The organism is Actinokineospora sp. NBRC 105648 (genome assembly GCF_030269645.1).
Classification (GTDB): domain Bacteria; phylum Actinomycetota; class Actinomycetes; order Mycobacteriales; family Pseudonocardiaceae; genus Actinokineospora.
This window is the reverse complement of sequence record NZ_BSTR01000003.1, coordinates 286,056-342,881: the sequence shown is the minus strand read 5'-3', so window position 1 is coordinate 342,881 and position 56,826 is coordinate 286,056. Positions and strand designations below refer to the sequence as shown.

The following is a 56,826-nucleotide window of genomic DNA, read 5'->3' as shown; positions in this document are numbered from 1 at the left end:
GATCCAGCCGGTGTCCACCGCGGTCATCAGGATCCCGTCGGTGAGCATCTCCTCGGCACTGGTGCGGGTGAGCATGTTCAGCGCCGCCTTGGCCATGTTCGTGTGCGGGTGCCCAGGTCCTTTGTAGGCACGGCTGAACTGACCCTCCATTGCGGACACGTTCACCACGTACTTGCGCCGCGCGGGCGCGGCCGCCATCGCCGGGCGCAGCCTGCTCACGAGGATGAACGGCGCGGTCTGGTTGCACAGCTGGACTTCCAGCAGCTCCATCGCGTCGACCTCGTGCACCCGCTGGGTCCAGCTGTTGACCGCGTGCAGGTCCGGCACCAGCCCGCCCGCGTCGATCGCGGTGTTGTCGGCGATCCGCTCGGGACTGGCCGAACCGGCGGTGAGCGCGAGCGCGGTCAACGGGTGCACGTCGTGCGGCGTGTGCTCGACCGCGCCCACCAGCGCGGCCGGGTGAGCGGCACTGGTCTCCCCGAGGGTGAGGATCTCCGGTAGCGGCCCGGGCGGCAGCGGGGCCGACTCGGCCTCGGCCAGCGGCGCGTAGGACCCGGGTGAGCGGCGCACGGTCTGCGCGGCGTTGTTGATCAGGATGTCCAGCGGCCCGCGCGCGGCCACGGCGTCGGCCAGGTCGACGACCTGGGCCGGGTCGCGCAGGTCGATGCCCACCACCTGCAGCCGGTGCAGCCAGTCCCCGGCGTCGGGCATCGCGGCGAACCGGCGCACGGCGTCCCGCGGGAACCGGGTGGTGATCGTCGTGTGCGCGCCGTCGCGCAACAGCCGCAGGGCGATGTACATCCCGATCTTCGCCCGCCCACCGGTCAGCAGCGCCCGCCGACCGGACAGGTCGGTCCGCGCGTCCCGCCGCGACCGGTTCAGCTCCGCGCACGGCGGGCACAGCTGGTGGTAGAAGGCGTCGACCTGGTGGTAGCGCTGCTTGCAGGTGTAACAGGAGCGAGCGCGCAGCAGGGTGCCCGCGGAGGCACCGGGGGTGTTGGAGACCAGCGGGATGCCCTGGGTCTCGTCGTCGATCCGGTTGGGCGAGCCGGTGGCGGTGGCGGAGGTGACCGCGTTGTCGGCCGCGGTGACGGCGGCGCGCTTGGCGGACCGCCTGCGCTGCCGCACGGACTTGTAGATGCCCGCGGTGGCCCGCCGGATGGCGACGGCGTCCGGGTGCTCGGTGGGCAGCGCGTCGATCTCGGCGATCACCGCGAGGCACTCGCGCAGCCGCGCCGGGTCGACCCCCGGGCCCAGGTCGGCGTCCTGGGCGGGCCGGTCGGCCGCGTCCCCGGGTCCGACGTCGTCCGGGCGTGCCGGGTCGTCCCGGGTCGCCGGGTTGTCCTGGGTGGTCGTCATCGCACTGCCGTCCTCAATCGCACTGCCGTCCTCAATCGCCCAAAAGTTCCCACCAACTGTAGAAGCGCCCCCCGACCTCCCGGTCAACCCCCCGACGCCGCCCTCGCCGACCGAGGTGCTGCACTCTTATCTTTCTATCGGCATAAATTCTCTAGGATACAGCTATCTAGATAACGACTAGATGCCAGAGTGGGTGGGGCAGGAGAAGAGGGGGAATGGCGAAACATGGCGGGTCGTCCTGGCAGCGCACCAACCTGTTCCAGCGAACAAGACAGTTGGGGTCACCTTGGCAGGGCACCGACCTGTTCCAGCGAGCGAAAAGCGCCCGGAAAGGGAAGCCTGGGCGAAGATCGCCGTGCGGAGCGGCGGCGGGCGAGAGGACCGAACAGTGGGCGTGGAGCTGACCCGGATCGGTGCCGTCGCGGTGGTGACCATCGACGCGCCACCGCTCAACCTCTACACCGGTGAGCTGCACGAGCGCTTCATGGACGCCCTCGACGAGATCGACCGCCACCCGCCCCGCGCGGTCCTCGTGCGGTCCGCCGGGAAGGTCGTCAGCGGCGGCGTCGACGTGTCCCTGTTCGCCGCCCAGGCCACCCCGCAGGACGCCAAGGCCCTGTTCGACGCCATGCTGCAGCTACCCCAGCGGATCGTGGACCTGGACTGCCCGACCGTCTTCGCCGCGCACGGGCTCACCCTGACCTGGGCGTTCGAGGTGGCGCTGGCCTGCGACATCCTGCTGGCCGCCGAGCACGCCCGGTTCGGGCTGGTGGAGAACGTCATCGGCCTCACCCCCACCATGGGCGGCACCCAGCGGTTGGCCGCGCGGGCCGGGGTGGGGCGGGCGAAGGAGTTCGTGCTGACCGGCGACAAGTACGACGCGCACACCCTGGAGCGCTGGAACGTGGTCAACCAGGTGCTCCCCGAGCAGGGGTTCGCCGACGCGGCGCTGTCCTACGCGACCCTGCTGGCCGAGGGGCCGAGCCGGGCGCACCGGGCGACCAAGCACGTCCTGCGGCACTTCGAGCACGGCGGCGTCGAGGAGGCCGACGCCAACGTCACCACCATCGCCGCGGCCCTGTTCGACACCGAGGACCTGCGCGGCGGGATCCGGTCGTTCCTGGCTGACGGACCGGGTAGGGCCACCTTCACCGGCAGATAGACCGGTGAAGGTGGACCCGGTGCTCAGCCCTCTTGCAGCTCGGCCAGCGCGGCCTTGACCTTGGACAACTCCGCCTCGAGCTCCTCCATCCGCGCGCGGTGCTGCTCACGCGCGGTGTCGAGCACGGTCTCGATGGCCTTGGAGATGTCCTCGTGCAGCTCGGCCGCCGCCCGCGACACCGCCGCGGCGGGCACGGTCACGCCCTGCAGCAGCCGCTTGCCGCCCTGGGTGAGCTCGGCCTGCCACTCGCCCTCGGCGGTGCCGGTGACGGTGAGGGTCAGCTCCACAGTGCGGGTCTTCTTCGCGGTGCTCGGGACGCGGGTGGCCCGCGGCTTCTTGGCAGGCGGCGCCGCCTGCTCCTCGGCCGGGGGCTGCTCGGCCACGGCGGCGGACTGCTCGGCCGCGGGCGTGGCGGGCGCTGCCGCCACGGTCTCCGACTGCTCGGACTCGGTCTCGGTGGACAAGATCCACTCCCTCTCACGACGCCTGGTGAACCCGGTGAATTAGAACACTCGTTCGCCTGTTCGAGATCGCTGGGTCCGGCCTGCGGCCGAGTCACCCGATCGGGGGCACCTGCTCGCTCGCGTCGAACCCGCAGGTCAGCGCCTCGATACTCGGAACCGTGTCGTACGACGGATGGGACTCCGAGATCCAGCGTGTCGCCGCGGTGCGCGCACTGCGCCTGCTGGACACCCCGCGCGAAGAGCGGTTCGACCGGATCACCCGGCTGGCCCAGCACCTGTTGCGGGTCCCGATCGCGCTGATCTCCCTGGTCGAGGTCGACCGGCAGTGGTTCAAGTCGTGCGCTGGCCTGGACTCCGAGCAGACCCACCGCGGCGTCTCGTTCTGCTCGCACGCCATCGCGGCGGGCAGGCTGCTGGAGGTCACCGACGCCACGCTGGACCCCAGGTTCGCCCGGAACCCGCACGTGCTGGGCGACCCGGGCATCCGGTTCTACGCGGGCCAGCCGGTGGCCGCGCCCTCCGGCCACCTGGTCGGCACGCTGTGCGTGATCGACCGGGTCCCGCGCGAGCTCACCGACCTCGAGCGCGGCCACCTGCGCGACCTCGCCGCCTGGGTGCAGCTCGAGTGCGCGGTGGTGCAGGCCAGCCGGTGGGAGCGGGACAACGCGCGCACGCGGCGCGACTTCGTCTCCGTGCTCAGCCACGAGCTGCGCACCCCGCTGACCTCCATCCACGGCTCGCTGGAGCTGGCCATGTCCGGTCGCTTCGGCGAGCTCGCGCCCCAGCTGCGCAGGTTGGTGGGCATCGCGGCGCGCAACACCGACCGGCTGGTGCGGCTGGCCGGGGACGTCCTGGACCTGCAGCACATGCGCCACGGCGTGCTGCGGTTGCGGCTGGAGCGGCTCGCCCTCTCCGAGGTCGTCGACCACGCGATGCAGGCGGTGGAGCACACCGCGCGGGCGGCCGGGGTCGCGGTCATGGCCTCCTGCGGCGAGCGGGCTGTGGTCCGCGGCGACGGCGACCGACTGGTCCAGGTGGTGACGAACCTGCTGGCCAACGCCGTGCGGGTCAGCACGCCGGGCAGCCGGGTCCGGGTGGGCTGCGACGTGTCGCCGGGCTGGGCCGCGATCACCGTGCGGGACCAGGGCCCCGGGGTGCCGCCCGAGCTGCTGGACGCGATCTTCGAGCCGTTCGCCCAGTTCGAGGTGCCCCGCCAGCGGCAGGCAGGCGGCGCCGGGCTGGGCCTGGCGATCACCCGGGGCATCGTCGAGGCGCACGGTGGGCGGGTGCGGGCGTTCCCGGCGCCCGGGGGCGGCAGCACCTTCGAGGTCGTGCTGCCCACGGGCGGGCCCGCCGAGGACCGGCCCTGGCTGGCACCGCTCACCAGCCCAGCAGCAGCGCCACCTGGTCCCCGATGACCAACGGGTCGAACGGCTTGGGCAGCACGGCCACCGCGCCCAGCCCGCGCAGCCGCGCGTCCAGGTCGGGCTCGGCCACCGCGGTCACGAACACCACCGGCACGGCGCGGGTGCGCGGGTCGGCGCGCAGCGCGGCCAGCACGCCCGGTCCGTCGAGCACCGGCATCTCCACGTCGAGCAGCACCACGTCCGGCGCGCGCGAGCGGCACACCTCCAGCGCCGCCGCCCCCGAGGTCGCGGTCCGCACGTCCCAACCGCGCCCGTTGGCCAGGCACAGGCCCAGGACCTCGACGACGTCTTCGTCGTCGTCGACGACCAGCACCCTCACCACGGCCGGTCCACCCGATCACTGGTGCGGGTGGTGGTGGCTGTCGCGGGCTCACTCATCCACCTCATTGTGCCCACGCGGCCCGGTGTCGCCACTGAGAGCCGGGGCGCTCACCAGGGAGGATTGGACAATCGGGTCACCGCGGGACGAACCCCCGGCCTAGGCCGTCGCCCTCAGCACGGCCTGGGCGGTGCGCCGCCCGGAGACCAGCGCGCCCTGGATCGACGGGGTGTCGCGGTGGTCGCCGCACACGTAGAGCCCCTCGCCCAGCGACACCGGCTTGCGCAGCGGACCGTCGGCGATCGGCACCGCCTCGGTGATCCGGTAGGAGCGCACGTGCTCCCAGGCCGAGGTGTCGCGGTGGTAGATCTGGGCCAGGTGGGCCCGCACGGCGGCCTCGCCCGGGTCCTCGGTCCCGAGCGACGTCGAGGACACCAGGACGGCCCCGGGCGCGTACTCGGGCGCGGCGTTGGTGAGCACCACGCTGTTGGTGAGCGGCCCCCGCCCCAGGCCGTCGAGCACGATGGCGGCCTCGGCGACCGGCGGCGAGTCGGCGAGGTGGTAGTGCGTGACGCACCCGCGCGTGCCGGGCGCGGGCACCCGTTCGCCGAGCAGCCGGTGGGCGGCGGTCCCGTCGACGGCGACGACCACCGACCGGGCGGTGACCGTGCCGAACTCCCCGGTCACCCGGCCGGGGGCCACCTCGCGGATCGGGAAGCTGTACTTGACCGCCCCGGCGGGCAGCCCGGCCGCGAGTTGGTCGGGGATCGCCCGCATGCCCGCGCGCGGGACGCCGATCGCGCCGCGGGCGAAGCTGCGCAGCACGAACTCGGCGAACCGGCTGGGCACCGTCAGGTCGGGGTCGAGGAACACCCCGGCGAGGAACGGGCGGAGGAACCGGTCGAGCACCGGTCCGGTGATGCCGTAGTCGGCCAGCCGGGCGCGGAACGGCCGGTCGTCGCGCTCGCGCAGCGTCTTCGCGGGGGCCGCGGCCAGCGCGGCGGCGTAGGCGCCGAGCATGAGCTTGCGGGCCACCGAGCCGATCGGGGCGCGCAGGGTGGCGCCCAGGCTGCCGGGCCGCCTGCGCGGGTCGGCGACCAGGTGCAGCCCGTCGGCGTCGCTCACCAGCGCGCTGGGCACGAACGGGCGCAGCGCGAGCGCCTCGATGTCCAGCAGGTCCTGGGCGGCCGGGTAACCGGCGTTGAAGACCTGGAAGCCCCGGTCCAGCAGCAGCTTGCCCACCCGGTCGGTGCGCACCCGCCCGCCGGGCGCCTCACCCGCCTCCAGGACGATCACCTCGCGCCCGGCCGCGGTCAGGGTCTTGGCGGCGGCCAGCCCGGCCAGGCCCGCGCCCACGATGACGGTGTCGGTCTCGAAGCTCACGAGACCCCACCGTAGTTGAGCCGGTCCACTCAGGCCGGGAGCGTGATCCGGATCCGGCAGCCGCGGGTCGAGTCGACCACCGCGATGGTGCCGCCGTGCAGCTCGACCACCCAGCGGGCGATGGCCAGCCCGAGCCCCGTCCCGCCGCCGCGGGCGCGTTCGCCGCGGGTGAACCGGCGGAACACCAGGTCGCGTTCGGCCGCGTCGATGCCCGGCCCCTCGTCGCGGACCTCCAGCACCAGCCCGGCCGAGGAGGTCCCGGCGGTGACCCGGACCTCGCCGTCGGCGGGCCCGTGCCGCACGGCGTTGTCGAGCAGGTTGACCAGCACCTGGTGCAGCCGCTCGCGGTCGGCCACCACGCTGGTCGCGGAGCGGCCGACACTGCTGGTGAAGCGCACCGAGCGGCCCGCGGCGACGGCGTTGACCTCGGCCTCGGCGACCACCTCGGCGAGCAGCCCGTGCACCTCGACGCGCTCGCGGTCGAGGGTGTGCGCGCCCGCGTCGATGCGGGAGAGGTCGAGCAGCTCCTTGACCAGCCGCCCGAGCCGCTCGGTCTGCGCCAGGGCGGTGCGCATGGTGACCGGGTCGGCGCTGCTGACCCCGTCGACGACGTTCTCCAGCACGGCCTGCAGCGCCGCGATCGGGGTGCGCAGCTCGTGCGAGACGTTGGCGATGAGCTCGCGCCGGTGCCGGTCGGCGGCGTCGAGGTCGGCGCTCATCTGGTTGAACGCCCGGCCCAGCTCGCCGACCTCGTCGCGGGCGGTCACCCGGATCCGCCGGGAGTAGTCGCCGCGGGCCATCGCCTTGGCGGCGGCGGTCATGTCGCGCAGCGGCCGGGTCATCCCGTGCGCGAGCACCTGGGAGGTGAGCAGCGCGCCGATGATCGCGGTGATCGAGGTGGTCGGCGGCAGCCAGCCGATCATCAGCCAGAAGTAGGCCAGGCCCGCGGCGCCGGAGGCGACCAGCAGGATGCCGATCTTGACCTTGATCGAGCGGACCGGGTCGAGCGGCCGGGGCAGCAGCTCCAGCAGGGTCACCGCCCGGGCCCGCAGCGCGCTCACGGGGCCACCTCCAGGGCGTAGCCGACGCCGTGCACGGTGCGGATCAGGTCGGCGCCGAGCTTGCGGCGCAGCGCCTTGACGTGGCTGTCGACCGTGCGCGTGCCCGCCGCGTCGCCCCAGCCCCAGATCTCGGCCAGCAGCCGCTCCCGGGGCTGCACCGCGCGCGGGCGGGCGGCCAGGTGCGCGATCAGGTCGAACTCGATCGGGGTCAGGTGCGCCTCGACCCCCGCCCGGCGGACCCGGCGCTGCACGGTGTCGACCTCCAGGTCCCCGACGGTGATCGGGGCGGTGCCGGGTTCGGTCCGCGCGGACCGCTCCACCCGGCGCAGCAGGGCGTGCACCCGGGCCACCAGCTCGCGCGGGGAGAACGGCTTGGTCATGTAGTCGTCGGCGCCCACGACGAGCCCGACGAGCAGGTCGGTCTCGTCGTCGCGGGCGGTGAGCATGAGCACCGGCACCGGGCGCGTGGCCTGCACCCGGCGGCAGACCTCCAGGCCGTCGAAGCCGGGCAGCATGACGTCGAGCACGATCAGGTCGTGCCGCCCGGCCGCCGCGGCCGCCACCCCGCCCGGGCCGTCGTGCGCGAGGTCGACGTCGAACCCCTCCGCGCGCAGCCGCGCGGCCACCGACTCCGCGATGGTCTGCTCGTCCTCGACCACCAGCACCCGTCGCCTGTTGCCCATGGTGGTGACTCTAAGGACGCCCTGTGCGGGTCGGTGGCGTGGACTGTGAACGTTGTGTGGAGGAGCTCGCGGCAAACCGGATGAAGCCCGCCCGGTCCATTGCCTAGGCTGGGGGGCAAATGAGCAGCACCGACACCAGCCCCAGCCTGGCCGACCTGCGGGCCGCCCTGCCCGAGCTGATGCTGCGGGACCAGCGGCGGCTGGGCCGCAGGCTCGACGGGATCCGCAAGACCCGCGACCCCGCGCGCAAGCAGGCGTCCCTGGCGAAGATCGCCGAGGAGGTCGACGCCGCGCGGCGGCGGATCGAGCTGCGCCGGTCGTCGGTTCCCGCGCTGAGGTACCCGGAGGAGCTGCCGGTCAGCCAACGCCGCGCGGACATCCGCGCCGCGATCCGCGACCACCAGGTGGTGATCGTCGCGGGGGAGACCGGCTCCGGCAAGACCACCCAGCTGCCCAAGATCTGCCTCGAGCTGGGTCGCGGGGTGGCCGGGCTGATCGGGCACACCCAGCCGCGCCGGATCGCCGCGCGCACGGTCGCCGAGCGGGTCGCCGAGGAGGTCGGCACGCCGCTGGGGGAGACCGTCGGCTGGAAGGTGCGGTTCACCGACCAGGTCGGCGAGCGCACCCTGGTCAAGCTGATGACCGACGGCATCCTGCTCGCCGAGATCCAGAACGACCGGCTGCTCTCGGCCTACGACACGATCATCATCGACGAGGCGCACGAGCGCAGCCTCAACATCGACTTCCTGCTCGGCTACCTGGCCAGGCTGCTGCCGCGCAGGCCGGACCTCAAGGTCGTGATCACCTCCGCGACCATCGACCCGGAGCGGTTCTCCCGGCACTTCGGCGACGCGCCGATCGTGGAGGTCTCCGGCCGCACGTACCCGGTCGAGGTCCGCTACCGGCCGCTGGTCGACCTCGACGACCCCGACGCCGACCCGGACCGCGACCAGACCCAGGGCATCCTGGACGCGGTCGACGAGCTGTGCGCGGAGGGTCCCGGCGACATCCTGGTGTTCCTCTCCGGTGAGCGGGAGATCCGCGACACCGCCGAGGCGCTCGCGGGGCGGAACCTGCGCGACACCGAGGTGCTGCCGCTCTACGCGCGGCTGTCCAGCGCCGAGCAGCACCGGGTGTTCCAGGCGCACGGCAACCGCCGGGTCGTGCTGGCCACCAACGTCGCCGAGACCTCGCTGACCGTGCCGGGCATCAAGTACGTCGTGGACCCCGGCACCGCCCGGATCTCCCGCTACAGCAACCGGCTCAAGGTCCAGCGGCTGCCCATCGAGCCGGTCTCGCAGGCCTCGGCCAACCAGCGCAAGGGCCGTTGCGGGCGGACCTCGGACGGTGTCTGCGTCCGGCTCTACAGCGAGGACGACTTCGACGCGCGCCCGGAGTTCACCGACCCGGAGATCCTGCGCACCAACCTGGCCTCGGTCATCCTGCAGATGAGCGCCGCCGACCTCGGCGAGATGGCCGACTTCCCGTTCATCGACCCGCCGGACAAGCGCAACATCGCCGACGGCGTGCAGCTGCTGCAGGAGCTGGGCGCGCTCGACCCGGCCGAGCCCGACCCGGCCAAGCGGCTCACCGACCTGGGCCGCAAGCTCGCCCAGCTGCCGGTCGACCCGCGGCTGGCCCGGATGGTGATCGAGGCGGACCAGGCGGGCTGCGTCAGCGAGGTCATGGTGGTCGCCGCCGCGCTGTCCATCCAGGACCCGCGGGAACGGCCGCAGGAGAAGCAGCAGGCGGCGGCGGAGAAGCACGCGCGCTTCGCCGATCCCGACTCCGACTTCCTGACCTACCTCAACCTCTGGGAGTACGTGCGGGAGCAGCAGAAGGAGCTCTCCGGCAGCCGGTTCCGCAGGCAGTGCAAGGCGGAGTTCCTGAACTACCTGCGCATCCGCGAGTGGCAGGACATCCACAGCCAGCTCCGGCAGGTGGTCCGCCAGCTCAACATCACGCCCAACGAGGTGCGCCCGGACCCGCGCAACATCCACACCGCGCTGCTGTCGGGCCTGTTGTCGCACATCGGTTTCCGCGACCCGGCGGGCAAGGAGTACTTCGGCGCCCGCAACGCGAAGTTCGCCGTTTTCCCGGGGTCGGCGCTGTTCAAGAAGCCCCCGCGCTGGGTGATGGCGGCGGAGCTGGTGGAGACGACCCGGCTGTGGGCGCGCACCGCGGCCCGGATCGAGCCGGAGTGGATCGAGCCGCTGGCCGCGCACCTGGTCAAGCGCACCTACAGCGAGCCGCACTGGGAGGCCAAGCAGGGTTCGGTGGTGGCCACCGAGCGGGTCACCCTCTACGGGCTGCCGATCGTGGTGGACCGGAAGGTCCAATACGGACGGATCGACCCGGAGGTCTCGCGCGACCTGTTCATCCGCAACGCGCTGGTGGAGGGCGACTGGCAGACCCGGCACCACTTCTTCCGCGACAACCGCGCCCTGCTGCGCGAGGTGGAGGAGCTGGAGAACCGGGTGCGCAGGCGGGACATCCTCGTCGACGAGGAGACGCTGTTCGCCTTCTACGACCAGCGCGTCCCGGCCGACGTGGTGTCCGGGCGGCACTTCGACACCTGGTGGAAGAAGACCCGGCAGGAGCAGCCCGACCTGCTGAACTACTCGAAGTCCATGCTGGTCAACGACCACGCGGGCAAGATCAGCGAACAGGACTTCCCGGACGCGCTGCAGCAGCACGGCCTGACCCTCCCACTGACCTACCGCTTCGAACCCGGCCGCGCCGACGACGGCGTCACCGCGCGGGTCCCGATCTCGGTGCTCAACCAGATCGAGGGCGACGGTTTCTCGTTGCAGGTCCCCGGCCTGCGCGAGGAGGTCGTGACGGCGCTCATCCGGTCCCTGCCCAAGCCGCTGCGGCGAAACTTCGTGCCGGTCCCGGACTTCGCGAAGGCCGTCGTCCGCAGACTGGGCGAGGTCGAGGAGTCCCTGCCCGACGCCGTCGGCCGCGAGCTCAAGGCACTGACCGGCGTGGTCGTCCCGCGTGAGTCCTGGCAGCTCGACACCGTGCCCGAGCACCTGCGCACGACGTTCCAGATCGTCGACGGCGACAAGACCCTGGCCCAGGGCAAGGACCTGGGCGCGCTCAAGGCCCAGCTCAAGACCCAACTGCGCGCGTCCCTGGCCGAGGCGACCGTCGACCTGCAGCGACGCGGACTGACGGCGTGGACCATCGGGACACTGCCGAAGGTGGCCCGCACCGAACAGCGGGGACTCGTGGTCACGGCCTACCCGGCCCTGGTGGACGAGGGCACCACGGTCGCGGTCCGCATGCTCGACACCGAACCCGACCAGCGCGCGGCCATGTGGCTGGGCACCCGGCGGCTCATCCTGCTGAACGTCCCGTCCCCGGTGAAGTTCGTCGTGCGAACCCTGTCCAACCAGGCGAAGCTGGCCCTCTCGCACAACCCGCACGGCTCAGTCCCAGCACTCCTGGCCGACTGCGTCGACGCCGCCGCGGACCACCTGATCACCACAGCGGGCGGCCCGGCCTGGGACGAGGCAGGCTTCACGCGGCTCAAGGAGTCCGTCCGCACCCGGCTCAACGAGACGACCCTGGACGTCCTCGACCGGGTCCGCAAGGTGGTCACCGCCTGGAACGACGTCCAACTCCGCCTCACCCGCACCGCCGGTCCGATCTTCGTGGAGCCACTCGCCGACATCCGCGAACAGCTGGCAGGCCTGATCCACCCCGCCTTCGCCACCGAGACGGGCGTGACCCGACTCGCGGACCTGGAACGCTACCTGCGCGGCATCGAACGCAGGCTGGACAAGCTCCCGGAACGCCCAGACCGGGACACGGCCTGGATGCACACGGTGCAGGACCTCGAGGACGCCTACCACGACCTGCTGGAACAACTGCGCCCGAGCGCCCGGGAGACCGAACAGGTACGAGCGGTCCGATGGATGATTGAGGAACTACGGGTCAGCTACTTCGCACAGACCCTGGGAACCCCGACTCCCATTTCCGACAAGCGCATCCTCAAGGCAATCGAACAACTAAAACCCTAGCCGCTCCTCATTCTGCCCATCTCTTGTTTGCTCTGCTTTACAATTCTAAATCCCGAGCCCGCTGGTACGTAACATTCGTTACGTCAGCCCTGCTCTTACTCGGGCCCGTCGTCTCGGGTGCCGTCGTGGGGTCGACCCCGGGGGGCGCGCGTCGTTGGGGCTGCCCGAGGAAAAGACGGGGGCTCGATCTAGTGAACTCGCTTCGTGTGGGGCCCCTAGAGCACCGCGGTGGAGAGAAAAGGGCAGGTAAGGGCATCCCCACCCACGGCAAGTTTAGCGGTGCTCTCCCCCCACGCGAAGCGAGTCCACTAGATCGAGCATCCGTAACGGGCATTGCGTACCAGCGGGGTCGGCCTCACCGCTGCGGTTAGCTGGGGGACGGGACTTACTTGGGTACCAGCAGGGTCGGCCTATCCGCTGCTGTACCAGCGGGGGGCCGGGATCTTGTTGTGTTCCAGCAGGGTCGGCCTTTTGCGGCGATGTAATGTGCGCGAGGATCTGTGGCGAACCCTTGTCCCGTTGAGTTCGCGCTTTAGCGGTTCACGTGTAGGCGGACCACTGTGCCGGTGCTCGCGGTCGATCGGATGCGGACCAGGTCGCACAGTTGATTGGCCAGCCAGACGCCGCGGCCGCCCTGTACTGAGGGGATTGGTGCGATGCGGCCGACCAGGGGGTCTGGGATGTGGCCGCTGTCGCTGATCTCGCAGACGAAGGTCTCGCCGTCGGTCCACAGGCGCAGGGTGCCGCGTTCTCCGCCGTGGCAGATGCTGTTGGTGACCATCTCGTTGGTGGCCAGGGTGAGGTCGAGGGCCCGTTCGCGGGTCAGCCCGAAGTGCCGTGCCCGTACGCCGACCAGGTCGCGCAGTTCCGGGAGGTCGTCCAGGCAGAAGTGGACGACGTCGGAGACCGAGTCCGGGGCGGGGAGCTCGCCCGCGAAGTGGTCGTGGGCGTAGTCGTGGTCGAAGCGGTCGCTCATCGTGCGGGTGTCCTCGACGATGACCGGGTGGGTGTGCCGGGCGGCGGCGAGTACGTCGCCCGGGACTCCCGTGCCGTCCAGGGCGCAGCACAGCCGGAGCTGGCTGGCCTCCTCGAAGGCCAGGTTGATCAGTGCCTCGTGCAGGACGACCTCGGCGTGTTCGGCGGCTGAGCGGCCCACCCAGGCCGACTCGCCGATGCCGCGCACCGGTCGGTCGCCCGCCTCGCTGACCTGGCCCCGGATGGCCGGGATGAGTCGTGCGGGGTTGCGGCCGAGGTCGGCCATGTCGAGGAACCGCACGTCGCCCGCTTGTTCGCCGAGGGCGGCGCGGAGCAGTTCGGTGCCCGGTGGCGGTAGGACGGCGAACACGAACTCGCCCGCTGCGAGGCCTTCGCGCAGGTAGCCCGCGGCGTTCGCCGCGAACGCTGTTGCGTCGCGGTAGACCAGGGCCTCGTGGGTGAACCCGGGTGCGCTCATGCGGTCACGTCCTCGACACCTTGGGGCGGATTCCTCGCTCTCCAGGGACGCGGTGGACTCACGCCGAGTTCCCACCGCCCGCCGACGAGGTCGGTCAGGTACGGGGTCGGATACTACCGGTGACCATACCCGGGGGTGACGGACAGCTCGACCCGCTCGTCGTAGAAGCAGGCCAGGCCCGCGATCTTCTGGCTCTCCGGCAGCGGCGCTCGGTAGCACCACACCACGTCGCGGTGGGTAGTGCTGCCGTGGGTGGTGCTCTGGTCGTCGGTGTCGTCGACCACGACGTCCCAGTAGGTGGCGGTGCCCTTGTACGGGCACATCGTGGTCGTCGCCGACGGGCGCAGCAGGTCCATCCGCACGTCGTGCAGCGGCAGGTAGTACCGGGGCCGCAGACCGGTCTCGAACAGCACTCGCGGCTGCCGGGACTCGGCCACCCGCACCCCGCCGACCTCGACGACGACGTGCCGCGAGGAGGCCAGGATGTCCACTCGCGTGTACGGGTCGCGCGCGTGCACGTACACCGGCTCGTCTTCCTCGAACCACTCGTCCATCGCCGACCAGTTCACCCGCACGAGACCCGCCAGGGTGGGCGCGTCGGGCACGGTGAGGGCGCCCGGCGGGACCAAGTCGGCGCGGACGTCGTCCTGTGGGAAGTGGTAGGTCGGATACGGAGCGTGCTCCCACACCAGCAGCGGCGCCACCGAGTCGACGACCAGGGCACCGCCCCGGTAGCCGCGCACGTGCTTGGGGGACCGCTCGACCCGGGGTTCGCCGCTCACCCAGCCGACGCTACGCCCACGGGGCGAATGGCAGGCGGGGCGTGTGCCGTGGAAGATTCGCGCCATGGTCATCTCGCTGGCGGTCTCACCCAAGCGGCACCGCGTCGGGCTGGACGACTGGCTGATGCTCGTGCTCGCCGTGGTGTCGGTCGCCCTGCTCGCCTACCGCGCCTTCTGGCACCCGGCCCCCGAGGTGGGCAGGCTGATCGTCCGGGTCGACTGGGGCCTGTGCGCGGTGTTCGCCCTGGAGTTCCTGTGGCGGTGGCGCTCAGCGGGGTTCAGCAGGCGGTTCGTGCTGGTCAACTGGTACGACCTGGTCGGCATGGTGCCGGTGGCGCACCTGGCCTTCCGCGCCTTCCGGCTGCTGCGGGTGGTCCGGCTCGGCGTGCAGCTCACCAGGTTCCACCGACCGGTCGACCGGTCGGTGGGGGAGGAGCTGGCCCACCGCGCGATGGCCCGCTTCGGCGGCGTGCTGATCGACGTGATCAAGAAACCGCTGACGGTCGCGGTGCTGGAGGAGGTGGTCTCGGTCCTGCGCACCGGGCACTACGCGCGCAACCTGGCCAGCGCGCTGGAGGAGAACCGCGCCGAGATCCGCTCCCTGGTGCTGGAGAAGCTGCGCGACGACCCCCAGGCCGGGCGACTGCGCCGGATGCCCTTCCACGACGAGATCGTCGGCTCGGTCACCGACACCGCGCTGCGGGTCATCCTGGAGATGCTCGCCGACCCGCGCACCGACGAGCTCATCTCCGACCTGCTGCGCGAGAACATCGACCAGATCCGCGAGGCCGTCCGCTCCGACGCGCACCGCAACCTGCCCGACCCGGAGCCGCCCGACCGCTGAGAGTCCTTACCCGCCAACGAAATCCCTGACATGATGCCAGGGTGCGCTCCCACGACCACCGGTTCGCGCTCGACCCGACCACCCTGCACCTGAACCCCGGTGCCTACGGCGTCCTCCCGCGCGCCGTGCAGGCGGCCCGCGCCGAGTACCAGCGCAGAGCCGAGGCCAACCCGCTGCGCTTCAACCGGGTCGACACCCCGGTCCTGGTCGAACGCGCCCGCGAGGCCGCGGCCGCGTTCCTCGGCACCGACGGGGTGGCCCTGGTGCGCAACGTCTCCGAGGCCGTGGCCACCGTACTGGCGTCCCTGAACCTGACCCCCGACGACGAGATCCTGTTGTCCGACCACGGTTACGGCGCCGTCGCCCTGGCCTGCGGGGCCCGAGCCAAGATCCGCACTGTGCGCTTCCCGATCACCGCGACCCCCACCGAGATCGTCACCGCGTTCACCGACGGCCTGCGCCCCAACACGAAACTGGTCGTCGTCGACTCGATCACCTCACCCACCGCCCTGGTGCTCCCGGTCCGCCGGATCATCGAGGCCTGCCACGCGGCAGGCGCCCCGGTCTTCGTCGACGCCGCCCACGGGCCCGGCCACATCCAGGAACTCCCCGAGGAGACGGGCGCGGACTTCTGGGCGGGCAACTTCCACAAGTGGGCCTACGCCCCACGCCCGTGCGCGGCCCTCTACCTGGCGCCGAGGTGGCGCGACCGGATCGAGCCACTGGTCCCGTCCTGGGAACACCCGGCCCGCTTCCCCCGCTGGTTCGACCACGCGGGCACCGGCGACTACTCCGCCTGGATGGCCCTACCCGAAGCCCTCACCTGGTGGCGCACAGCAGGCGGCTGGACAGCTGTGGCGAACAGCGCCGAGATCCTGGACAAGGGCGTCCGCCTGGTAGCCGACGCACTCGACACCCAGGGCCAGGTCACCGACCACCACGCCCCCCTCATGCGACTCGTCCCCCTACCGGATGGCCTGGTGGCCAACGAGATCGACGCCCGCACCTACTACCACGAACTCAGCACCCGCCACCGCGCCGAAGTGGCCGTGGTCTGGTGGAACGGCAACGCCTACGTCCGCCTGGGCGGCACCCTCCCCAACACCGAGGACGACTACCGAGCCCTGGCAACCATCCTCGCCGAAGGCCGCTAGCCCGGCCCGCCCAGTCCCTCACCAAGGCAACCACCCCCAAGCCCGAACCCGCCCTAGCGCCGAACCTGCCCTAGCGCCGAACCCGCCCCACCACAATCCCCTCAGCCCAAACCCGGCCCCACCACAATCCTTTCCGCCCTGCCCGCCCCCCACCAAACCCCCACCCGGCCACCAAACCCCACCCGCCAGACCACTCCCCGCCCTGCATCCCATACGCAGCCAAAACACGGGCTGGTGGTGTCTGTCAAGGCATCTTCCCCGCCTTGACAGACACCACCAGCCCGTAGTCACACTCGGCGTAGGGGATTCAGGGCCACCACGGGCGAAGCAAGCCGCGAGACAGCCCAAAGCTCACTGCACATCCGACCCAGGCCCAGGAACACCAACCCCAGACCCGAACTCCACACCGTCCACACCAGACACACCACGCAGCGCGGCCACCCCACCCCGCTCCACCGACCCCACCACCACCCCCACCTCACCGAGCACCCGCTCCACCACCAACCCGGCCCCCCGCAACTCGGCCACCACCCGCCCGAGATCGGCCGAGGCGGCCACGGTCACCAGGACAGCCACCATCACGGCGCCTGCACCAGCCCCGCCCCCACATCGGTCGACGCCAGCGGCAACCGCCGCGCCGTCTGCGACAACCGGGCCCACAGCTCCCACCCGCGCGCCCCGGTGGCCTGCGCCAGCAGCGCCGCCACCCCGGCCACGTGCGGGGTCGCCATGCTCGTCCCGCTGATCTTGTTGTGCAGCTTGGGCGCGGGCCAGGACGAGTACACGTCCACCCCCGGCGCCACCACGTCCACCGCGCCGACCCGGTCCACCGTTCCGCAGGAGAACCAGCCCAGCGCGGTCTGCACGTCGATCGCGCCGACGGCGAGGATGGACGGGCAGTTGGCCGGGTGCCCGACCGGGCTGATCCGCCCCTCCAGGCGCTTGGAGTCGTTGCCCGCCGCCGCCACGATCAGCGTGCCCTGGGCCAGCGCGCGGTTGGCCACGGCCTCGTAGGTGGGCGAGTACGGGTCGCCCGGCCGCACCGTCGCGCCCAGGGACATCGACACGACCGCGCAACCGTTGGAGATCGCCCAGGCGATGCCCGCGAGGATGCCGCCGTCGGCGCCCGAGCCCTGGTTGCTCAACACCTTCCCCGCGAAGATCTCACCCTTGTAGGCCACCCCGTAGCCCGCGCCCGCCCCGGGCTCACGCGGGCCCAGCGCGGTGCCGATGCAGTGCGTGCCGTGCCCGTGGCCGTCCTGGACCTCCTGTCCGGCGATGAACGAGCTGCTGGTCACCTCGCGCCCGGCGAACTCCGGGTGTCCCAGGTCGAACCCGGTGTCGAGCACCGCGACCCGGATGCCCTCGCCGGTGGCGGCGCTGAGCTGCGCGGCCACCGCCTGCAGGCCCCAGGTGAACCTGCTCTCGTCCACCTGCGGGCCCGCCTCGTCCGCCGAGGACTCCGGCGATCCCGCTGACTCCGCCGATTCCGAAGGGCCCGAGTCGATCGCGTAGACCCGTCGCTCCTCCTCGACCGAGGCGATCGGGCCGGACTCCGCGGCCGCGGCGGTCAGCGCCGCGACCTGGTCGGGGTCGGCGGCCACCACGGCCACGCCGAGCCGGTCGAGCACCAGTCCGCCCGCGTCCGCGAAGTCGCTGGACGCCGCCTCGGCGGTACTGGTCGCCCGGATGCCCGCGATCCGGTTCAGCGCCCGGGTGCCCGCGGCGACCGCGTCGTCCGCCAGCAGCACGAGGTAGCGGCCCGTCGTCGCGCTCTCTTCGGGATGTGTCATCGTCCCCAGCTCCTCCTGGTCGTGATCACCACCTGAAAGTGTGATCGAAAACCACGGTCAGGTGTAACGGGAATCACACTTTTGCTCCAACGGTCCTGACCGGGTGAATCGGTCCATCAGGTCCATCCCGTGACACGCCCTGGTCTCGGCGAACCGGACGTTTACTGTCGGAGGCATGCAGACCTGGCAATCCCACCCGGTGCCGCGGGTCGCCGGCACCCCGCGGCCGCTGCGGCTGTTCGACACCGCCGCCGGGGAGATCCGGCCCACGGCTCCCGGCCCCACGGCCACCATGTACGTCTGCGGGATCACCCCGTACGACGCCACGCACCTCGGGCACGCGGCCACCTACCTGGCCTTCGACCTGGTGCACCGGCAGTGGCTCGACAACGGACACGACGTGCACTACGTGCAGAACGTCACCGACATCGACGACCCGCTGCTCGAGCGGGCCGCGCGCGACCAGGACGACTGGGTCGTGCTCGGGATGCGCGAGACGGCGCTGTTCCGAGAGGACATGACCGCGCTGCGGGTGCTGCCGCCGCGCGAGTACGTCGGCGCGGTCGAGTCGATCCCGGAGATCGTCGAGGCGGTGGCCAAGCTGCTGGCGGGCGGCGCGGCGTACCGGGTGGACGACCCGGAGTTCCCGGACGTCTACTTCGACCACGACGCCACCGGCCGGTTCGGCTCGGAGTCCAACTACGACGAACCCACGATGAACCGCTACTTCGCCGAGCGCGGCGGCGACCCGGACCGCCCGGGCAAGCGGCACCCGCTCGACGCGCTGCTCTGGCGGGCGGCGCGACCCGGTGAGCCCAGCTGGGACAGCGAGCTGGGCCCCGGCCGCCCCGGGTGGCACGTCGAGTGCAGCGTCATCGCCCTCAACCACCTGGGGATGGCCCTGGACGTGCAGGGCGGCGGGTCGGACCTGATCTTCCCGCACCACGAGTACAGCGCCGCGCACGCCGAGGCGCTCACCGGGCAGCACCCGTTCGCCCGGCACTACACGCACGCGGCGATGATCGCCCTCGACGGCGAGAAGATGTCGAAGTCGCGCGGGAACCTGGTCTTCGTCTCGCGGCTGCGCGCCGACAAGGTCGACCCGATGGCCATCCGGCTCGGGCTGCTCTCCGGGCACTACCGCACCGACCGCTCCTGGGACCAGGGCGTGCTCGACGCGGGACTGGCCCGGGTGGCCCGCTGGCGCGCGGCGGTCAACGCCGCCGCGGGCGCCGACGCCGAGCCGCTCATCGCCCGGCTGCGCGACCACTTGGCCGACGACCTGGACACGCCCAGGGCGATCGCCGCCGTCGACGCGTGGGCCGAGCAGACCCTCGCGGGCAACGGCCGCGACGAGGCCGCCCCGGCCGCGGTCCGGGCCGCCCTGGACGCCCTACTGGGCGTCGCGCTCTGAGGTCGACGGTGACGGCACCGCCAGCAACACCGGTGCCGTCACCGCGACCAGCGCGGCGGGGACCAGGAACCCCAGCACCGGCTCGGCCCGGTAGAGCGGCGTGAAGGCCAGTGGCGAGAGCGCCGCCCCGGTGAACCGCATCGACTGCACCACCGACACCGCGCCCGCCCGGTTCGGCCCCTCACCGGAGAGCACCAGCGCGTTCACCCCGACCAGCAGCAACTGCGCCGCCACGCCGGTCAGCGCCCACAACGCCACCACCGCGGGCAGCCACGTCAGCGTGCCCACCAGCGCGATCGGCACCGCACCGGCGACCGACCCGATCAGCACCGCCCGGCGCGCGCCGATCCGGTCGATGCCCCGGCCCACCGGCCGCGCGCTGAGCAGCCCCACCACGCCGAAGCCGGTGAGCACCAGCCCGCGCTCGGCCGCGCCCAGCCCGAACACGTCCTGCGCGCGCAGCGCCAGCAGCACCGACATACCGCCCAGGCAGGCCCAGCCGACCAGCGCCACCCAGCCCGCGCGCAGCACCGCGGGCCGCCACGCCGAGCGCAGCGTCACCCTGGTCTCCTGCCGCTCCCGCATCTGCTCCGGCAGCCCCGCCAGCGCGAGCGCCGCCGAGACCACGGCCACGCCGACGAACGCGATTCGCCAGTTCGCCTCGGCCGCCAGCCCGCCCAGCAGCGGCGCGCTGGTCTGCCCGGCCGCCTGCAAGGAGGAGAACAGCCCGAGCGTGCGCCCCAGCCGCTCGGGCGGGGTGATCGTCGCGACGGCGGCCAGCAGCAGCGGCGTGGTGAACGCGTTCGCCCCACCCTGCACCGCCCGCGCGACCAGGAACAGCGGGTAGTCCTCGGCGAGCGCGCACCCCAGCGACGCCACGACGTAGACCAGGTACGCCACCCGGACGCTGCGGCTCGCGCCCCAGCGGGCGCCGAGCGTCCCGGAGAACAGCATCAGCGCCGCGAAGGGCACCAGGTAGGCGGTCAGCGAGTACGCCGCGGCCTGCGTCGACACCCCGTAGTCCTGCCCGAGCTCGGGCAGCATGGAGGTGGTGATCCCGCCCGCGAACGGCCCCAGGAACCCGCCCGCGTACAGCGCGGCCAGGGTGATCCGACGGTTCACACCCCGGTCGGCCCCGGGCCCGATCCGCCCCGGCCGGGCCCGTTGGGCCGCCGCCTGCGCAGGTACCGCTCGAACTCCGCGGCGATCGCGTCGCCGCTGGTCTCGTTGAGGGTGTTCTCCGCGTCGCCGCGCTCCTCCAGGGCGCGCACGTAGTTGCGCACGTCCTCGTCCTCCTCGGCCATCTCGCTGACCGTCTGCTGCCACTCCTCGGCCTGCTCGGGCAGCGAGCCAAGCGGCACCTCGACGTCGAGGATCTCCTCGACCCGGTGCAGCAGCGCCAGCGTCGCCTTCGGCGAGGGCGGCTGGGAGACGTAGTGCGGGACCGCCGCCCAGATGGAGATCGCCGGGACCCCGGCGCGCACGCAGGCGTCCTGCAGCACCCCGACGATGCCGGTGGGTCCCTCGTAGCGCGAGCGCTCCAGTCCGAAGCGGGTCGCCGAGGTGGCGTCGTAGGCGGTGCCGGTGACCGGGACCGGCCGGGTGTGCGGGGTGTCGGCGAGCAGCGCGCCGAGGGTGACCACGGTGGTGATGTTCAGGTCGTCGATGTGGCCGAGCAGCTCGCCGCAGAACTTGCGCCACCGCATGTTCGGCTCGATCCCGTGCACCAGCACCACGTCCCGGTTGGACCCGGGCGGGCGGCACCGGTAGAGCCGGGTGGTCGGCCACTCGACCCTCCGACTGACACCGTCCACGAGTCGCACGGTCGGCCGGGTCACCTGGAAGTCGTAGTAGTCGTCCGGGTCGACCTCCAGCAGCGGGCTGGCGTCCCAGGTGAGTTGCAGGTGTTCGATCGCGGTGCTGGCCGCGTCCCCGGCGTCGTTCCAGCCCTCGAACGCCGCCACCATGACGGGGTCGACGAGATCTCGCTGCTCGCCCGTGGGCTCGTGGTCGGCAGCGGTGTTCGGGTGGTCCGGGTGGGTCACCGGGTCAGCCTACGGCCCGGGCGGCGCGGAGGTAGATCGTAGGCTGGGGACATGCCGGAGCACCCCAGACCAGCCCTGCCCGCCGCCGTGCTGTGGGACATGGACGGCACCCTGCTCGACTCGGAGAAGCTGTGGGACGTCCCGCTTTCGGAGTTCTCCGAGAAGCTCGGCACCCCGCTGTCCGCGGCGGTCCGGGCCGCGATGGTCGGCAGCAACATCCCCACCTCGATGGGCCTGCTGTTCGGCCAGTCGGGCATCGTCCCGACCGCGGCCGACATCGCCGACGCCGCCGAGTGGGTGCAGCACCGGGTGGGGGAGTTGTTCCGCACCGACCTGGTCTTCCGCCCGGGTGCCCAGGAGGCGCTGCGCGCGGTGCGCGACACCGGCCTGCCGACCGCGTTGGTCACCTCCACCGAGCGCGGGCTCACCGAGGTCGCCCTCGACGTGCTGGGCCGCGAGCACTTCGACACCACGGTGTGCGGCGACGAGGTGGGCGGGCGCAACAAACCGCTCCCCGACCCCTACCTCAAGGCCGCCGCCCTCCTCGGCGTCGACCCGGCCCACTGCCTCGCGGTCGAGGACTCGCCCACCGGCACCGCCTCGGCGGTGGCGGCGGGCTGCACCGTGCTGGTGGTCCCGTGCGAGGTCCCGGTCGCCGAGGGCGCCCGCCGGATCCTGCGGGAGTCGTTGGTGGGCTTGGACTCCGCGCTGCTGACCGAGCTCATGGCCCGCCGCTAGCCCATCCCGGCCGCGTCCCCCCGGGAGCGACCGGGTGCGGGCCCGGTCGTCGGGGATGGCAGGATCGACGCCCGTGAAGACCTTCGACGAACTGTTCGCCGAGCTGCTCGACCGGGCCGAGAACCGGCCCGAGGGCTCGGGCACCGTGGCGGCCCTCGACGCCGGGATCCACGCGCAGGGCAAGAAGGTCCTCGAGGAGGCGGGCGAGGTGTGGATCGCCGCCGAGCACGAGAGCGACGCCGAGCTCGCCGAGGAGATCTCCCAGCTGCTCTACCGGGTGCAGGTCCTGATGATCGGCCGCGGCATCGCCCTAGAGGACGTCTACCGCTACCTGTGACCGATCGCGCGGCCCGGTCCGCGCGGTAGTGCCCTGCGCCGCCGAGTCGCGCGGCGGCAGTGCCGAGGTAGCGGCTCGCTGTCCGGCCGGCGCACTCAGGCTTGGCGTTCGCGGACCAACAGCGCCTGGGCGCCCCGGGCCACCGGACCCGACTCGTCGTGCAGCACGCTCAACGCCGTGCCGGTCCCGTTCGCGCCGACCACCGTGTGCGCGTCCAGCCCGATCCACTCGCCCACCGGCTCCCGGGTCAGGTGCACGGTGAGCTCGGTGTTGATGAAGAGCCACCGGCGCGGGTCGAACAGCCCCGACACCCCGTTGCCCGAGTCGGCCACCACCAGCAACCGCTGCAGACCGGTCGGTTCCTCGCCCGCCACCAGCGGCACCGTCTGGCGGGCCCACACCGTCGCCGGGCCGGGAGTGCCCAGCCTGCCCGCGAGCGCACGCCACTCCAACGCGTCCAGGTAGCCCGGACCCCAGCCCTCCGGCCTGCCGGTCGGCGTGCCCGTCGCGGGCGGGGCCAACGGGGGCACGTCATCGGTGCGCACCGACGCGGAGTCCGAGGTGGCGATCCGCCACGCGCTCGCCCTGGCCACCGGCCGACCGCCCGCGCTGATCTCGCCACGCAGCAGCTCCACCGAACGACCCGGCCGCTCGACCGCGGCCGAGACCTCCAGCTCGGCCACCGGCACCGGCCCGAGGATCTCCACGGTCACCCGCACCAGGGCGGCGGGCCCGGACGCGGGCAGCGCGGCCAGCTCCCGGGCCAGCAGCGCGCTCGGCGGCCCCAGGTGCTGGCTCTCCGCCGACCACGGGCCCGCGGTGTGCCGGGTCGAGGCGTAGCGGCCCGCGCCCAGCGGTTCGTAGAAGGCCATCCAGTCCGCCCTGCCCTGCCTAGTCCGCCCGATCCAACGCGGTCTCCTCACCCGGGTCCGGCTCCGGCCAGCCCGGGTACTCCGGTGGCGTGCCGCCGAACTCCGGGCAGTGTGCCTGGTGCGAGCACCACGCGCAGAGCTTGCCCTTGTTCGGCCGGAAGTCGCCGGTGCGGCCCGCGCGCAGGATGGCGTCCCAGATCGCGTCCAGGGTGCGCTCGAACCTGGTCAGCTCCGCCTCGTCGGGGGTGTAGGCCAGCGACTGGCGGTCGGCGAGGTACATCAGCCGCAGCTGACGCGGGACCTCGCCGCGCAGCCGCCACACCGCCAGCGCGTAGAACTTCATCTGGAACAGCGCCTTGGCCTCGCCGATCTCGCGCGGCGCGGCGCCGGTCTTGTAGTCGACCACCCGGATCTCGCCGGTGGGCGCCACGTCGAGCCGGTCGATATAGCCGCGCAGCAGCACACCCGAGGGCAGTTCGGTCTCCACCAGCAGCTCGCACGCCTCCGGCTGCAGCCTGCGCGGGTCCTCCAGCTCGAAGTAGCCCTCGATCAGCGCCCGGGCGGAGTCCAGCCAGTCGGCCGGGTCCTCGCCCTCGGCGAAGATCCCGTCCAGCTCGGGGCGCTCCTCGCGCAGCTGCGCCCAGGTCGGCGCCAGCAGGTCGTGCGCGGCGGCGGGCAGCCGCTCACCCGCGGGCAGCCCGTAGAGCCGCTCCAGCACGGCGTGCACGACCGTGCCGCGCACCTGGGCCTTGGTGGGGGTCTCCGGCAGCCGGTCGACCGCGCGGAACCGGTAGAGCAGTGGGCACTGCTTGAAGTCGCTCGCCCGCGACGGCGACAGCGCGGGCCTGCGCCGCCGGGTGATCTCGACCGGGACGGGCGGGGACTCGGTGCCGGGGGCGGGGACCATGCCCCGCACCCTAGTGTCGACCACCGACAGTTCCGCGGCCGGTGCCGAGCGTGTCCGCCCGGCTCGGCGGGCCACCCGGACCGGTCGCCGCGCATTACGCTGTGCGAGGTGTCCAGCACCACCCACCCCGCCACCCCCGCGCACGGCGGGGGACTGCTGCTGTTCCGCTACAGCGGCGTGCCGGTGGTGCTCGCCCCGTCCTGGTGGCTGGGGGCGCTGGCCGTCGTCGTCTTCTACGCCCCGCTGGTCGGCACCCTGCTGCCCGGCGCGGGCCCCGTCGCCTCGGTCCTGCTGGCCGCCGCGTTCGCCGTCCTGCTCGGCGGGTCGGTCCTGGCGCACGAGCTGGGCCACTGCGTCGTGGCGCTGCGGCTGGGCCTGCCGGTGCGCAGGCTGCGGCTGTTCCTGCTCGGCGGCCTCTCGGAGATCGCCCGCACCCCGCGCAGGCCCGGCCACGAGGGCGTGATCGCCGCCGCCGGGCCCGCCGTCTCGATCTTGCTGGCGGGCGCCTGCGGGATCGGGCTGCTGGTGATGCCCGCCGAGGGCCCGGTCTGGCTGCTGGTGCTGGAGTGCGCGTTCGCCAACACCGCCGTCGCGGTGTTCAACCTGCTGCCCGGCTTGCCGCTCGACGGCGGTCGGATGCTGCGCGCGGGCGTCTGGGCGGTCACCGGAAGGCGCGGCGCGGGCACCCGCGCCGCCGTGGTCGGCGGCTGGGTGGTCGCGGCGCTGCTGGTCGTCTGGGCGCTGTGGGGGGTCACCCAGGAGAGCCCGGACCGCTGGCTGCGGCTGGGCGTCTGCCTGTTCACCGCGTGGTTCGTGGTGGCGGGCGCGGGCGGTGAGCTGGCCGCGGAGCAGCGCCGCTCGTGGCCCGAGGGCCTGCGGCTGGCCGACATCGTGCGCCCGGTGCTGCAGCTGCCCGCCGAGAGCCCGGTGGCCGACGCGCTGGCCGCGGCGGCGGGCCGGGGCGTGGTGCTGGTCCGCGCGGACGGCGTCGCCGCCGGTCTGCTCGACGAGGTCGCCGCCCGCGGGCTCGCCGAGCGGTCCCCGTTCAGCCCGGCCGAGCTGGCCGCCGAGCCGATCCGCCCCGAGACGGTGCTGCTGGCCGCCGAGCCGGGGGAGGAGATCGCCGAGCGGGTGCACGAGACCGCCGCCTGGCAGTTCCTCGTCGTCGACGACGAGGGCAGGCCCGCGGGCGTGCTGCACCGGGAGGACCTGCGCGCGGCCCTGCGCGCCCGCGGCCTGGACTGACGGGCCGGGTGCGCCGCGCCCACCCCGCTCTGCGACCATCTCGGTCCAGGCTCACGGGTGGAAGGCGGAGGCGTCAGGTGTCGGCACGCAAGGTCAGCGGTCCGTTCGAGGCAGGGGACCGGGTGCAGCTCACCGACCCCAAGGGCAGGCACTACACGCTCATCCTCGAGCCGGGGGAGAAGTACCACACCCACCGGGGAGCGCTGGCCCACGACGACATCATCGGCCAACCCGAGGGCTCGATCGTCAGCTCCGTGGCGGGCACCGCCTACCTGGCCCTGCGCCCGCTGCTGTCGGACTACGTGCTGTCCATGCCGCGCGGCGCCCAGGTGATCTACCCCAAGGACTCCGCCCAGATCGTCATGCAGGGCGACATCTTCCCCGGTGCCCGGGTGCTGGAGGCGGGCGCGGGCTCCGGCGCGCTCACCTGCTCGCTGCTGCGCGCGGTCGGCCCGACCGGCACCGTGACCTCCTACGAGGTCCGCGAGGACCACGCGGTGCACGCCGAGCGCAACGTCGTGCAGTTCTACGGCGAGCACCCGGCGAACTGGAACCTCGTCCTCGGCGACCTGGCCACCCACCAGGGCGAGGTCGACCGGGTCGTGCTGGACATGCTCGCGCCGTGGGAGATGCTGCCCATGGTCGCCGAGAACCTCATCCCCGGCGGCGTCCTGGTCACCTACGTGGCCACCACCACCCAGCTGTCCCGGGTCGCCGAGGCGATGCGCGAGCAGCAGTGCTGGACCGAGCCGCACGCCTGGGAGACGCTGATCCGCCCGTGGCACGCGGTCGGCCTGGCGGTCCGCCCCGAGCACCGGATGATCGGGCACACCGCCTTCCTGATCACCGCCCGCAGGCTCGCCGACGGCGTGGTCACCCCGCGCCCGCAGCGGCGCCCCAGCAAGGGCTGAGCCCCCAAGACACCCAAGACACCCGAGGCACCGAAACGCCGAGGCCCGGCGGAGCACCGCTCCGCCGGGCCTCGGCGTCATCGACCGGCTGCGTCTCAGAGCGAGACGCACCAGCCCTTGGACTTCTTCTCGAACACGATCGGGAACGCGATCGGGCTGCTGGACCCGATGGTGACCTCGGTGTCGACCTTGCCGTTGCTGTCGCCGTAGGTCTCCGGCTCGCCGACCACCTTCACCTTGCCGCCGTTGGGCGCGACGCTGGTGTACATGATCCCGGGGTCGGTGCCCTCGCAGGTCAGGCCCTTGGCGGTGGCCTCGTCCTTGCCGTTGACCGCCTCGGCGTACTTCGCGCCCGCCGCCTTGAGGTCCTCGCCGCCGCCGCCCACGGTGCCGCCCCCGCCGCCGGAGCTGGTCCGGGTGGTGGTGGTCCGCCGGGTGGTGGTCTCCTCGGACTCGGTGGTCCTGGTCGACTTGCGGCTGGTGGTGGTCGGCGCGGAGGTGGTTCCCCCGCCGCCCGGGCTCGCCGTGCCGTTGTCGTCACCCTTGGCCAGGAAGTAGATGCCCACGCCCGCGCCACCGAGCACCAGCAGCGCGATCACCACGACGGCGACGACCTTGCCGGTGTTCTTCTTCGGCGGCCCACCCCCGGGCTGCCCGTACCCGCCCTGGTAGGGCTGCTGCTGGCCGTAGGGGTCCTGGGGCCCGTACCCGGGCTGCTGGCCGCCCCAGCCCTGCCCCGGCTGGTACGGCTGCGGTTGCTGCTGGCCGTACGGGTCGGGCTGGTAGGGCGGCTGCTGGGGCTGCTGGCCGTACGGGTCCGGTTGCTGCTGGCCGTAGGGGTTGTACTGCTGGCCGGACGGGTCCTGTCCGTAGGGCCCCGGCTGGTTCGGCGGTTGGGTCATGGGTCTCTGACTCCTCGGTGGTCACCGGCTGTCCGGCCGGTCGTCTCGTGCGTGCCTGGCGGGTTGCCCTACTGGACATCCCGAGAGGATACGTGCTGGTCGGAAGCCTGCAGCACTGATGGCACACACCGAGCCGCGAACCGGCGACGAGCCGTGGCCGGGTGGCCGCGCGAACGCGACCACCCGGGAGGCAGGCGCTAGGGAATCCACTTCGCGTAGAGGCCCACCTCGCTGCTCACCCTGAACTTGCACAGCGTGGCGTAGTGCCCGCCCGACTCCAGGTCGATCGCCGCGGCCAGGCAGTTGGCGCACGCGCCGATACCGGCGAAGTTCTGGTACAACGAGAAGCCCGAGGGGATCGCGGTTCCGCTGCTCGCGCACCCCGCCGTGGCGGTGTAGGCGCCCGTCGGCTCCGCCTCGGCGATGCCTGTCATCAGTGCCGTGGTGACGGCGGCGCTCGCCACCGCCCCGACCAGGATTGTCCTCATCCGTGCCACAACGCTCTCCTGTTCGACTCGTGCGGCCACTGGGGCCGCTGTCGTACACGTGTGCGTCAGCCACGGTATGCGGAGGCAACCTCCCAAGATCATTTTTTGGGGGAGAGGTCACATCGCCGCAGGTCAGCCTTGCTGTTCCCCGCAGAACTTCCAGTCGCCGCCCTCTTTGACGATCTTGATCTCGATCGTGACGTTCCGCGACTTGCCGTCTTGGGTGAGCACGAGGTCGATCTGCGCGCTCGCGGTGCTGCCGGAGACCTTCGGGGAGCCGTTCTTGGTCGCCGTGATCTCGAACTTCTCCAGCTCACCCTCCAATTTGGAGGTGTCCGTCCCGTACTTGTCCTTGTAAGCCTTGCAGGCGTCGGAGGTCACGGTCAGGAAGCTCTTGGTCTTGTACGCGTCGACGTAGGCGTCGACCACCGCGTCCGGGCCGCTCGAGTCGTCGTCGGTGCTGGGCTCCGACGACGAGCTGGTCTCGTCCGAACTGGACGATCCGGTGGTCGTCCTGCCGGGCGACTTGGGGGCGCTGCTGGTGGTGCCCGAGCCGGTGTTCGACCCGCCCTTGTCCTTGGTCAGGAAGTACACGCCCACACCCGCGCCGCCGAGAACCAGCACGGCGATCGCCACGATGGCGACGATCTTGCCGGTGTTGCGCTTGGGCGGCTCGCCGCCGGGGCCACCGGGGAAACCGCCGGGCCCCTGGTACGGGGGCTGCTGGGCGTACGGGTCCGGCTGCTGGCCGTAGGGGCCGGGAGGCTGGTTCCCGTAGCCGCCGGGCTGCTGCGGCTGCTGGCCGTAGGGCCCGGGCTGCTGCGGAGGATAGGTCATGGTCGCCCTTGACTCCTTGGTGCTGGTTCGCCGCGCTGGACGGATCGGTCTCCGGTGCGGGGTAGACGGCTCGGCGGGCCGACTCGTTCCCTGAAGAACGTATCCCGCGGGGAGGCTCACATGGTATTGGCCGGGCGCGCCCGGCCACCCCCGGGAGGACTCCCGGCGGCGACGATCGGGTGACGAATCGGGAACGGTGCCCGCCGCACCGGGCCGGTCACGGCGCGGAGAAGCGGTCCACGCACCAGGTCTCGCCCTGCTTGCGCAGCCGGATCCGGGCGGTCTGCGGCTTGCCGTCCACGGTCGCGGTGAACGTGGCGGTCGCCTTGTCGCCGGTCTCCTTGACCTCGGTGACCTGGGCGTTGGCCACCTTGGGCCGGTCCCGCTCGCCCGCCCGGTCGGTGACCTTGGCGTCCTCGTCGCAGACCAGCCGGTTGTAGGCCGCGACGTCGTTGCCCGCCATCGCCTCGACCATCGCCTCGGCGGTGCCGCGCGCGGTGCCGGTGTCGGCGCCGCCGGTGAGCACCAGGACCAGCGTGACCACGAGCCCGATGGCGAGCAGCCCACCGCCTGCTATCAGCCACGGGGTCCGGCTGGGTCGCGGCGGGCCGTAGGGGGTGCCGTACGGGTGGGGACCCGGTTGCCCTGAGTACGCACCCGGTTGCTGGTACTGGCCGGGTGCGGGCGGCTGCCGCGGGTACCCGCCCTGGTGCGGCTGCGGGCCGGGGTACTGCGGCTGGTGGCCGTGCGGGTCCGGCTGCTGGGGTGGGTAGGTCATCGTCCCCTGGCTCTCGTGCTGCGTGAACGGCCGCGCGGTCGGCCTAATGCACCGACGCACGGTAACGGCAGGCCAGTTCCCGCGAACACCGGGATGGCGGATCGACTGCGTCCGAGCGAGTGTTGCGCGGGCGTGACACGCAAGTTCCGGCATGCGGATGCTCTGTCGTTGTCGGTGATCGCCGGTACCGTAGGGGTACGAGTTCGGGAGGAGGTGCCGACATGCAGCACGATCGTCCCGGCAGTCGGCCAGAGAACGCCGACGATGAGCACGGTGGCGCGGTGGACCCAGGGCGTGAGCGCCCGGACAGGTCCGATGCCGCGCAGATCCGTTTCCTCGAAGAGGAAGTCGCTCTGCTTCGCCGGAAACTGACGGAATCGCCACGGCATTCGCGGCTCTTGGAGCAGCGGCTGGCAGAGGCGTCCGAGCGGGTGAGTCAGCTCACCGAGCGGAACGCCAAGCTGGTCGACACGCTGCGCGAGGCCCGCGGCCAACTCCTCGCCTTGCGCGAGGAGGTCGATCGCCTCGCCCAGCCGCCCAGCGGCTACGGCGTGTTCCTCGAAGGACACGAGGACGGCACGGTCGACGTGTTCACCGCGGGTCGCAAGATGCGCGTGTCCGTCTCGCCCGCGGTCGAGGGGGACACCCTCCGGCGTGGGCAGTCGGTGCGCCTCAACGAGGCCCTCACGGTGGTCGAGGGCGGTGGGTTCGAGCGGACGGGCGAAGTGTCCACCCTGCGCGAGCTCCTCGTCTCCGACGGTGAGGAGATCGCCACCCGGGCCCTCGTCGTCGGGCACGCCGACGAGGAACGGGTCGTCTGGCTCGCCGACCCGCTGACCGCGGCGCCGCTGAAGTCCGGCGACTCGCTGCTGGTGGACGCCAAGTCCGGCTACGCCTACGAGCGGGTGCCCAAGGCCGAGGTGGAGGACCTCGTGCTCGAGGAGGTCCCCGACGTCGACTACGCCGACATCGGCGGGCTGTTCCGGCAGATCGAGCAGATCCGCGACGCGGTCGAGCTCCCTTTCCTGCACAAGGACCTCTTCGCCGAGTACGAGCTGCGCCCGCCCAAGGGCGTGCTGCTCTACGGCCCGCCCGGCTGCGGCAAGACGCTCATCGCCAAGGCGGTGGCGAACTCGCTGGCCAAGAAGGTCGCGGCGGCCCGCGGCGACCACGCGCCCAAGGACGCGAAGTCCTACTTCCTCAACATCAAGGGCCCGGAGCTGCTCAACAAGTTCGTCGGCGAGACCGAGCGGCACATCCGGCTGATCTTCCAGCGGGCCAGGGAGAAGGCCTCCGAGGGCACCCCGGTGATCGTGTTCTTCGACGAGATGGACTCGATCTTCCGGACCCGCGGCAGCGGCGTGTCCTCCGATGTGGAGACCACGATCGTGCCCCAGCTGCTCAGCGAGATCGACGGCGTCGAGGGGCTGGAGAACGTCATCGTGATCGGCGCCTCCAACCGCGAGGACATGATCGACCCGGCGATCCTGCGACCCGGCAGGCTCGACGTGAAGATCAAGATCGAGCGGCCGGACGCCGAGGCGGCCAAGGACATCTTCTCCAAGTACCTGACCAGCAACCTGCCCATCCACGCCGACGACCTGGCCGAGTTCGGCGGCGACCGCAACACCTGCATCGACGCGATGATCCAGCACACCGTCGAGCGGATGTACGAGGAGACCGAGGAGAACCGGTTCCTGGAGGTCACCTACGCCAACGGTGACAAGGAGGTCCTCTACTTCCGGGACTTCAACTCCGGGGCGATGATCCAGAACATCGTGGACCGGGCGAAGAAGGCGGCGATCAAGGCGGTGCTGGAGACCCGGCAGCCCGGCCTGCGCGTGCAGCACCTGCTGGACGCGATCGTCGACGAGTTCGCCGAGAACGAGGACCTGCCGAACACGACCAACCCGGACGACTGGGCGCGCATCTCGGGCAAGAAGGGTGAGCGCATCGTCTACATCCGGACGCTGGTCACGGGCAAGAACCAGGAGTCCGGGCGGGCGATAGACACCGCGACGAACACCGGGCAGTACCTCTAAGGACCTCTGAGGCCATACCGCCAGGACAGTCCCGATGGGCCCCCGCTCCGGCGGGGGCCCATCGGCGTTCCCGGGCATAATCGGGCGGTGCCCGCCACCGACCGCCTCGCCCTGGGCCTCGCCGCGCTGGGCAGGCCCGCCTACATCAACCTGGGCCGCGTCGACGCGCTCCCGGCCGACCGCGGGGTCGAGAGCCTGCGGTCGGCCACCGAGTCCGTCTTGGACGCCGCCTACGCCGCGGGTGTGCGCCGGGTCGACACCGCGCGCTCCTACGGCCGGGCCGAGGAGTTCCTGGCTGGGTGGCTGGACTCCCGTGGGCACACCGACATCACCGTGTCGTCGAAGTGGGGCTACGCCTACGTCGGCGGCTGGTGGCTGGACGCGGCCGTGCACGAGTCCAAAGAGCACTCGGCGGCCCGGTTCCACGCGCAGTGGGCGCGCAGCAGGGCGCTGCTGGGCGACCGGATCGCCCTGTACCAGGTGCACTCGCTCACCGTGGACAGTCCCCTGTTCACCGACGGCGCGCTGCTGGACGCGCTCGCCGACCTCGCCGGATCGGGGCAGCGGCTGGGTTTCTCCACCTCCGGACCGGCCCAGGCGGACGCGGTGCGCCGCGGGCTCGACATCGAGCGCGCGGGCGTCCGGGTGTTCACCGCGGTCCAGTCCACTTGGAACGCCCTGGAGACCTCGGTGGGTCCGGCCCTGGCCGAGGCGCGCGCGGCGGGGGTCCTGGTGGCGGTCAAGGAGGCGTTGGCCAACGGCAGGCTCGCGGTGCGCCCGCCCGCGGCGGTTCGTGACGCCGCCACCCGACTGGGGGTCACCCCGGACGCGGTCGCCCTGGCCCACGTGCTGGCCCAGCCCTGGGCGGACGTCGTCCTGCTCGGCCCGGCGAGCACCGCCCAACTCGCCGACAACCTCGCGGCCACCGGCATCGAGGCGCCAGAACTCGCGCCCGACCTCGCTGACCTGGCTGACCTGGCCGAGGACCCGGGCGACTACTGGGCGACCCGCTCGGCGCTGCCCTGGACCTGACCCCGCACCCCCGACCGGGTGATCGTGAGCGGTACGGTCCTGGCCGAACCCTCCGCCCTCTCCCGCCCGAAACGGACGAGAACTTGCGTCGTGTCCACGCGCTCGCCTGCGCAACGGTGCTGCCCGTGAGCCTGCTCGCGGCGTGCTCAGACCGGCCGAACGACCTCTACACCTACTACGACGACCCGCCCTCGTCCGAGCAGGCCGCGACCACCACGTCCGCGCCGCTGCCGGTGGCCGCGGCCACCACCACCCCGGCCGGACCCGACCCGGACGAGGTCGTCGAGCGGGCGTCGATGACCGCCGCCGACCTGGTCGCCGAGGAGGTCCTGCCCGTCGGCGCCCCGGACACCACCTCGTCCGCCACGCTGCCCGACTGCAAGCTGCCCCTGGGCGGTGAGGCGCACCGCAAGACCACTTGGAAGTACGCCAGCGGCTCCCAGCTGCGCCAGTCTGTGGTCACCGTCGAGGACGAGGGCCAGGCGCTCCAAAAGGTCCGCGACGGCGTGAAGTGCAAGACCTTCCAGTCCGACAACACCACCTACCGGGTCGAGGACGGCGTCACCCTGGGCGCGCTGTCCGGCGTCACGGGACAGCTCAGCTGGTGTGCCACCGCGCCGGGCAAGGTCGTCTGCACCGTGGTGCTCGTCGCGGACGGCGTGCTCACCGCGGTGACCGTCGAAGCGGGCACCGCTACCCGAGCCCGCGCGGCCGTCACCCGGATCGCCCCGAAGGCCGCGGCCGCCCTCACCCGAGGCGCCTGAACCACTCCTCGACGGCAAGTCTGCCGTCGGGCACGAACGGCCATCCCGGGTCGGCCAGCCGCTCCCGCAGCTCGGCCACCGGCAGCCACCAGCCCGCGGCCACCTCGCTGTCCTGCAGGACCACCGGCCCGTCCCAGCGGACCTCGTAGCACCACAGGTGCACCCGCACCGGCGGCAGCTCCACGGCCAGGGTGAACAGCGGGACCAGCGGCACCCCCGTGATCCCCAGCTCCTCGGCCAGCTCCCGCTCCGCGCAGGCCCGCGCCGACTCGCCCGCCGCGACCACCCCACCGGCCCAGCAGTCGTGCAGGCCGGGGTAGACGTCCTTGGTGTCGGTGCGCCGGTGCGCGAAGACCCGCTCGCCATCGCCGGAGCGCACCAGCACCGACCCGCACGCGTGCCACAGGCCCTCGGCCCGCATCCGCTCCCGGGTGGCCGACCCCACCACCGCGCCCCGCTCATCGCACACCGCCACCAGTTCCACCCGCCCAAGTTATCCACAGCGGCACGGCTCACGCCGGAGCGGGCGGTCCGGACCCGTAGGCTGGCCCCATGCGGCGGATCATGGGAACCGAGGTCGAGTACGGCATCGCGGTGCCGGGCGACGCGACGGCGAACCCGGTGTTGACATCGACCCAGGTCGTGCTGGCCTACGCCGCGGCGGCGGACATCCCGCGCGCGCGGCGGGCCCGGTGGGACTACGAGGTGGAGTCGCCGCTTCGCGACGCGCGCGGGTTCGACCTGGGCGTGCCCGGCCTGGGCCCGGCCGACCCGGACGTGGAGGACCTCGGCGCGGCCAACGTCATCCTCACCAACGGCGCCCGGCTCTACGTCGACCACGCGCACCCGGAGTACTCCGCGCCCGAGGTCACCAACGCCCGGGACGCGGTCATCTGGGACAAGGCGGGGGAGCGGGTGATGGAGGAGGCCGCCCTGCGCGCGGCCACCGTCCCCGGCCAGCCCCGGCTGCAGCTCTACAAGAACAACGTCGACGGCAAGGGCGCCAGCTACGGCACCCACGAGAACTACCTGATGGCGCGCAAGACCCCGTTCACCGCGGTGATCGGCGGGCTCACCCCGTTCTTCGCCTCCCGCCAGGTCGTGGTCGGCTCCGGCCGGGTCGGCCTGGGCGCCTCCGGCGAGGAGGCGGGCTTCCAGCTCTCCCAGCGCGCCGACTACATCGAGGTCGAGGTCGGCCTGGAGACCACGCTCAAGCGCGGCATCATCAACACCCGCGACGAGCCGCACGCCGACGCCGACAAGTACCGCCGCCTGCACGTGATCATCGGCGACGCCAACCTGGCCGAGACCTCGACCTACCTCAAGGTCGGCACCGCCGCCCTGGTGCTCGACCTGATCGAGGCCGGGGTGCGCTTCGACCACGTCAAGCTCGCCGACCCGGTCCGCGCGGTGCACGTGATCAGCCACGACCCGACGCTCAAGGCCACCGTCGAGCTGTCCAACGGCCGCCGGTTCACCGGCCTGGACATCCAGCACGCCTACCACGACCTGGTCAGCGAGCACCTCGACCGGCTCGACCTGGACCGGGTCGCCCTCGACGTGCACCGCACCTGGGGGGAGACCCTCGACGCGCTGCGCCGCGACCCGATGGAGTGCGCCGACCGGCTCGACTGGCCCGCCAAGCTGCGCCTGCTGGAGGGCTTCCGGGCCCGCGACGGCCTGGCCTGGTCCTCGCCCCGGCTGTCCCTGGTCGACCTGCAGTACTCCGACGTGCGGCTGGACAAGGGCCTCTACAACCGGTTGGTGGCCCGCGGCTCGATGAAGCGGCTGGTCACCGAGGAGGAGGTGCGCAGCGCGATCACCAACCCACCGCTGGACACCCGCGCCTACTTCCGCGGCCGCTGCCTGGAGCGCTACCCGAACGCCATCGCGGCCGCCTCCTGGGACTCGGTGATCTTCGACCTGGGTCGCGAGTCGCTGGTCCGGATCCCCACCCTGGAGCCGTTGCGCGGCACGAAGGCCCACGTCGGGGCGCTGCTGGACGCGGCGAACACCGCCGAGGAACTGGTCGACGCGCTCACCGGCGCGGCCCGCCGCTGAGCACCGGATCGATCTTGAAACCGGCGCGGCCCGCGACGGATGCCGCTCCGGCTGGGTAGTGTTCGCAGTAGGCCAGACGACCGGGAGGCGACATGTCCCAGGAGCAGACGCAGCGCCAGGGCGGCGGAGACGGCGACGACGGCGTCGAGGACACCACCGCGGCCGGGCAGGAGCGCCGGGAGAAGCTCGGCGACGACACCGACGCGATCCTCGACGAGATCGACGACGTGCTGGAGGAGAACGCGGAGGACTTCGTCCGCGCCTACGTGCAAAAGGGCGGCGAGTAGCCCCACCACCCCCGCCCTGGTCCCGATCCCGCGACAGGAACGAAAGCAGGCATGGAACACACCTCGTCCCGAGGGCAGCTGGGTGCGGCGCTCCCTCCTGCCTACCTCTCCGCAGGCACCTCGTCGTTCACCGACTTCCTGCGGGCGCAGGCCCCCGAGCTGCTGCCCGGCGGTCACCGGGTGGGCGACCCGGCGGTGGCGGCCAAGCTCGACGCCCCGCACGGCACCACGATCGTCGCGCTCACCTTCGCCGGTGGCGTGCTGATCGCCGGTGACCGGCGGGCCACCGCGGGCAACCTGATCGCGCAGCGGGACATCGAGAAGGTGTTCGTCACCGACGACTACTCCTCGGTCGGCATCGCGGGCACCGCGGGGCTGGCCGTGGAGCTGGTCCGGCTCTACACCGTGGAGCTGGCGCACTACGAGAAGATCGAGGGCGTCCAGCTCTCCCTCGACGGCAAGGCCAACAAGCTCGCCAGCATGGTCCGGGGCAACCTGGAGGTCGCGATGGCGGGCTTGGCGGTGCTGCCGCTGTTCGTCGGCTACGACGTCGACGCCGCGGACCCGGCCACCGCGGGCCGGATCGTCTCCTACGACGTCACCGGCGGTCGCTACGAGGAGCGCGCGGGCTTCCACGCCATCGGCTCCGGCTCGATGTTCGCCCGCTCGGCGCTCAAGAAGCTCTACCAGCCCGGCGGCGACCGCGCGGCGGCGCTGCGCGCGGCGGTGGAGGCGCTCTACGACGCCGCCGACGACGACTCGGCCACCGGCGGCCCGGACCTGGCCCGCCGGATCTACCCGAGCATCGTGACCATCACCGCCGACGATGGCGCCGTGCGCGCCACCGAGGACGAGGCAGGCGCGGTGGCCCAGGCCGTGGTCGCCGACCGCGCCGACCGCCCCCGCGGCTGACCCCCAACCCCGCCGAGCAAGGAGCCCGCCCCGTGACGATGCCGTTGTACGCCTCACCCGAGCAGTTGATGCGCGACCGCTCGGAGTACGCCCGCAAGGGCATCGCCCGGGGCCGCAGCGTCGTCGCGCTCAAGTACGCCGACGGCGTGCTGTTCGTGGCCGAGAACCCGTCGGCGACCCTGCACAAGGTCTCCGAGATCTACGACCGGATCGGCTTCGCCGCCGCGGGCCGCTACAGCGAGTACGAGAGCCTGCGCCGCGGCGGCATCCGGCACGTCGACCTGTGGGGCTACTCCTACGACCGCCGCGACGTCTCGGCCCGGCAGCTGGCCAACGTCTACGCCCAGACCCTGGGCACGATCTTCACCGAGCAGGTCAAGCCGATGGAGGTGGAGCTCTGCGTGGCCGAGGTGGGCGCCACCGCCGCGCAGGACCAGCTCTACCGGCTCACCTACGACGGCTCGATCGTCGACGAGCCGCAGTTCCTGGTGATGGGCGGGCAGACCGACCCGATCGTCACCGTGCTCAAGGCCGACTTCGCCGACGGCCTCGCGCTCACCGACGCCATCCGGCTCGCGGTCCGGGCGCTGGCCACCGGCTCGGGCGGCGGACCCGGCGACAGCGCCCCGGCGCTGGCCAAGCTCGAGGTCGCGATCCTCGACCGCTCCCGCCCGCGCCGCGCCTTCCGCCGGATCGTGGGCGCCGCGCTCACCGCGCTGCTGCCCGTCCAGGAGGCGGCGCCCGAGGACACCTCGCCCGCCCAGCCGGTCGAGGACGTGGAACTGCCCCCGCCGCCCGCGGGCACCGAGTAGACCACGCTCGGTAATCCACTGTGGACTGTCCGCGCCCGCCCGGGTTCCTGGTGTCGGGCAACGACTCCGACCCCCGCCCCGGGCGCGGACGGGGTCCGGGCGGTATCGACACGCCGCTACCGGGGATTGTGCGGTTCTTCGCATCGGTGCAAAGGGATTTGCATAACGTCGAGACAGAGGGCATAACTCTGGTGTGAGCGAGTTGGAACTGCGACATCTCCGCGTCATCCGCGCGGTCGCCGACGCGGGCAGCCTGTCGAAGGCGGCCGTCCAGCTCGGCGTGTCCCAACCCGCGCTCACCGCCCAGCTGCAGCGCCTGGAACGCCGGGTCGGCGGCCTGCTGTTCGCCCGCACCGGCACCGGCGTGGTCCCCACCGACCTCGGCACCTACGTGCTCAGCACCGCGCGCGTCCTGCTCAACGACGTCGACGAGCTGATGGCGGGCATCCGCAGGCGCACCCAGGCCACCACGATCGCGGGCCAGGTCCGCGTCGGCGGCCCACCCGGCCTCATCGTCCCCCGCTTCGCCACCGCCATCGCCGACCGCCTCGGCGGCGCCGAGGCCAGCATCGACATCGACATGCACCCGGCCGAACTGGTCCGCAAGGTGCTCGACCACAAGGTCGACTTCGCGGTCCTGGAGGAGAACCCCGGCTTCAGAACAGCTCTACCCCCCGGCCTGCACAGCCGCGTGATGCTCAGCGCCCCCCTGTTCGTGGCCCTCGCCGAGACCCACCCCCTCGCCGACCGCCACGACATCGAACTGCCCGAACTGGCAGGCGACAGCTGGGTGATGCCCCCGGTGGCCGAGGGCACCGAACAACTGGCCTTCGCCCGCGTCTGCGCGGCAGCGGGCTTCACCCCGATCATCAAGCACCAGATGTCCGACACGACCACCACCCGAGCCCTGGTCCAGGCAGGCGCGGTCACCCTGGCCAAACCAGTCGCCCGCGAGGGCAATGGAGTGGTCATCCGCAGCCTCAAGGGCAACCCCATGCGCCAGGAGATAGTCCTGGTCTGGCACGAGGAAAGCGGCCTGGCAGGCGCGGCCGAACAAGCCCCTGCCTCACTCCTGACGGCCTACAGCCAACTCACCGACACCAACCCCCTCTTCGCCGCCTGGTGGGCCGAACACGGCCCAGCAGGCCCCCACGCCTCAGCAGGCTGAGCACCCGGCACCGACAGCGACGAAGCACCCGACCCCGCTGAAGGCGACGCGAAGAGCCCCACCGCACCACACCCGCCCCGCAAAAAGAGGCGAGGATCCCCCACCACTGAACGACGAAAGTGGATCCCGAGCCCACCCGCCAAACCGCAGCGGTGAGCCCGACTCCACCAAACCGCAGCGGTGAGGCCGTCCCCGCCAAACCGCAGCGGTGAGGCCGACTCCGCTGGTTCCGGCGGCCCCGCTACGGATGCTCGATCTAGTGGACTCGCTTCGTGTGGGGGAGGAGTGCCGCTAACCTTGACCTGGTGGTGGGGATGCCCTTCTCCCCACGCTTTTTCCCCACAGCGGTGCTCTAGGGGCCCCGCGCGAAGTGAGTTCACTAGATCGAGCCCATGCTTGTAACTCGGGCAACGAAGACGGCAACCACCGCACCGCCCCTAGATCGAGCCCACGCTTCCAACCCGGGCAACGCAGGGCAGCAAAACCCACACAGGCAACCAAGCCACTCAGGACCGGTAGATCGACAGCGCCCCAGGCTGCGACCGGAACTCGAACCGGTTCCCCAACGGTCCCACCTCACCATCGGTGGCCACCCGCCGGTGCCCGTCCAGCACCCGCACGTCCAACGACGCCACATCCAGCTGCCGGTACACGTGGCTCGTCGACAGCGTCCGGGTCAGCGTCCCCAGCACGAAGCGCGCCCGCGAGTAGGGCACGTCCGCCCGCAGGTACCGCACGTCGAGCATCCCCGAGTCCAGCGCGGGTCGACGGGTCGGCGCGAACCCCTTCGGGTCGTAGCTGCCGTTGCCCACGAAGAGCATCCACACCAGGTGCGGCTTGCCGTTGAGCGAGATCCGGATCGGCTGGGCGCGGCGCAGCTGGCGGATCAGCGCGAGGGCGCCCGCGGGCCACTTCGGCCAGTTGCGGGCCTCCAGCCGCTCGCGCAGCCGCACCATCTCCGGGTAGCCGCCCAGGCTGGCGGTGTTGACGAACCACCGGTGGGTGGTGCCCGAGTTGTCGGTGATCCGCACGCCCGCCAGGTCGATGCACACGCCGGTGCCCTCGCGGACCGCGTCCACCGACTCCTCGGTCGACTCGACGCCGACGTCGCGGGCGAAGTGGTTGAGCGTGCCCGCCGGGATCAGCACCAGCGGCAGCTGGAACTCCGCGGCGACCGAGGCGACGGCCGCCACCGTCCCGTCGCCGCCCGCCACCCCGACGGCTTTGATGTCGCCGGGGGAGGCGCCCAGCTCGGTGGACAGCTGCTCGACGAGGTCGGTGCCGGGCTCCGGGTAGACCACCGTGGCCCGGGGCCAGCGCTGCTTGATGTCCCCGCTGGGGTCCTCGCCCGCCACGCCGGAGTGCGGGTTCACCAGCACCAGCAGCCCCTCGCCCTCGACCAGTTCGGGCAGCTCGGCGACCAGCGCGGTGTGCGCGGGTCCCACGGGGACCTTGGGCCACCAGTGCCGGGTCGCGTACGCCGCACCCACGCCGATGGCCGCGCCCGCGGCGATGTCGGTGGGCCAGTGCACGCCGGTGTGCATACGCGAGTAGGCCACCGCGGCCGCCAGCGGGGCCAGTGCCACCGCCGTCGCCGGGGACTCCATCGCGACCGCCGTGGTGAACGCCACCGCCGAGGCGGAGTGTCCGGAGGGGAACGACGAGCTGGTCGGCCGCTTGGTCAGCCGCCGGTGCTCGGGCAGCAGCCCGGCGGCCGGGCGCCTGCGAGGGAACAGGTTCTTGCCGATCAGGTTCGCCGAGGTGCTCGCGAAGGTGATCGCGGCGACACCGCGCAGCGCGGCCCGCCTGCCCGGGCCCTTGCGGGCGGCCAGCAGCGCCGCCACGGAGAACCAGAGCACCCCCTTGTTCGCCGACTTCGACAGCGACTTGAGCGCGTCGTCGACCGGCGTGCGCGGGATGGCCGCGCTGCGTCGCATGAGGTTCTCGTCGAACCGGCCGACCTGGCGGGCCGAGCGGCGCACATGTCCGAACATGATCGCGATTCAACCCGACTCGACCGGCCCGCGCCCACTGGGGCGACGCGCGCCCGGGTCCGGGTGAACAACTGGTTACGGTCCGCTCGATAACAGATCCGTGGACCTCCCCGAACGGCGCACGGTCCTCGGCGGTGTTTGCGCCTAGGCTGAGAGGATGCAGCGGCGGATCTTCGGTATCGAGACGGAGTTCGGCGTGACCTGTACGTTCCACGGGCAGCGCAGGCTGTCACCGGACGAGGTCGCGCGGTACCTGTTCCGGCGGGTTGTTTCGTGGGGGCGTTCCTCGAACGTGTTCCTGCGCAATGGATCACGCCTCTACCTCGACGTCGGGTCACACCCGGAGTACGCGACCGCGGAGTGCGACGACCTCGTCCAACTGGTCACCCACGACAAGGCGGGTGAGCGGATCCTGGAGGACCTGCTCGTCGACGCCGAGCGGCGGCTGGCCGACGAGGGCATCGGCGGCGACATCTTCCTGTTCAAGAACAACACCGACTCGGCGGGCAACTCCTACGGCTGCCACGAGAACTTCCTGGTCACCCGGGCGGGCGAGTTCTCCAGGATCGCCGACGTGCTGCTGCCGTTCCTGGTCACCCGCCAGCTCATCTGCGGCGCGGGCAAGGTCCTGCAGACCCCGCGCGGCGCCGTCTACTGCCTCTCGCAGCGCGCCGAGCACATCTGGGAGGGCGTCTCCAGCGCGACCACCCGCTCGCGCCCGATCATCAACACCCGCGACGAGCCGCACGCCGACGCCGAGCGCTATCGGCGGCTGCACGTCATCGTGGGCGACTCGAACATGTCGGAGTCGACCACCCTGCTCAAGGTCGGCACCGCCAACCTGGTGCTGGAGATGATCGAGGACGGCGTCCAGTTCCGCGACTTCAGCCTGGACAACCCGATCCGGGCGATCCGGGAGATCAGCCACGACCTGACCGGCCGCAAGCTGGTCCGGCTGGCGGGCGGGCGCGAGGCCTCGGCGCTCGACATCCAGCGCGAGTACTACGCCAAGGCCGTCGAGCACGTCGCCCGCCGCTCACCCGACCCGCTCGCCAACCGGGTAGTCGAGATGTGGGGCCGGGTCCTCGACGCGGTCGAGGCCCAGGACCTGTCCCGGATCGACCGCGAGGTCGACTGGGCGATCAAGCACCGGCTGGTGGAGCGCTACCGGGCCAAGCACAACATGGACCTGTCCAGCCCGCGGATCGCCCAGCTCGACCTGGCCTACCACGACATCCGCCGGGGTCGGGGCATCTTCGACCTGCTCCAGCGCAAGGACCTGGTGGCCAGGGTGACCGACGACGGCGAGATCGAGGCCGCCAAGGACACCCCGCCGCAGACCACCCGGGCCAAGCTGCGCGGCGACTTCATCGCCGCCGCCCAGCAGGCGGGCCGCGACTTCACCGTCGACTGGGTGCACCTCAAGCTCAACGACCAGGCCCAGCGCACCGTCCTGTGCAAGGACCCGTTCCGCGCCGTCGACGAGCGGGTCGAACGACTCATCGCCTCGCTGTAGGGGCCCGCACGCGCTGGACGTACGCGAACTGGTTTGCCGAGGGGCGGACTCTGCCGGGAGCATTTCCGGCATGATCCGCCCCTCGCCCGTTCTCACCTGCCCCCCGGTGGTGCTGCGCCGGTGGACCCCAGACGACTTGGCCGAGCAGTACCGCCTCGTGGTGGAGTCGCTCGAGCACCTCAAGCCCTGGATGGCGTGGGCGCTGGGGGAGTACACACTCGACATCGCCCGCGAGCGCATCCTCGACATGGGGCGGGCGTGGGAGTCCGAGGCGGAGTACTCGTACGCGATCACGGTGGACGGTAGGCCGGTGGGCGGGTGTGGCCTGATGTCCCGCATCGGCCCCGGCGGCTTGGAACTCGGCTACTGGCTGCACCCGAACGCCGTCGGCGGGGGAGCGGCCACGGCCGCCGCAGCGGCGCTGGTGGAGGCGGCCTTCAGCCTCCCGGAGATCGACCGGGTCGAGATCGTCCACGACACGGCGAACACCCGCAGTGCCGCCATCCCACGACGGCTGGGATTCCGCGAGGTGGCCCGGGTCTCGCCCCCGCAAGAGCCGCTGACGTCGGCTGAGAACGGTGTGGACGTCCGCTGGCGACTCACCAGAGCAGAGTTCACAGCCGCCCCTGGCTGAGCTGGGCGGGGTCAGGGCTCTAGGGCAAACCGCGGCACGCCGGATGTTCGGAGCGCACCGGTCGTACCAGTCGGCTGATCCCGGAGTCTTCCTGGACGGACCGTCGTCCCACTTTACGAAGTAAGTGACTCACCTATTTCTAGTAGACGTGCGCTTCAGTCATGGAAAAAGGTGAGTGAGTGGAGTTTTCCAGGTAGGATCGAGGTATGGGCGATGAAGAGCTCGCGGCGTTGCCGTTGCGGGCGCGGAAGAAGGCGCTGACGCGGGCGTCGATCGTGGCGGCGGCCGAGCGGCTGTTCGGCGAGCGGGGCTTCGACAACGTCACCGTCGCCGAGATCGCCGATGCGGCCAATGTGTCGGTGAAGACGTTGTTCGTCTACTTCAGGTCCAAAGAGGACCTGGTGCTCACCGACACCGGTTTGATCGATGCTCTCCTCTCGGCGCTGCGGGCGCGTCCAGCTGAGACCACGCACGCCGAGGCGGTGGCCCGGATGCTGCTCGACCTGCTCGCCCGCGACTCGCCCGCGGCGGGTCAGTGGGTGGAGGGGTTCGACCGCGGCCGCGAGGAGTCCGAGGCGTTGCGGTCCGGTCTGCTGCGCCGGTGGGCCGAGTACGAGGACACGGTCACCGCGCACTTGGCGGCCGAGGCGGGGGTCCCGGCAACGCCCGACATGCGGCTGCACGCGATCGCGTTGGTCGGCATCGTCCGGACCCTGGTCGCCCCGGAGATCCGTGCGCTGGTCGGCAGTCTCGGCCCGGCCGAGGCGACCGCCGCGCTGCGAGACTGGCTGCTCGTCGCGACCCGACCCGCGCCCGCCCGCGCATGATCGGGCTCGCGGCGGCTTGGCCCTGTGTCCCCGGTATCCGCTGACAGGGCCGAGCCCTGACGCCAGGGTCTCCTGACACCACTGACTCCTGACACCACTGAGCCCAGACACCACCAAGTCCTGACGCCGTGGTCGCCAGACACCACTGAGTCCTGACGCCGCGTTGTCCTCCACCCCAGCGGCGCGACACCACTGAGTGGTGGCACCACCAAGTGTCTGACCCCGTGGTGGCAACACCACGGGGTCAGGCCGCAGAGTCCGGGCAGCACGGTCCCGAGGCGACTCGACGCGGACCGCGGTCACCTGGACCAGGCCGAGTCAGGCGCCCCGGGAGCCGCGCGGCATCAGATCAGCCGGTCCAGCAGCCACCTGGCCAGCGGCTCGGAGATGACGCCGTGGGCGGTGTTCTGGCTGTCGGTCGTGTACTCGTCCAGTGCCGACCCCTCCGGGTCGAGCGGCGCGTACGGGTCGAGCTCCCAGTCGGTGGGGGAGTACGGCTGGGCGGTGGCGCTGATCGTCGGCACGAAGCAGCCACCCCGGTACTCCGCCGGGATCTCGATGCCCAGCTTGTCGGCGACCAGGCCGAAGGATTCCAGCACCCCGCCGGGCGCGCCGTCGAGCGCGGGCACGTCACTGGTCTCCGGGCGGCGGATCTCGAAGCCCAGGTTCATCCCGCCGATCGGCTGCCGGGTGCCGCGGTCGGGCTGGAACCGGGCCGTCGCGCTGGCCAGCACGCCCGCCTTCCAGTCGAAAGCGACCTCGCCGGGCGGCAGGTCGCGGCCGGTGCTGTCGCCGGTGCCGTTGGCGACGCCGAGCTTGCGCGGTCGGGCGGGCCACTGGCCGAGCGCGGCCAGGTCGTCGAGGAACGTGCCGCGCAGGTCGCTCGAGGTCGCCACCGGGCCGGAGTACTTGGCGTCGGGCACCCACGCCCACAGCAGCTGCTGCGCGGCCTCGCTGCGGATCAGGTCCGCCTGGCCGGGCTCGTCGGCGGGCTGCCCGGGCAGGTTCTCGAAGAAGTAGGCCAGCTGCTGCAGGATCAACGGGATCCAGGCGCCGTTGTGCGGCGAGTCGTAGGAGACGTAGGTGGCCGTCTCGTGGTCGACGCCCTCGTGCTCGAGCTTGGCCAGCGCGAACCGGGTGACGACGCCGCCCATGCTCACGCCGCCGACGGTGAGCGGGTGGTCGCCCTGCCGCTCGGCGATCGCGTGCTGGATCGCCGAGATCGCGACCTCGGCGTTGGCCTGGATGTAGGTGTGCCGCTCGGTGAAGCCGAGCAGCACCACGTCGATCCCGGCGGCCAGCAGCTGGTCGAGGAACCGGTCATCGTTCGCGCCGTAGGGCACGTTGAAGTGGTTGAACACCCCCGGCAGGTCACTCGGCCCGTAGTTGAAGCCGTCTGCGAACAAGAACGGGCGGGTGAGAGCGCTGTTGCCCTCGCCGAGGTAGACGTGCGCGGTACCGGTCGCGACCTTCCCCTCGTAGGGCCTGCCGCTGAGCTCCCACACCTGGCTCGGCTCGCGCGCGCCACCGCCCTCCTCCTGCGGCGCGGCGAACCACACGCCCGGGGTGACCGACTCGGTCACCGCGGCGTCCACTTCGGCCGATCCGGACTGATCCGTCCGCGCGGTCAGCTCGACGTCGACCCTGGCCTGTCCCATGCGTGCTCCTTCTTGTTGGTGGCAGACCGAACCAGGTCCGCGCCGCCGACGTAAGCACGGCCGTCGGGACGCCCCAAATGGCCTACTGGACCGGTCGACCGGCCACATCCCCCGAATGCGGTTCACGTGCACCCCTGAGTGGGCCCCGGCGGCCGCACGACGCCCGGCGACCGCGGTGGGCTAGGCCGGACGGGACCGCTGCCTGCCCGGAACGGCGTGTTTCCTGGCGGCCCGCAATCAAGATCATTAAGCGTTCGGCCGCAGGCCCGCCTCACCCCGATGGCCCAGGACAGGCGGCCATCCGGCCCGCCACCAACGCCCGTCCCCTGGTCTCAGATTCATTGTCTTAATTATACACTATTTACTATCAAGATAATGGAAGGTTGTCCAGCATGCTCAGACGACCGGGGATGAGGGACAACAGTTCAAAACAGCCAGGACAGGGGGAGCCCTGTTGAAGCGTCGAGAAAGGCGGGTCGTGCTCGCGAAGGGGTGTCGAGGCGGCCGAGGTGGTGGGAGTGGGGCGTCGGCGGCAGGCTCGATCGGTGCGACAGGATCGGAGCGCGGGGGATGGAGGCGAACTCGCACGGGTGTTCGAGGGTGTCGGCTGACAGTGCGGGGAGCAGGCGCGTTAGGGTGCGCGGGTGTCCGTCGCACGCGCCGAACGTCTTGTGAACCTGGTGCTGTGCCTGCTCTCGACTCGCCAGTACCTCAGCGCTGAGCGGATCCGGGGCATCGTGCCCGGGTACGCCGACGCCCCTTCCGACGACGCCTTCTTCCGGACCTTCGAGCGGGACAAGACCGAGCTGCGTGAGCTCGGCATCCCGCTGGAGGTGGGCCGCAACTCCGTGTTCGACACGGTCGACGGCTACCGGATCGCCCGCCGTGACTACGAGCTGGGCGAGATCGACCTCGAACCGGACGAGGCCGCCGCGGTGGCCCTCGCCGTGCGGCTGTGGGACTCCCCGGAGCTCACCGGGGCCGCGCACGGCGCGCTGCTCAAGCTGCGCGCCGCCGGTGTCGACGTCGACCAGGGCGCGCCGACCGTGGTCGAGTCCAAGGTGCGCACGTCCGAACCGGCCTTCGCCCCGTTGCTGGCCGCCGTCCAGGCCGGTCAGGCCGTCTCCTTCGGCTACCGCCGCCCGTCGCCCGCCGAGCTGCGCGAGCGCGTGCTCGAGCCGTGGGGTGTGGTGTCCTGGCGGGGCCGCTGGTACGTGGTGGGTCACGACCGCGACCGGAACGCGCCGCGGTGCTTCCGGCTCTCGCGGGTCGTCGGTGAGGTGCGCAAGGTCGGCAGGCCCGGTGTGGTGCGCAGACCGGATGACGTCAACCTGATGGCGTTCGTGGCGAACACCAACAGCGAACCGCCGCAGTCCGCGCCCGCGCTGTTGTGGGTGGCTACGGGCCGGGGTGCCGGGCTGCGCAGGCGAGCGAGGGTCGTGGGGGAGCGGGAGGTCGACGGGGTGCCGGGCGAGTTGATCGAGTTGGACCTGCACTACCCGGACACGGCTGCGGGCTGGATCGCGGGCTACGGGGCCGATGTGCTGGTGCTGGAGCCCGATGTGCTGGCGAAGTCGGTGCGCGAGCGGCTGATCGCGGTGGCGGAGGGGACGTCGTGACCGCGGCGCAGGAGCGGCTGCCCAGGCTGTTGGCGCTGGTCCCGTACCTGATCGCGCGGCCGGGCATCCTGATCGACGAGGCGGCCGCCGACTTCGGGGTGTCCGCCAAGCAGCTGCGCAAGGACCTTGAGCTGCTGTGGATGTGCGGCCTGCCCGGGTACGGCCCGGGTGACCTGATCGACATCTCGTTCGACGAGGAGACCGTCACGGTCACCTTCGACGCGGGCATGCGCAGGCCGTTGCGGCTCACCGGTGCGGAGGCGACGGCGTTGCTGGTGGCGCTGCGGGCGCTGGTGGACACGCCGGGGGTGGGCAACGCCGACGCCATCCGGCGCGCGGTGGCCAAGATCGAGGCCGCCGCGGGCCAGGCGCAGCCCGCCGGTGTCGCGGTGGGGCTGGGTGTGCGGGAGGCCGGGCGCACGGCCGAGGTTCGCGAGGTCGTGCAGGCGGCGTTGCGTGCCGGGCGGGCGTTGCGGATCACGTACTACACCGCGTCCAAGGACGAGGTGAGCGCGCGCACGGTCGACCCGATGCGGGTGCTGATCGTGGACGGTCGCGGGTACCTGGAGGCGTGGTGCCGCCGCGCCGAGGCGGTGCGGTTGTTCCGGTTGGACCGGGTGGACGAGGTCGAAGTGCTCGACGAGCCCGCCGCGCCGCCGCCGTACGCGGAGCCGACGGACACTTCGGCTGGGTTGTTCCAGGCGGAGCCGGGCCAGCGGTCGGCGCGGTTGGTGTTGGAGCCGGACGCGCGGTGGGTGTCGGAGTACTACCCGGTCGAGGACGTCGAGGAGTTGGACGGCGGCCGGTTGCGGGTCCGGATGCGGTACTCGGACACCTCGTGGGTGGTGCGGCTGCTGCTGGGTCTGGGTGGGGATGTGCGGGTGGAGGAGCCCGTGGAGCTGGCGGTGGCGTTGCGCGAGCAGGCCGCGGCGGCGGTCGCGAGGCTGGATCGTCACCTCGCGGTCACCTGAACTCTTCGCCGCACACGCTCTGGTGTGTTCGGCCGGTTACCGGGGTGGCGGTAGAGTCACGCCGTGCCTTACCTGCCGAGTGCGGTGCTGCTCCTGATCGGGATCGCGCTGTTGGTGTTCGCCCTGGTCCGCGTGTCGCGCGGGGTGGCGAGGGCCCGTTCCGTCCTCGCGGCAGCCAAGGCGACGTTCGGTGACGAATCAGGGTTGTTGCGCGCGCGATCCGCCGCCCTGCGGGTCGCGGTGGCTGATCGGAAACGATCGCGTCGCGTACCATCGGCAGGGCGAGGCGAGACTGGAGGACGGTCGTGAACCTGGGACCTTGGGAAATTTTGATCATCGCGGTGGTGGTCGTGTTGCTCTTCGGGGCGCGCAAGATGCCGACGATGGCGCGTTCCCTCGGGCAGTCGATGCGCATCCTGAAGGCCGAGACCAAGGGGATGCGCGGCGATGATGCCGCTGACGAGACGAAGGGCGCCCCTGCCGCGTCCCCGGCGCCGTCGGCGACGCCCGCGCAGCAGTTGCCCGCCGCGAAGGTGGAGCAGACCCCTGAGCAGATGCGCGCGGAGATCGATGAGCTGCAGCGCAAGCTGAACCAGCAGGGCCAGCAGGCGCACAAGAACGCCAGCTGAGCGGATCGAGGTCCCCACGGTGGCGCGCGAACCGCTCCGCCGGGCTGAAGGCCGTCGCGACAAGCGCAAGATGCGCAGTCGCAGGCACAATCCCGACGGCACCATGTCCCTCAAGGACCACCTGTACGAGCTGCGCAACCGGCTCGGTTGGGCGGTCTTGTTCATCTTGCTCGGCGGTGTGTTCGGCTTCATCTGGTTCTTCACCAGGTTGGGGCCGATCCCGCCGTTGGGCGACATCATCCTGCAGCCGTACTGCAAGCTGCCGACGAACCTGCGCTTCGAGCCGAACGGGACCTGCCAGCTGCTGCAGACGAAGCCGTTCGAGGGCTTCATGGTGCAGTTCAAGGTCGGGATCGCGGCCGGGATGGTGGTCTCGGCGCCGTTCTGGCTCTACCAGATCTGGTCGTTCATCACCCCGGGGCTCTACGCCAAGGAGCGCAAGTTCGCGACGATCTTCGTCGGGTTCGCCTCGGTGCTGTTCGCCGCGGGTGGGGTGCTGGCGTTCTACGTGATCCCGCAGGGCCTGGAGGTGCTGGTCTCCTTCGGCGGCGGGGTGTTCATCACCGCGCTCAACGCCAGCGACTACATCTCGTTCGTGCTGGTGATGCTGCTGATCTTCGGCGTGAGCTTCGAGATGCCGCTGCTGGTGATCATGCTGAACCGGATTGGCATCCTGCCGTACGACAACCTGCGGCGCTGGCGTCGCGGGATCATCTTCGGCCTGTTCGTCTTCGCCGCGTTCGCCACACCGGGCACCGACCCGATCTCGATGGTGGCGCTGGGCGTGGCGATGGTGGTGCTGTTCGAGTTCGCGGTCCAGGTGTCGCGGATCCACGACCGGGCCAAGGCCAGGCGCGAGGCGGCCGAGGACCCGGCGGCGGGGCTGTCCGATGACGAGGCGACGCCGATGGCCGACTATCGTCCGGAGCCGATCGAGGACGTCGCGCTGCCGGTCGAGCAGGCCAAGGGCAAGGGCGGCTTCGACGACGTGACGTGACCTGTCCCGCTCGGCCGGGCCGGTCCTGGCCGAGCGGGGTTCAGGTGGGCATTCGGGCGGCGTTGGCGGTGCACCCGGGGTCGGGGCACGGTGCGGCGGGTCGGGTGGCGGGTGCGGTGGCCGATCGGCTGCGGCCGGTGGTCGGGCAGTTGACCATGGTTGAGGCGGGCACGGTCGCCGAGTCGCGGGCGTTGATGGTCCGGGCGCGGGACGCGGGTCTGGACCTGCTGGTGGTGCTCGGCGGTGATGGTTCGGCGCACCAGGGTGTCCAGTTCTGCGCGGACCACGGTGTCGCCCTGGCGGTCATCCCGGCTGGTACGGGTAACGACTTCGCTCGCGCGCTGGGGTCGCCGATGGAGCCGGTGGCGGCCGCGGAGTCGGTGGCGGCGGCGATCCGGGCGGGCACCAGCAGGCGGATCGACCTGGGCAGGCTCGACGGTGGTCCGTGGTTCGCCAGTGTGCTGTGCGCGGGGTTCGACTCGGCGGTCAACGAGCGGGTCAACCGGATGCGCTGGCCGCACGGCAGGCGGCGCTACGACCTGGCGATCGTGGCCGAGCTGGCGGCGTTGCGGCCGCGGCCGCTGGTGGTGGAGACCGAGGGCGAGTGCCTCGAGCTGGCGGCGACCATGGTGGCGATCGGCAACACGGGTTACTACGGCGGCGGTATCCCGGTGTGCCCGGGGGCTGACCCGGCCGACGGGTTGTTCGACGTGACCGTCGTGGGGGAGGCGGGTCGGGTGGACTTGCTGCGGATCTTGCCGAGGCTGCGCACCGGCAACCACGTGGCGCACCCGTTCGTGCGGACGCTGCGGGCGCGCCGGGTGTCGCTGGGTCCAGGCAACGGGTGGGTGGCCTACGCCGACGGTGAGCGGCTCGGGCCGTTGCCGGTCGGGGTCGAGTGCGTGCCGGGCGCGTTGGCGGTCGTGGGCTGAGCGCCGGAAAGTCCGGGCGACGCTTGTCGGTGCGATGTGGAAGTCTTGGGGTGTGTCCGCTGGTTCATCCCGCACTCCGGCCGAGGCGTACGCCGCTTCCCGCAGTCGCTCGAGTTTCCCCAAGCTGGCGGATTTCACCGCCGAGCTGTCCTTCGACCTCGACCCGTTCCAGTACGACGCGTGCGTCGCGCTGGAGCAGGGGCACGGTGTCCTGGTGTGCGCGCCGACTGGCGCGGGCAAGACGGTGGTCGGCGAGTTCGCCGTCCACTTGGCCCTCGCCGAGGGTCGCAAGTGCTTCTACACCACCCCGATCAAGGCGTTGTCGAACCAGAAGTTCGCCGACTTCACCGCTCGCTACGGGGCGGAGTCGGTCGGTCTGCTGACCGGTGACACCGCGGTGAACGGGTCGGCGCCGATCGTGGTGATGACCACCGAGGTGCTGCGCAACATGCTCTACGCCGAGTCCTCGGCGCTGGACGGGTTGGCCTACGTGGTGATGGACGAGGTGCACTACCTGGCCGACCGGTTCCGCGGCGCGGTGTGGGAGGAGGTGATCCTGCACCTGCCCGAGTGGGTGAACCTGGTGAGCCTGTCGGCCACGGTGAGCAACGCCGAGGAGTTCGGTGAGTGGCTGGTCGAGGTGCGCGGTGACACCACGGTGGTGGTGGACGAGCACCGGCCGGTGCCGCTGTGGCAGCACATGCTGGTCGGCGGGCGGATGCTGGACCTGTTCGGCGGCGAGTCGACCGAGGGCGAGCTGACGATCAACCCGCTGCTGGTGCGCCGGGTCGAGGAGGTCGGGCGGGTGCACGCGCCCTGGCACAACCCGCGGGCCAAGGGCGGTCGGGCGGCGGGGGCGCGGGGGCCGCGGTTCAAGCCGGTGTCGCGGGTCGAGGTGGTGGAGCGGCTCGACGGGGCGGGTCTGCTGCCCGCGATCGTGTTCGTGTTCAGCCGGGCGGGGTGCGAGGCCGCGGTGACCCAGTGCGTGCGGTCGGGGTTGCGGCTCAACTCCGAGGACGAGGTCGCCGAGGTGCGGCGGATCGTCGACTCGAAGACCAGGGACCTGCCGGACGCCGATCTGACGGTGCTGGGGTTCTGGGAGTGGAAGGACGCGTTGGAGCGCGGGTTCGCCGGGCACCACGCGGGTCTGCTGCCGGCGTTCAAGGAGACCGTGGAGGAGTTGTTCGTCCGGGGTCTGGTGAAGGCGGTGTTCGCGACCGAGACGCTGGCGCTGGGGATCAACATGCCCGCGCGCACGGTCGTGCTGGAGAAGCTGGTGAAGTACAACGGCGAGGCGCACGTCGAGCTGACGCCGGGGGAGTACACGCAGCTGACGGGGCGGGCCGGGCGGCGTGGGATCGATGTCGAGGGTCACGCGGTGGTGGTGTGGCAGCCGGGGGTGGACCCGAAGGGGGTCGCCGGGCTGGCCTCGACGCGGACCTACCCGTTGAAGTCGTCGTTCCGGCCGGGCTACAACATGGCGGTCAACCTGGTCGACCGGTTGGGCGCGCGGGCGGCGCGGGACATCCTGGAGCAGTCGTTCGCGCAGTTCCAGGCGGACCGGTCGGTGGTCGGGGTGTCGCGGCGGTTGGAGCGCAACCGGGAGGCGTTGGCCGGGTACGCGGAGTCGATGGTGTGCCACCTGGGTGACTTCGCGGAGTACGCGGACCTGCGCAGGCAGCTGACCGAGCGGGAGCGGGCGCTGACGCGGCAGAACGGCGCGGCGCGGCGGGCGGAGGCGGCGCAGTCGCTGGAGCGGTTGCGCAAGGGGGATGTGATCGCGGTGCCCGCGGGGCGGCGGTCGGGGTTGGCGATCGTGATCGACCCGGGGCTGGACTCGATGGGTGACCCGCGGCCGCTGGTGGTGACCGAGGACCGGTGGGCGGGTCGGCTGTCGGTGTCGGATTTCCCGGCGCCGGTGACGGCGCTGGGTCGGGTGCGGTTGCCGCGGCAGGTGGACATCCGGTCGCCGAAGTCGCGGCGGGACCTGGCGGCGACGTTGCGGGCCAGCGGGATCGAGCTCCCGGCGCGCTCGCGCAGGCGTTCGGGTGCCGAGGACGACTCGGAGTTGGCGACGGTGCGGCGGGCGATGCGGGCGCACCCGTGCCACGGCTGCCAGGACCGGGAGGCGCACGCCCGGTGGGCTGAGCGGTACAACCGGTTGTTGGCCGAGACCGAGCAGTTGGAGCGCAAGGTGGCGGCGACGACGCACTCGCTGGCGCGGGCGTTCGACCGGATCCGGGCGTTGTTGGCCGATCGGGGTTACCTGGCGCCGGGTACCGGTGAGCACGCGGGCGACCAGGTGGTGACCGAGCACGGGAAGCGGTTGGCGCGGCTCTACAGCGAGTCGGACCTGTTGGCCGCGGAGTGCCTGCGCAACGGTGTGTGGGACGGGTTGGGTCCGGCGGAGTTGGCGGCGGTGGTGTCGTCGCTGGTGTACGAGGCGCGGCGGGACGGCGCGGTGGAGGCGCGGGTGCCCGGTGGGGCGGTCGCCGACGCGTTGGCGGTGACGGCGCGGCTGTGGGTCGAGCTGGAGGCCGACGAGCGCCACCACCGGCTGGACCGGACGCGGCAGCCGGACGCGGGGTTCGCCTGGACGGTGTACCGGTGGGTGCGGGGTGAGTCGTTGGAGGAGGTGATCACCGCGGCGGACTCGGCGGGTCAGGAGCTCTCGGCGGGGGACTTCGTGCGGTGGTGCAGGCAGGTGATCGACCTGCTGGACCAGATCCGCGACGTGGTGGGCCGGGAGCACCCGGTGGGTCGGGCGGCGGGTGAGGCGGTGCGCGGGATCCGGCGCGGGGTGGTGGCGCTGGCGACGGCGTGAGCCGGTGGTGTCGGCCGGTTGGTCGACACCACACGGGCTGGGTGGGGCGCGAGCGCCCCGTTGTGGTTTGATCGCGCGCAGTGGTGTTCCAGGCCGCGCGACCTCGATCTTGCGGAGGCGAGTGATGAGCAGCCCCTACGGGCCGTCCGGCGGGCAAGACCCGCAGCAGCAGTGGGGCGGGCAGCCCTACGGCGGTCCGCCCGCGGGGACCCCTTCGGGGGGGTTTCCCGCGCAGGGTGGGGGCTACGGCGGTCAGCCCGGTGGTTACGGGCAGCAACCGCCGCAGCCGCAGTACGGGCAGCCGGATCAGCAGCACCAGCAGCCGCAGTACGGGTACCCGCCGCAGCAGCCGCAGCCGACGCAGCAGTACCCGGGGTACGGGCAGCAGCCGCAGTACGGGCAGCCGGACCCGAACCAGCCGCAGTACGGCGGGTACCCGCCGCAGGGTGGTTACCCGGGGGTGCCGCCGCAGGAGAAGCGGGGCGGCAGCACGTGGGTGTGGGTGCTGGTGGTGGTCGTGGTGCTCATCGCGGGCGCGGTGGCGGTGCTGGGCTTCGTGACCCCGGGGTGGTTCAACAAGAAGGTCTTCGACACCTCGGCCGTGCAGGACGGGGTGAAGGGCATCCTGACCGACAAGTACAGCATCGACAACGTCGAGTCGGTGAAGTGCCCGGCGGACCAGCAGGTCAAGAAGGACGCCCAGTTCCAGTGCAAGGTCGTCATCGGTGGCGAGGAGAAGACGGTGAACATCACCGTCCGCAACGAGTCCAACGGTGAGTACGAGGTCGCGCCGCCGAGCGACAAGTAGTCGCCGGGTTTTCACCTCGGGCGCGCGGGCCGGAATTGGGCTCGCGCGCCCGAGGCGTTGTTGGGCAGGATCGCCGGGTGAGCGACGTGGAGATCCGCACCCTGACCGAGCCCGACCTGCGCACCGCGATCGATCTGTTCCGCGTGGCGCTGCACGCGCCCACGGTGCCCGACGAGCAGTGGGAGCACGCCCGGCACTCGTTCGAGCCGGGGCGGACCCTGGGCGCGTTCGCCGGTGACCGGATGGTGGGTACCGCGCTGGCCTACACCTCCAGCCTGGTGGTGCCCGGTGGGCGGGTGCTGCCGATGGCGGCGGTGACCCGGGTCGGTGTGCGCGCGGACTTCCGGCGCCGCGGGGTGCTGCGCGAGCTGATGCGGGCGCAGTTGGCCGATGTGGCCGCGCGCGGGGAGGTGTTCGCGGGGTTGCGGGCCACCGAGCCGGTGATCTACGGGCGGTTCGGTTACGGCGTGGCGAACCTGGCTGTGAAGCGGGTGCTGCTGCCGCGGGGCGCGCGGGTGCGGCCGGAGGTTCCCGCGGGTGGTGAGGTTCGGTTCTTGGAGCCCGCGGCGGCCCGGGAGTTGCTGCCGCGGCTCTACGCGCGGGTGGGGCAGTCGCGGGCGGGCACGATGGCTCGGCCGCCGCAGTGGTGGTGCAGCGTGTACGACCGTCCGTTCGCGATGGGGGAGTTCCTGCTGGTGGCCGCCCACTTCGGCGCCGACGGCCCGGACGGGTTCGTCGCTTACCGGCCGAAAGCGGCCGACCAGCCGGGCAAGGGGGCCGCGCTGTCGGTGGAGGACTTCGTCGCGCCGACCCCGGAGGTGGCCTCGGCGCTGTGGCGGTTCCTGCTGGGCGTCGACCTGGTCGAGGAGCTGACGGTGTGGACGCGGCCGGCGGACGAGCCGGTGGAGGCGATGCTGGAGGACTCGCGCGCGGTGCGCGACCACCGGGTGGTGCCGGACCTGTGGACGCGGATCGTGGACGTCCCGGCGGCCTTGGCGGGGCGGGACTACGGGGCGGGGTCGGTGGTCGTGGAGGTGGTCGACGAGGGGATCCCGGCGAACTCGGGCCGCTACCGGGTGGGTGCCGACGGCGTCGAGCGGACGGCCGCGGCGGCGGAGTTGTCGGTGGACGTGGAGGTGTTGTCGATGCTGTACATGGGGGCGTCGCAGCCTTCGGCGTTGGCCGGGATCGGCCGGGTGCGGGAGTTGGCCGAGGGTGCGGCACAGCGCGCGGACGCGGTGTTCGCGGTCCCCGAGGCCGCGTGGTGCGGCACGTTCTTCTAGCGGCCTCTACCGGCCTTTCGGGCCGAACACCCGGTCCAGTTCGGCGTCGAGGGCGTGCAGGGTCCGCTCGGGGCTCAGGTGCCCGGCGAGGGCGTGCAGGGTGAGGCCCTGCACCACCGAGAGCATCAGGGTGCACCGCAGGGCCGCGTCGGGCAGTCCCGCGGCATCGAGCATGCCGGTGAAGTAGGCCTCGCCCGCGAACCACCCCGTCCGCAGGTGCTCCGCGGTGGCGGGGTCGACGGTCGCGCGGATCAGGAAGACGCAGCCCACCAGGGCTTCCAGCCTGCGTTCGTCGTCGAGGGGGAGGGTCTCGACGAACATCGCCCGGACCTGGGCGCGCGAATCAGCCGGGTCGGCGTCGCGCAGGGCGGTGCCGATTCGGGACCCGACCCGTTCGGTCATCGCGCGCAGGGCGAACAGCAGCAGTTCGTCCTTGCCGGTGAAGTAGTGCTGGACCATGCCCATGGACACGCCCGCCTCCTCGGCGACGTGTCGCAGGCTGACCGCCTCGATGCCCCGCTCGACGACGATCCGCCACAGCGCCTCGGCGATGGTGCGCCTGCGTTGGGCGTGGTCGACCTGCTTGGGCACGGGTCCCCCTCGGTTCGCGATGCGATCGCATGGTAAATCGTCGCGGTCACCGCGGGTCGAGGGCGGCCACCAGTCGGTCCACGGCGGACCCGAGGTTCCACCGCTCCTGCAGGGCCCGCACGCGGTCGAGGTCGGCGATCGTGTGCGGCACCTCGGGTTCCCCGGTGGCCTCGATCGGCGTGTCCAGGGCGACCCGCACCACCAGTGGCGCCTTGGCCAGGTAGTCGGCGTCGTGTACGAACGCCTCCCGGACCCGCAGCGGCACGTCCTTGGACCCGGCCGCGGCGGCCTCGACCAGCGCGGCCAGCGAGCCGAACTTGGTGATCAGCTTCGCGGCGGTCTTCTCGCCGATGCCGGTGATGCCGGGCAGCCCGTCGGAGGGGTCGCCGCGCAGCACGGACATGTCGGCGTAGGCGAGGCCGTCCTCGGGCAGCCCGTAGCGCTCGGCGAGCTCGCGCGGGCCGATCACCTCGGCCTTGGCCCAGCCGCGGCCGACGTAGACCACCCGGACGGGGGTCGGCTGCTCGCGCACGCACTGGAACAGGTCGCGGTCGCCGGTGACGATCTCGACCCCGGCCCCGGTCTCCTGGTGGGCCAGGGTGCCGATGACGTCGTCGGCCTCGTACCCGGCGGACTGGGCGGTGGCGATGCCCAGCGCGTCGAGCAGGTCGATGATGATCGGCACCTGCGGGGTCAGGGTGTCCGGGACCTCCTCGGCGTTGGCCGCCGGGTCGGCCACCCGCTGGGCCTTGTAGCTGGGGATGGCCGCGACCCGGAACGCCGGGCGCCAGTCGGCGTCCAGGCAGGCCACCAGCCGCGACGGGGCGCGGTCGGTGAGGATCTGGGCGATCATCCCGGCGAAGCCGCGCACGGCGTTGACCGGGATGCCCTCGGGGGAGGTCATCGACTGGGGCAGCGCGAAGAACGACCGGAAGTAGAGGCTGGCCGAGTCCAACAGCACGAGTGGTCCGCTCACGGGGGGAAGACTGCCACACCACAACCGCAGAGGATTGTTTGCAGAGAACTCTTTGCGGTTGCTAGGCTGGCGATCATGAGCATCGAGGAGCCCAGCTACGTCC

Annotated in this window: 54 protein-coding genes (2 of these 54 running past the window's edge); 31 read left to right on the top strand and 23 right to left on the bottom strand. The window is 72.0% G+C overall.

Features of this window, described 5'->3' with window-relative positions; translation table 11 throughout:
- Positions 1–1,359 carry the 5' portion of an SDR family NAD(P)-dependent oxidoreductase gene (locus QSK30_RS04735; protein WP_285499856.1) on the bottom strand. 171 nt of this gene lie to the left of the window's left edge, so the window shows 1,359 of its 1,530 coding nt (coding positions 1–1,359); it begins with the start codon at positions 1,357–1,359; the stop codon falls past the left edge of the window.
- A gap of 388 nt (positions 1,360–1,747) precedes the next feature.
- Here QSK30_RS04735 and QSK30_RS04730 point away from each other — a divergent pair, with 388 nt between their 5' ends.
- Positions 1,748–2,521 carry an enoyl-CoA hydratase/isomerase family protein gene (locus QSK30_RS04730; protein ID WP_285499855.1) on the top strand — a complete coding sequence of 258 codons (774 nt, stop codon included), beginning with the start codon at positions 1,748–1,750 and terminating at the stop codon, positions 2,519–2,521.
- A gap of 23 nt (positions 2,522–2,544) precedes the next feature.
- Here the strand turns inward: QSK30_RS04730 and QSK30_RS04725 are convergent, their stop codons facing one another.
- The gene (locus QSK30_RS04725; protein ID WP_285499854.1) at positions 2,545–2,985 is read right to left on the bottom strand and encodes a DUF6319 family protein; all 441 of its coding nucleotides are present in this window, start codon (positions 2,983–2,985) and stop codon (positions 2,545–2,547) included.
- Between the two features lie 158 nt (positions 2,986–3,143).
- Between QSK30_RS04725 and QSK30_RS04720 the strand changes: the two genes are divergently transcribed.
- Positions 3,144–4,403: a GAF domain-containing sensor histidine kinase gene (locus QSK30_RS04720; protein WP_285499853.1), complete on the top strand. Its 1,260-nt coding sequence runs from the start codon at positions 3,144–3,146 to the stop codon at positions 4,401–4,403.
- Here QSK30_RS04720 and QSK30_RS04715 read toward each other — a convergent pair.
- The 4 genes from QSK30_RS04715 to QSK30_RS04700 form a co-directional block, all read right to left on the bottom strand.
- Positions 4,366–4,734 (bottom strand): response regulator, encoded by a 369-nt coding sequence (locus tag QSK30_RS04715; protein ID WP_285499852.1) that lies wholly within the window; start codon positions 4,732–4,734, stop codon positions 4,366–4,368. The genes QSK30_RS04720 and QSK30_RS04715 overlap by 38 nt on opposite strands.
- 156 nt (positions 4,735–4,890) lie before the next feature.
- On the bottom strand, positions 4,891–6,114 hold the full coding sequence (locus QSK30_RS04710; protein WP_285499851.1) for an FAD-dependent oxidoreductase: 1,224 nt from the start codon (positions 6,112–6,114) through the stop codon (positions 4,891–4,893).
- A gap of 29 nt (positions 6,115–6,143) precedes the next feature.
- Complete coding sequence (locus QSK30_RS04705; protein WP_285499850.1) at positions 6,144–7,175, bottom strand: sensor histidine kinase; 1,032 nt, start codon at positions 7,173–7,175, stop codon at positions 6,144–6,146.
- On the bottom strand, positions 7,172–7,858 hold the full coding sequence (locus tag QSK30_RS04700) for a response regulator (RefSeq protein WP_285499849.1): 687 nt from the start codon (positions 7,856–7,858) through the stop codon (positions 7,172–7,174). The genes QSK30_RS04705 and QSK30_RS04700 overlap by 4 nt, the downstream gene beginning before the upstream one ends.
- 119 nt (positions 7,859–7,977) lie before the next feature.
- Here QSK30_RS04700 and hrpA point away from each other — a divergent pair, with 119 nt between their 5' ends.
- Positions 7,978–11,886, top strand: a complete 3,909-nt coding sequence (gene hrpA / locus QSK30_RS04695; RefSeq protein WP_285499847.1) for an ATP-dependent RNA helicase HrpA — start codon at positions 7,978–7,980, stop codon at positions 11,884–11,886.
- Between the two features lie 532 nt (positions 11,887–12,418).
- Here the strand turns inward: hrpA and QSK30_RS04690 are convergent.
- Both QSK30_RS04690 and QSK30_RS04685 read right to left on the bottom strand, forming a co-directional pair.
- Positions 12,419–13,339, bottom strand: coding sequence for an anti-sigma factor RsbA family regulatory protein (locus QSK30_RS04690; RefSeq protein ID WP_285499846.1), 921 nt, complete (start codon positions 13,337–13,339; stop codon positions 12,419–12,421).
- A gap of 113 nt (positions 13,340–13,452) precedes the next feature.
- Positions 13,453–14,121 (bottom strand): DUF427 domain-containing protein, encoded by a 669-nt coding sequence (locus QSK30_RS04685; protein ID WP_285499845.1) that lies wholly within the window; start codon positions 14,119–14,121, stop codon positions 13,453–13,455.
- 64 nt (positions 14,122–14,185) lie between these two features.
- On the opposite strand from QSK30_RS04685, the gene QSK30_RS04680 reads away from it, so the two are divergent.
- Positions 14,186–14,965: an ion transporter gene (locus QSK30_RS04680; protein WP_285499844.1), complete on the top strand. Its 780-nt coding sequence runs from the start codon at positions 14,186–14,188 to the stop codon at positions 14,963–14,965.
- Between the two features lie 41 nt (positions 14,966–15,006).
- Positions 15,007–16,119 (top strand): aminotransferase class V-fold PLP-dependent enzyme, encoded by a 1,113-nt coding sequence (locus tag QSK30_RS04675; RefSeq protein ID WP_285499842.1) that lies wholly within the window; start codon positions 15,007–15,009, stop codon positions 16,117–16,119.
- A 351-nt stretch (positions 16,120–16,470) separates the two neighbouring features.
- Here QSK30_RS04675 and QSK30_RS04670 read toward each other — a convergent pair whose 3' ends face one another.
- The gene (locus tag QSK30_RS04670; protein WP_285499840.1) at positions 16,471–16,701 is read right to left on the bottom strand and encodes a hypothetical protein; all 231 of its coding nucleotides are present in this window, start codon (positions 16,699–16,701) and stop codon (positions 16,471–16,473) included.
- On the bottom strand, positions 16,698–17,912 hold the full coding sequence (locus QSK30_RS04665; RefSeq protein WP_285499838.1) for a S8 family serine peptidase: 1,215 nt from the start codon (positions 17,910–17,912) through the stop codon (positions 16,698–16,700). The genes QSK30_RS04670 and QSK30_RS04665 overlap by 4 nt, the downstream gene beginning before the upstream one ends.
- A 175-nt stretch (positions 17,913–18,087) precedes the next feature.
- Here QSK30_RS04665 and mshC point away from each other — a divergent pair, with 175 nt between their 5' ends.
- Positions 18,088–19,326, top strand: a complete 1,239-nt coding sequence (mshC, locus tag QSK30_RS04660) for a cysteine--1-D-myo-inosityl 2-amino-2-deoxy-alpha-D-glucopyranoside ligase (RefSeq protein ID WP_285499836.1) — start codon at positions 18,088–18,090, stop codon at positions 19,324–19,326.
- On the opposite strand, the gene QSK30_RS04655 is transcribed toward mshC, so the two are convergent.
- Positions 19,306–20,448: an MFS transporter gene (locus QSK30_RS04655; protein WP_285499834.1), complete on the bottom strand. Its 1,143-nt coding sequence runs from the start codon at positions 20,446–20,448 to the stop codon at positions 19,306–19,308. The genes mshC and QSK30_RS04655 overlap by 21 nt on opposite strands.
- On the bottom strand, positions 20,445–21,371 hold the full coding sequence (locus tag QSK30_RS04650) for a PAC2 family protein (RefSeq protein WP_502871789.1): 927 nt from the start codon (positions 21,369–21,371) through the stop codon (positions 20,445–20,447). The genes QSK30_RS04655 and QSK30_RS04650 overlap by 4 nt, the downstream gene beginning before the upstream one ends.
- Positions 21,372–21,422: 51 nt before the next feature.
- Here QSK30_RS04650 and QSK30_RS04645 point away from each other — a divergent pair, with 51 nt between their 5' ends.
- Positions 21,423–22,109 carry an HAD family hydrolase gene (locus tag QSK30_RS04645; RefSeq protein ID WP_285499833.1) on the top strand — a complete coding sequence of 229 codons (687 nt, stop codon included), beginning with the start codon at positions 21,423–21,425 and terminating at the stop codon, positions 22,107–22,109.
- 73 nt (positions 22,110–22,182) lie between these two features.
- The gene (locus tag QSK30_RS04640) at positions 22,183–22,446 is read left to right on the top strand and encodes a phosphoribosyl-ATP diphosphatase (protein ID WP_285499832.1); all 264 of its coding nucleotides are present in this window, start codon (positions 22,183–22,185) and stop codon (positions 22,444–22,446) included.
- Between the two features lie 95 nt (positions 22,447–22,541).
- Here QSK30_RS04640 and QSK30_RS04635 read toward each other — a convergent pair whose 3' ends face one another.
- Both QSK30_RS04635 and QSK30_RS04630 read right to left on the bottom strand, forming a co-directional pair.
- Positions 22,542–23,318: a thioesterase family protein gene (locus QSK30_RS04635; RefSeq protein WP_285499830.1), complete on the bottom strand. Its 777-nt coding sequence runs from the start codon at positions 23,316–23,318 to the stop codon at positions 22,542–22,544.
- A gap of 19 nt (positions 23,319–23,337) precedes the next feature.
- Entirely contained in the window at positions 23,338–24,225 is an 888-nt protein-coding gene (locus QSK30_RS04630; protein WP_285499828.1) for a RecB family exonuclease, read from the bottom strand.
- 108 nt (positions 24,226–24,333) lie between these two features.
- Here QSK30_RS04630 and QSK30_RS04625 point away from each other — a divergent pair, with 108 nt between their 5' ends.
- Complete coding sequence (locus tag QSK30_RS04625) at positions 24,334–25,470, top strand: site-2 protease family protein (RefSeq protein ID WP_285499826.1); 1,137 nt, start codon at positions 24,334–24,336, stop codon at positions 25,468–25,470.
- Between the two features lie 77 nt (positions 25,471–25,547).
- The gene (locus QSK30_RS04620) at positions 25,548–26,381 is read left to right on the top strand and encodes a tRNA (adenine-N1)-methyltransferase (protein WP_285499825.1); all 834 of its coding nucleotides are present in this window, start codon (positions 25,548–25,550) and stop codon (positions 26,379–26,381) included.
- A 95-nt stretch (positions 26,382–26,476) separates the two neighbouring features.
- Here the strand turns inward: QSK30_RS04620 and QSK30_RS04615 are convergent, their stop codons facing one another.
- From QSK30_RS04615 to QSK30_RS04600, 4 genes are all read right to left on the bottom strand, one after another.
- Positions 26,477–27,283: a hypothetical protein gene (locus QSK30_RS04615; RefSeq protein WP_285499823.1), complete on the bottom strand. Its 807-nt coding sequence runs from the start codon at positions 27,281–27,283 to the stop codon at positions 26,477–26,479.
- A gap of 197 nt (positions 27,284–27,480) precedes the next feature.
- On the bottom strand, positions 27,481–27,771 hold the full coding sequence (locus QSK30_RS04610) for a hypothetical protein (RefSeq protein ID WP_285499821.1): 291 nt from the start codon (positions 27,769–27,771) through the stop codon (positions 27,481–27,483).
- A gap of 132 nt (positions 27,772–27,903) precedes the next feature.
- Positions 27,904–28,608: a flagellar basal body-associated FliL family protein gene (locus QSK30_RS04605; protein ID WP_285499819.1), complete on the bottom strand. Its 705-nt coding sequence runs from the start codon at positions 28,606–28,608 to the stop codon at positions 27,904–27,906.
- A gap of 217 nt (positions 28,609–28,825) precedes the next feature.
- Complete coding sequence (locus QSK30_RS04600; protein ID WP_285499817.1) at positions 28,826–29,386, bottom strand: Rv0361 family membrane protein; 561 nt, start codon at positions 29,384–29,386, stop codon at positions 28,826–28,828.
- A gap of 221 nt (positions 29,387–29,607) precedes the next feature.
- Between QSK30_RS04600 and arc the strand changes: the two genes are divergently transcribed.
- The 3 genes from arc to QSK30_RS04585 all read left to right on the top strand — a co-directional run bounded on the left by arc (position 29,608) and on the right by QSK30_RS04585 (position 33,224).
- Positions 29,608–31,428 (top strand): proteasome ATPase, encoded by a 1,821-nt coding sequence (gene arc / locus QSK30_RS04595; RefSeq protein WP_285499815.1) that lies wholly within the window; start codon positions 29,608–29,610, stop codon positions 31,426–31,428.
- Between the two features lie 87 nt (positions 31,429–31,515).
- Complete coding sequence (locus QSK30_RS04590; protein ID WP_285499813.1) at positions 31,516–32,460, top strand: aldo/keto reductase; 945 nt, start codon at positions 31,516–31,518, stop codon at positions 32,458–32,460.
- Between the two features lie 125 nt (positions 32,461–32,585).
- Positions 32,586–33,224 (top strand): hypothetical protein, encoded by a 639-nt coding sequence (locus tag QSK30_RS04585; protein ID WP_285499811.1) that lies wholly within the window; start codon positions 32,586–32,588, stop codon positions 33,222–33,224.
- On the opposite strand, the gene QSK30_RS04580 is transcribed toward QSK30_RS04585, so the two are convergent.
- Positions 33,208–33,708 carry an NUDIX hydrolase gene (locus tag QSK30_RS04580; protein ID WP_502871788.1) on the bottom strand — a complete coding sequence of 167 codons (501 nt, stop codon included), beginning with the start codon at positions 33,706–33,708 and terminating at the stop codon, positions 33,208–33,210. The two genes, QSK30_RS04585 and QSK30_RS04580, sit on opposite strands and share 17 nt — an antisense overlap.
- A gap of 68 nt (positions 33,709–33,776) precedes the next feature.
- Here QSK30_RS04580 and dop point away from each other — a divergent pair, with 68 nt between their 5' ends.
- From dop to QSK30_RS04555, 5 genes are all read left to right on the top strand, one after another.
- Positions 33,777–35,285 carry a depupylase/deamidase Dop gene (gene dop, locus QSK30_RS04575; protein WP_285499809.1) on the top strand — a complete coding sequence of 503 codons (1,509 nt, stop codon included), beginning with the start codon at positions 33,777–33,779 and terminating at the stop codon, positions 35,283–35,285.
- Positions 35,286–35,377: 92 nt separating this feature from the next.
- Positions 35,378–35,572 (top strand): ubiquitin-like protein Pup, encoded by a 195-nt coding sequence (locus QSK30_RS04570; protein ID WP_285499807.1) that lies wholly within the window; start codon positions 35,378–35,380, stop codon positions 35,570–35,572.
- 51 nt (positions 35,573–35,623) lie between these two features.
- Positions 35,624–36,484 (top strand): proteasome subunit beta, encoded by an 861-nt coding sequence (prcB, locus tag QSK30_RS04565; protein ID WP_285499805.1) that lies wholly within the window; start codon positions 35,624–35,626, stop codon positions 36,482–36,484.
- Between the two features lie 32 nt (positions 36,485–36,516).
- Positions 36,517–37,296, top strand: a complete 780-nt coding sequence (gene prcA / locus QSK30_RS04560; protein ID WP_285499803.1) for a proteasome subunit alpha — start codon at positions 36,517–36,519, stop codon at positions 37,294–37,296.
- Positions 37,297–37,489: 193 nt separating this feature from the next.
- Positions 37,490–38,464, top strand: a complete 975-nt coding sequence (locus QSK30_RS04555) for a LysR family transcriptional regulator (protein WP_285499801.1) — start codon at positions 37,490–37,492, stop codon at positions 38,462–38,464.
- Between the two features lie 506 nt (positions 38,465–38,970).
- On the opposite strand, the gene QSK30_RS04550 is transcribed toward QSK30_RS04555, so the two are convergent.
- Positions 38,971–40,458, bottom strand: a complete 1,488-nt coding sequence (locus QSK30_RS04550; RefSeq protein ID WP_285499799.1) for a bifunctional phosphatase PAP2/diacylglycerol kinase family protein — start codon at positions 40,456–40,458, stop codon at positions 38,971–38,973.
- A 157-nt stretch (positions 40,459–40,615) separates the two neighbouring features.
- Between QSK30_RS04550 and pafA the strand changes: the two genes are divergently transcribed.
- From pafA to QSK30_RS04535, 3 genes are all read left to right on the top strand, one after another.
- Positions 40,616–41,974 (top strand): Pup--protein ligase, encoded by a 1,359-nt coding sequence (gene pafA / locus QSK30_RS04545; RefSeq protein ID WP_285499797.1) that lies wholly within the window; start codon positions 40,616–40,618, stop codon positions 41,972–41,974.
- 70 nt (positions 41,975–42,044) lie between these two features.
- Positions 42,045–42,608 (top strand): GNAT family N-acetyltransferase, encoded by a 564-nt coding sequence (locus QSK30_RS04540; protein WP_285499796.1) that lies wholly within the window; start codon positions 42,045–42,047, stop codon positions 42,606–42,608.
- Between the two features lie 206 nt (positions 42,609–42,814).
- Complete coding sequence (locus QSK30_RS04535) at positions 42,815–43,435, top strand: TetR/AcrR family transcriptional regulator (RefSeq protein ID WP_285499794.1); 621 nt, start codon at positions 42,815–42,817, stop codon at positions 43,433–43,435.
- Between the two features lie 344 nt (positions 43,436–43,779).
- Here the strand turns inward: QSK30_RS04535 and QSK30_RS04530 are convergent, their stop codons facing one another.
- Positions 43,780–45,093: a hypothetical protein gene (locus QSK30_RS04530; RefSeq protein WP_285499792.1), complete on the bottom strand. Its 1,314-nt coding sequence runs from the start codon at positions 45,091–45,093 to the stop codon at positions 43,780–43,782.
- A 644-nt stretch (positions 45,094–45,737) separates the two neighbouring features.
- Between QSK30_RS04530 and QSK30_RS04525 the strand changes: the two genes are divergently transcribed.
- From QSK30_RS04525 to QSK30_RS04485, 9 genes are all read left to right on the top strand, one after another.
- Positions 45,738–46,712, top strand: a complete 975-nt coding sequence (locus tag QSK30_RS04525) for a helix-turn-helix transcriptional regulator (RefSeq protein WP_285499790.1) — start codon at positions 45,738–45,740, stop codon at positions 46,710–46,712.
- Entirely contained in the window at positions 46,709–47,683 is a 975-nt protein-coding gene (locus tag QSK30_RS04520; RefSeq protein WP_285499787.1) for a helix-turn-helix transcriptional regulator, read from the top strand. The genes QSK30_RS04525 and QSK30_RS04520 overlap by 4 nt, the downstream gene beginning before the upstream one ends.
- Before the next feature lie 63 nt (positions 47,684–47,746).
- On the top strand, positions 47,747–47,992 hold the full coding sequence (locus QSK30_RS04515) for a bacteriophage holin (RefSeq protein WP_285499785.1): 246 nt from the start codon (positions 47,747–47,749) through the stop codon (positions 47,990–47,992).
- Positions 47,989–48,312, top strand: coding sequence for a Sec-independent protein translocase subunit TatA (tatA, locus tag QSK30_RS04510; RefSeq protein WP_285499784.1), 324 nt, complete (start codon positions 47,989–47,991; stop codon positions 48,310–48,312). The genes QSK30_RS04515 and tatA overlap by 4 nt, the downstream gene beginning before the upstream one ends.
- A 19-nt stretch (positions 48,313–48,331) precedes the next feature.
- On the top strand, positions 48,332–49,309 hold the full coding sequence (tatC, locus tag QSK30_RS04505; RefSeq protein ID WP_502871787.1) for a twin-arginine translocase subunit TatC: 978 nt from the start codon (positions 48,332–48,334) through the stop codon (positions 49,307–49,309).
- Between the two features lie 44 nt (positions 49,310–49,353).
- On the top strand, positions 49,354–50,241 hold the full coding sequence (locus tag QSK30_RS04500; RefSeq protein ID WP_285499783.1) for a diacylglycerol/lipid kinase family protein: 888 nt from the start codon (positions 49,354–49,356) through the stop codon (positions 50,239–50,241).
- Positions 50,242–50,293: 52 nt separating this feature from the next.
- Entirely contained in the window at positions 50,294–53,065 is a 2,772-nt protein-coding gene (locus tag QSK30_RS04495; protein WP_285499782.1) for a DEAD/DEAH box helicase, read from the top strand.
- Between the two features lie 124 nt (positions 53,066–53,189).
- Positions 53,190–53,873, top strand: coding sequence for a DUF4333 domain-containing protein (locus QSK30_RS04490; RefSeq protein WP_285499781.1), 684 nt, complete (start codon positions 53,190–53,192; stop codon positions 53,871–53,873).
- Positions 53,874–53,950: 77 nt separating this feature from the next.
- A complete protein-coding gene (locus QSK30_RS04485; RefSeq protein ID WP_285499779.1) occupies positions 53,951–55,156 on the top strand; it encodes a GNAT family N-acetyltransferase in 1,206 nt (401 codons plus the stop codon).
- A gap of 6 nt (positions 55,157–55,162) precedes the next feature.
- On the opposite strand, the gene QSK30_RS04480 is transcribed toward QSK30_RS04485, so the two are convergent.
- On the bottom strand, positions 55,163–55,747 hold the full coding sequence (locus QSK30_RS04480) for a TetR/AcrR family transcriptional regulator (RefSeq protein WP_285499777.1): 585 nt from the start codon (positions 55,745–55,747) through the stop codon (positions 55,163–55,165).
- A gap of 46 nt (positions 55,748–55,793) precedes the next feature.
- Positions 55,794–56,723 (bottom strand): 5'-3' exonuclease, encoded by a 930-nt coding sequence (locus QSK30_RS04475; RefSeq protein WP_285499775.1) that lies wholly within the window; start codon positions 56,721–56,723, stop codon positions 55,794–55,796.
- A 75-nt stretch (positions 56,724–56,798) separates the two neighbouring features.
- On the opposite strand from QSK30_RS04475, the gene QSK30_RS04470 reads away from it, so the two are divergent.
- Positions 56,799–56,826, top strand: partial view of a winged helix-turn-helix domain-containing protein gene (locus tag QSK30_RS04470; protein ID WP_285499773.1) — the start only. The gene runs 545 nt beyond the window's last position; only the first 28 of its 573 coding nucleotides appear in the window; its start codon is at positions 56,799–56,801; its stop codon lies beyond the right edge, outside the window.

Coding starts and splice junctions, on each gene's coding strand:
- QSK30_RS04490 (WP_285499781.1), top strand. CDS start 53,190: ATGAGCAGCCCCTACGGGCCGTCCGGCGGGCAAGACCCGCAGCAGCAG.
- QSK30_RS04615 (WP_285499823.1), bottom strand. CDS start 27,283: ATGACCCAACCGCCGAACCAGCCGGGGCCCTACGGACAGGACCCGTCC.
- QSK30_RS04635 (WP_285499830.1), bottom strand. CDS start 23,318: ATGGCCTTCTACGAACCGCTGGGCGCGGGCCGCTACGCCTCGACCCGG.
- QSK30_RS04550 (WP_285499799.1), bottom strand. CDS start 40,458: ATGTTCGGACATGTGCGCCGCTCGGCCCGCCAGGTCGGCCGGTTCGAC.
- QSK30_RS04540 (WP_285499796.1), top strand. CDS start 42,045: ATGATCCGCCCCTCGCCCGTTCTCACCTGCCCCCCGGTGGTGCTGCGC.
- QSK30_RS04700 (WP_285499849.1), bottom strand. CDS start 7,858: ATGGGCAACAGGCGACGGGTGCTGGTGGTCGAGGACGAGCAGACCATC.
- QSK30_RS04535 (WP_285499794.1), top strand. CDS start 42,815: ATGGGCGATGAAGAGCTCGCGGCGTTGCCGTTGCGGGCGCGGAAGAAG.
- hrpA (WP_285499847.1), top strand. CDS start 7,978: ATGAGCAGCACCGACACCAGCCCCAGCCTGGCCGACCTGCGGGCCGCC.
- QSK30_RS04600 (WP_285499817.1), bottom strand. CDS start 29,386: ATGACCTACCCACCCCAGCAGCCGGACCCGCACGGCCACCAGCCGCAG.
- QSK30_RS04690 (WP_285499846.1), bottom strand. CDS start 13,339: ATGAGCGCACCCGGGTTCACCCACGAGGCCCTGGTCTACCGCGACGCA.
- QSK30_RS04605 (WP_285499819.1), bottom strand. CDS start 28,608: ATGACCTATCCTCCGCAGCAGCCCGGGCCCTACGGCCAGCAGCCGCAG.
- QSK30_RS04680 (WP_285499844.1), top strand. CDS start 14,186: ATGGTCATCTCGCTGGCGGTCTCACCCAAGCGGCACCGCGTCGGGCTG.
- dop (WP_285499809.1), top strand. CDS start 33,777: ATGCGGCGGATCATGGGAACCGAGGTCGAGTACGGCATCGCGGTGCCG.
- mshC (WP_285499836.1), top strand. CDS start 18,088: ATGCAGACCTGGCAATCCCACCCGGTGCCGCGGGTCGCCGGCACCCCG.
- QSK30_RS04530 (WP_285499792.1), bottom strand. CDS start 45,093: ATGGGACAGGCCAGGGTCGACGTCGAGCTGACCGCGCGGACGGATCAG.
- QSK30_RS04645 (WP_285499833.1), top strand. CDS start 21,423: ATGCCGGAGCACCCCAGACCAGCCCTGCCCGCCGCCGTGCTGTGGGAC.
- pafA (WP_285499797.1), top strand. CDS start 40,616: ATGCAGCGGCGGATCTTCGGTATCGAGACGGAGTTCGGCGTGACCTGT.
- QSK30_RS04630 (WP_285499828.1), bottom strand. CDS start 24,225: ATGGTCCCCGCCCCCGGCACCGAGTCCCCGCCCGTCCCGGTCGAGATC.
- QSK30_RS04665 (WP_285499838.1), bottom strand. CDS start 17,912: ATGACACATCCCGAAGAGAGCGCGACGACGGGCCGCTACCTCGTGCTG.
- arc (WP_285499815.1), top strand. CDS start 29,608: ATGCAGCACGATCGTCCCGGCAGTCGGCCAGAGAACGCCGACGATGAG.
- QSK30_RS04570 (WP_285499807.1), top strand. CDS start 35,378: ATGTCCCAGGAGCAGACGCAGCGCCAGGGCGGCGGAGACGGCGACGAC.
- prcB (WP_285499805.1), top strand. CDS start 35,624: ATGGAACACACCTCGTCCCGAGGGCAGCTGGGTGCGGCGCTCCCTCCT.
- QSK30_RS04610 (WP_285499821.1), bottom strand. CDS start 27,771: ATGAGGACAATCCTGGTCGGGGCGGTGGCGAGCGCCGCCGTCACCACG.